Annotated in this window: 51 protein-coding genes, 1 tRNA gene and 3 rRNA genes (1 of these 55 cut by a window edge); 27 read left to right on the top strand and 28 right to left on the bottom strand. The window is 53.8% G+C overall.

The window, feature by feature from the left end:
* The first annotated feature begins 600 nt into the window (after nt 1-600).
* The 9 genes from rpmH to HV242_RS23600 all read left to right on the top strand — a co-directional run bounded on the left by rpmH (nt 601) and on the right by HV242_RS23600 (nt 8,120).
* Complete coding sequence (rpmH, locus tag HV242_RS23640; RefSeq protein WP_000831330.1) at nt 601-741, top strand: 50S ribosomal protein L34; 141 nt, start codon at nt 601-603, stop codon at nt 739-741.
* A 16-nt stretch (nt 742-757) separates the two neighbouring features.
* Complete coding sequence (gene rnpA / locus HV242_RS23635; protein ID WP_014172301.1) at nt 758-1,117, top strand: ribonuclease P protein component; 360 nt, start codon at nt 758-760, stop codon at nt 1,115-1,117.
* Nucleotides 1,081-1,338 (top strand): membrane protein insertion efficiency factor YidD, encoded by a 258-nt coding sequence (gene yidD, locus HV242_RS23630; RefSeq protein ID WP_001307474.1) that lies wholly within the window; start codon nt 1,081-1,083, stop codon nt 1,336-1,338. The genes rnpA and yidD overlap by 37 nt, the downstream gene beginning before the upstream one ends.
* Before the next feature lie 2 nt (nt 1,339-1,340).
* Nucleotides 1,341-2,984 carry a membrane protein insertase YidC gene (gene yidC, locus HV242_RS23625; RefSeq protein WP_014172300.1) on the top strand — a complete coding sequence of 548 codons (1,644 nt, stop codon included), beginning with the start codon at nt 1,341-1,343 and terminating at the stop codon, nt 2,982-2,984.
* Between the two features lie 72 nt (nt 2,985-3,056).
* Entirely contained in the window at nt 3,057-4,421 is a 1,365-nt protein-coding gene (gene mnmE, locus HV242_RS23620; protein WP_014172299.1) for a tRNA uridine-5-carboxymethylaminomethyl(34) synthesis GTPase MnmE, read from the top strand.
* A 111-nt stretch (nt 4,422-4,532) separates the two neighbouring features.
* Nucleotides 4,533-5,708 carry an MFS transporter gene (locus HV242_RS23615; RefSeq protein WP_181616876.1) on the top strand — a complete coding sequence of 392 codons (1,176 nt, stop codon included), beginning with the start codon at nt 4,533-4,535 and terminating at the stop codon, nt 5,706-5,708.
* A complete protein-coding gene (gene yidZ / locus HV242_RS23610; RefSeq protein WP_040018322.1) occupies nt 5,677-6,648 on the top strand; it encodes an HTH-type transcriptional regulator YidZ in 972 nt (323 codons plus the stop codon). Before HV242_RS23615 ends, yidZ begins: the two co-directional genes overlap by 32 nt.
* 122 nt (nt 6,649-6,770) lie before the next feature.
* On the top strand, nt 6,771-7,517 hold the full coding sequence (locus HV242_RS23605; protein ID WP_014172296.1) for a 4'-phosphopantetheinyl transferase family protein: 747 nt from the start codon (nt 6,771-6,773) through the stop codon (nt 7,515-7,517).
* 36 nt (nt 7,518-7,553) lie between these two features.
* Complete coding sequence (locus HV242_RS23600; RefSeq protein ID WP_020882759.1) at nt 7,554-8,120, top strand: NADPH-dependent FMN reductase; 567 nt, start codon at nt 7,554-7,556, stop codon at nt 8,118-8,120.
* An 87-nt stretch (nt 8,121-8,207) separates the two neighbouring features.
* Here the strand turns inward: HV242_RS23600 and HV242_RS23595 are convergent, their stop codons facing one another.
* Nucleotides 8,208-9,545: an NCS2 family permease gene (locus HV242_RS23595; protein ID WP_138614807.1), complete on the bottom strand. Its 1,338-nt coding sequence runs from the start codon at nt 9,543-9,545 to the stop codon at nt 8,208-8,210.
* Between the two features lie 165 nt (nt 9,546-9,710).
* Between HV242_RS23595 and yieH the strand changes: the two genes are divergently transcribed.
* Nucleotides 9,711-10,376, top strand: coding sequence for a 6-phosphogluconate phosphatase (yieH, locus tag HV242_RS23590; RefSeq protein WP_014172293.1), 666 nt, complete (start codon nt 9,711-9,713; stop codon nt 10,374-10,376).
* 84 nt (nt 10,377-10,460) lie between these two features.
* Here yieH and phoU read toward each other — a convergent pair whose 3' ends face one another.
* The 20 genes from phoU to asnC form a co-directional block, all read right to left on the bottom strand.
* Nucleotides 10,461-11,186 (bottom strand): phosphate signaling complex protein PhoU, encoded by a 726-nt coding sequence (gene phoU / locus HV242_RS23585; RefSeq protein WP_008500182.1) that lies wholly within the window; start codon nt 11,184-11,186, stop codon nt 10,461-10,463.
* A gap of 14 nt (nt 11,187-11,200) precedes the next feature.
* Entirely contained in the window at nt 11,201-11,974 is a 774-nt protein-coding gene (pstB, locus tag HV242_RS23580; RefSeq protein ID WP_014172291.1) for a phosphate ABC transporter ATP-binding protein PstB, read from the bottom strand.
* A 47-nt stretch (nt 11,975-12,021) separates the two neighbouring features.
* The gene (pstA, locus tag HV242_RS23575) at nt 12,022-12,912 is read right to left on the bottom strand and encodes a phosphate ABC transporter permease PstA (protein ID WP_014172289.1); all 891 of its coding nucleotides are present in this window, start codon (nt 12,910-12,912) and stop codon (nt 12,022-12,024) included.
* Complete coding sequence (gene pstC, locus HV242_RS23570) at nt 12,912-13,871, bottom strand: phosphate ABC transporter permease PstC (RefSeq protein WP_014172288.1); 960 nt, start codon at nt 13,869-13,871, stop codon at nt 12,912-12,914. Before pstC ends, pstA begins: the two co-directional genes overlap by 1 nt.
* 80 nt (nt 13,872-13,951) lie before the next feature.
* A complete protein-coding gene (pstS, locus tag HV242_RS23565) occupies nt 13,952-14,992 on the bottom strand; it encodes a phosphate ABC transporter substrate-binding protein PstS (protein ID WP_014172287.1) in 1,041 nt (346 codons plus the stop codon).
* A gap of 321 nt (nt 14,993-15,313) precedes the next feature.
* Complete coding sequence (glmS, locus tag HV242_RS23560; RefSeq protein WP_044857050.1) at nt 15,314-17,143, bottom strand: glutamine--fructose-6-phosphate transaminase (isomerizing); 1,830 nt, start codon at nt 17,141-17,143, stop codon at nt 15,314-15,316.
* Nucleotides 17,144-17,371: 228 nt separating this feature from the next.
* Nucleotides 17,372-18,742 carry a bifunctional UDP-N-acetylglucosamine diphosphorylase/glucosamine-1-phosphate N-acetyltransferase GlmU gene (gene glmU, locus HV242_RS23555; RefSeq protein ID WP_014172285.1) on the bottom strand — a complete coding sequence of 457 codons (1,371 nt, stop codon included), beginning with the start codon at nt 18,740-18,742 and terminating at the stop codon, nt 17,372-17,374.
* 305 nt (nt 18,743-19,047) lie between these two features.
* Nucleotides 19,048-19,467: a F0F1 ATP synthase subunit epsilon gene (locus HV242_RS23550; protein ID WP_006177560.1), complete on the bottom strand. Its 420-nt coding sequence runs from the start codon at nt 19,465-19,467 to the stop codon at nt 19,048-19,050.
* A gap of 20 nt (nt 19,468-19,487) precedes the next feature.
* On the bottom strand, nt 19,488-20,870 hold the full coding sequence (gene atpD / locus HV242_RS23545) for a F0F1 ATP synthase subunit beta (RefSeq protein ID WP_006177559.1): 1,383 nt from the start codon (nt 20,868-20,870) through the stop codon (nt 19,488-19,490).
* Nucleotides 20,871-20,901: 31 nt separating this feature from the next.
* Entirely contained in the window at nt 20,902-21,765 is an 864-nt protein-coding gene (gene atpG / locus HV242_RS23540; RefSeq protein WP_020882764.1) for a F0F1 ATP synthase subunit gamma, read from the bottom strand.
* Between the two features lie 51 nt (nt 21,766-21,816).
* Complete coding sequence (gene atpA / locus HV242_RS23535) at nt 21,817-23,358, bottom strand: F0F1 ATP synthase subunit alpha (RefSeq protein ID WP_006808751.1); 1,542 nt, start codon at nt 23,356-23,358, stop codon at nt 21,817-21,819.
* A 12-nt stretch (nt 23,359-23,370) separates the two neighbouring features.
* Nucleotides 23,371-23,904: a F0F1 ATP synthase subunit delta gene (atpH, locus tag HV242_RS23530; RefSeq protein ID WP_014172281.1), complete on the bottom strand. Its 534-nt coding sequence runs from the start codon at nt 23,902-23,904 to the stop codon at nt 23,371-23,373.
* 14 nt (nt 23,905-23,918) lie between these two features.
* Nucleotides 23,919-24,389, bottom strand: a complete 471-nt coding sequence (atpF, locus tag HV242_RS23525) for a F0F1 ATP synthase subunit B (RefSeq protein ID WP_003862370.1) — start codon at nt 24,387-24,389, stop codon at nt 23,919-23,921.
* Between the two features lie 48 nt (nt 24,390-24,437).
* On the bottom strand, nt 24,438-24,677 hold the full coding sequence (atpE, locus tag HV242_RS23520; RefSeq protein WP_000429386.1) for a F0F1 ATP synthase subunit C: 240 nt from the start codon (nt 24,675-24,677) through the stop codon (nt 24,438-24,440).
* A 49-nt stretch (nt 24,678-24,726) separates the two neighbouring features.
* Nucleotides 24,727-25,542 (bottom strand): F0F1 ATP synthase subunit A, encoded by an 816-nt coding sequence (gene atpB / locus HV242_RS23515; protein WP_014172280.1) that lies wholly within the window; start codon nt 25,540-25,542, stop codon nt 24,727-24,729.
* Between the two features lie 8 nt (nt 25,543-25,550).
* Nucleotides 25,551-25,931, bottom strand: a complete 381-nt coding sequence (atpI, locus tag HV242_RS23510; RefSeq protein WP_008500194.1) for a F0F1 ATP synthase subunit I — start codon at nt 25,929-25,931, stop codon at nt 25,551-25,553.
* 616 nt (nt 25,932-26,547) lie between these two features.
* Entirely contained in the window at nt 26,548-27,171 is a 624-nt protein-coding gene (gene rsmG, locus HV242_RS23505) for a 16S rRNA (guanine(527)-N(7))-methyltransferase RsmG (RefSeq protein WP_032679279.1), read from the bottom strand.
* A gap of 100 nt (nt 27,172-27,271) precedes the next feature.
* Entirely contained in the window at nt 27,272-29,161 is a 1,890-nt protein-coding gene (gene mnmG, locus HV242_RS23500; RefSeq protein ID WP_032679278.1) for a tRNA uridine-5-carboxymethylaminomethyl(34) synthesis enzyme MnmG, read from the bottom strand.
* A 374-nt stretch (nt 29,162-29,535) separates the two neighbouring features.
* Nucleotides 29,536-29,985 carry an FMN-binding protein MioC gene (gene mioC / locus HV242_RS23495; protein ID WP_050737669.1) on the bottom strand — a complete coding sequence of 150 codons (450 nt, stop codon included), beginning with the start codon at nt 29,983-29,985 and terminating at the stop codon, nt 29,536-29,538.
* Between the two features lie 90 nt (nt 29,986-30,075).
* Nucleotides 30,076-30,534, bottom strand: a complete 459-nt coding sequence (asnC, locus tag HV242_RS23490; protein WP_050737670.1) for a transcriptional regulator AsnC — start codon at nt 30,532-30,534, stop codon at nt 30,076-30,078.
* Between the two features lie 151 nt (nt 30,535-30,685).
* Between asnC and asnA the strand changes: the two genes are divergently transcribed.
* Nucleotides 30,686-31,678 (top strand): aspartate--ammonia ligase, encoded by a 993-nt coding sequence (gene asnA / locus HV242_RS23485; RefSeq protein WP_063858518.1) that lies wholly within the window; start codon nt 30,686-30,688, stop codon nt 31,676-31,678.
* On the opposite strand, the gene viaA is transcribed toward asnA, so the two are convergent.
* Nucleotides 31,679-33,130 carry an ATPase RavA stimulator ViaA gene (viaA, locus tag HV242_RS23480; protein WP_014172273.1) on the bottom strand — a complete coding sequence of 484 codons (1,452 nt, stop codon included), beginning with the start codon at nt 33,128-33,130 and terminating at the stop codon, nt 31,679-31,681.
* Nucleotides 33,124-34,620, bottom strand: coding sequence for an ATPase RavA (gene ravA / locus HV242_RS23475; RefSeq protein WP_041162920.1), 1,497 nt, complete (start codon nt 34,618-34,620; stop codon nt 33,124-33,126). The genes viaA and ravA overlap by 7 nt, the downstream gene beginning before the upstream one ends.
* Before the next feature lie 222 nt (nt 34,621-34,842).
* Between ravA and kup the strand changes: the two genes are divergently transcribed.
* The 7 genes from kup (at nt 34,843) to rbsR (ending at nt 42,781) form a co-directional block, all read left to right on the top strand.
* Nucleotides 34,843-36,711, top strand: coding sequence for a low affinity potassium transporter Kup (gene kup / locus HV242_RS23470; protein ID WP_014172271.1), 1,869 nt, complete (start codon nt 34,843-34,845; stop codon nt 36,709-36,711).
* Nucleotides 36,712-36,927: 216 nt separating this feature from the next.
* Nucleotides 36,928-37,347, top strand: a complete 420-nt coding sequence (gene rbsD, locus HV242_RS23465) for a D-ribose pyranase (protein WP_020882770.1) — start codon at nt 36,928-36,930, stop codon at nt 37,345-37,347.
* A gap of 7 nt (nt 37,348-37,354) precedes the next feature.
* Entirely contained in the window at nt 37,355-38,860 is a 1,506-nt protein-coding gene (rbsA, locus tag HV242_RS23460; RefSeq protein ID WP_050737671.1) for a ribose ABC transporter ATP-binding protein RbsA, read from the top strand.
* A gap of 4 nt (nt 38,861-38,864) precedes the next feature.
* Nucleotides 38,865-39,830, top strand: coding sequence for a ribose ABC transporter permease (rbsC, locus tag HV242_RS23455; protein WP_020882772.1), 966 nt, complete (start codon nt 38,865-38,867; stop codon nt 39,828-39,830).
* 27 nt (nt 39,831-39,857) lie between these two features.
* Nucleotides 39,858-40,748, top strand: a complete 891-nt coding sequence (gene rbsB / locus HV242_RS23450; RefSeq protein ID WP_014172267.1) for a ribose ABC transporter substrate-binding protein RbsB — start codon at nt 39,858-39,860, stop codon at nt 40,746-40,748.
* A gap of 107 nt (nt 40,749-40,855) precedes the next feature.
* Nucleotides 40,856-41,785, top strand: coding sequence for a ribokinase (gene rbsK / locus HV242_RS23445; RefSeq protein ID WP_050737676.1), 930 nt, complete (start codon nt 40,856-40,858; stop codon nt 41,783-41,785).
* A 3-nt stretch (nt 41,786-41,788) separates the two neighbouring features.
* A complete protein-coding gene (rbsR, locus tag HV242_RS23440) occupies nt 41,789-42,781 on the top strand; it encodes a ribose operon transcriptional repressor RbsR (protein ID WP_072126522.1) in 993 nt (330 codons plus the stop codon).
* On the opposite strand, the gene mdtD is transcribed toward rbsR, so the two are convergent.
* Together mdtD and HV242_RS23430 are read right to left on the bottom strand one after the other, a co-directional pair.
* On the bottom strand, nt 42,747-44,180 hold the full coding sequence (gene mdtD / locus HV242_RS23435; protein WP_014172264.1) for a multidrug transporter subunit MdtD: 1,434 nt from the start codon (nt 44,178-44,180) through the stop codon (nt 42,747-42,749). The two genes, rbsR and mdtD, sit on opposite strands and share 35 nt — an antisense overlap.
* Nucleotides 44,177-44,884, bottom strand: a complete 708-nt coding sequence (locus HV242_RS23430) for a FadR/GntR family transcriptional regulator (RefSeq protein ID WP_020882776.1) — start codon at nt 44,882-44,884, stop codon at nt 44,177-44,179. Before HV242_RS23430 ends, mdtD begins: the two co-directional genes overlap by 4 nt.
* 476 nt (nt 44,885-45,360) lie before the next feature.
* Between HV242_RS23430 and HV242_RS23425 the strand changes: the two genes are divergently transcribed.
* The 4 genes from HV242_RS23425 to rrf all read left to right on the top strand — a co-directional run bounded on the left by HV242_RS23425 (nt 45,361) and on the right by rrf (nt 50,338).
* A 16S ribosomal RNA gene (locus HV242_RS23425) occupies nt 45,361-46,900 on the top strand.
* A gap of 85 nt (nt 46,901-46,985) precedes the next feature.
* Nucleotides 46,986-47,061 (top strand) — tRNA-Glu (locus HV242_RS23420).
* 192 nt (nt 47,062-47,253) lie between these two features.
* Nucleotides 47,254-50,159 (top strand): 23S ribosomal RNA (locus tag HV242_RS23415).
* A 63-nt stretch (nt 50,160-50,222) separates the two neighbouring features.
* Nucleotides 50,223-50,338, top strand: a 5S ribosomal RNA gene (gene rrf / locus HV242_RS23410).
* The 16S, 23S and 5S rRNA genes sit together here with 1 tRNA gene alongside, the layout of an rRNA operon.
* A 74-nt stretch (nt 50,339-50,412) precedes the next feature.
* On the opposite strand, the gene mobB is transcribed toward rrf, so the two are convergent.
* Nucleotides 50,413-50,916 carry a molybdopterin-guanine dinucleotide biosynthesis protein MobB gene (gene mobB / locus HV242_RS23405; protein WP_032680055.1) on the bottom strand — a complete coding sequence of 168 codons (504 nt, stop codon included), beginning with the start codon at nt 50,914-50,916 and terminating at the stop codon, nt 50,413-50,415.
* Nucleotides 50,913-51,497: a molybdenum cofactor guanylyltransferase MobA gene (gene mobA / locus HV242_RS23400; RefSeq protein ID WP_044867258.1), complete on the bottom strand. Its 585-nt coding sequence runs from the start codon at nt 51,495-51,497 to the stop codon at nt 50,913-50,915. The genes mobB and mobA overlap by 4 nt, the downstream gene beginning before the upstream one ends.
* A 68-nt stretch (nt 51,498-51,565) precedes the next feature.
* Here mobA and HV242_RS23395 point away from each other — a divergent pair, with 68 nt between their 5' ends.
* The 3 genes from HV242_RS23395 to dsbA all read left to right on the top strand — a co-directional run bounded on the left by HV242_RS23395 (nt 51,566) and on the right by dsbA (nt 53,548).
* Nucleotides 51,566-51,835: a YihD family protein gene (locus tag HV242_RS23395; protein WP_010436801.1), complete on the top strand. Its 270-nt coding sequence runs from the start codon at nt 51,566-51,568 to the stop codon at nt 51,833-51,835.
* A 75-nt stretch (nt 51,836-51,910) separates the two neighbouring features.
* Nucleotides 51,911-52,897: a serine/threonine protein kinase gene (locus HV242_RS23390; protein ID WP_020883991.1), complete on the top strand. Its 987-nt coding sequence runs from the start codon at nt 51,911-51,913 to the stop codon at nt 52,895-52,897.
* A 27-nt stretch (nt 52,898-52,924) separates the two neighbouring features.
* The gene (dsbA, locus tag HV242_RS23385; RefSeq protein WP_020883990.1) at nt 52,925-53,548 is read left to right on the top strand and encodes a thiol:disulfide interchange protein DsbA; all 624 of its coding nucleotides are present in this window, start codon (nt 52,925-52,927) and stop codon (nt 53,546-53,548) included.
* 24 nt (nt 53,549-53,572) lie between these two features.
* On the opposite strand, the gene HV242_RS23380 is transcribed toward dsbA, so the two are convergent.
* Complete coding sequence (locus tag HV242_RS23380; protein ID WP_229216791.1) at nt 53,573-54,424, bottom strand: acyltransferase; 852 nt, start codon at nt 54,422-54,424, stop codon at nt 53,573-53,575.
* Between HV242_RS23380 and HV242_RS24370 the strand changes: the two genes are divergently transcribed.
* The gene (locus tag HV242_RS24370; protein WP_223862563.1) at nt 54,321-54,599 is read left to right on the top strand and encodes a hypothetical protein; all 279 of its coding nucleotides are present in this window, start codon (nt 54,321-54,323) and stop codon (nt 54,597-54,599) included. The two genes, HV242_RS23380 and HV242_RS24370, sit on opposite strands and share 104 nt — an antisense overlap.
* A gap of 322 nt (nt 54,600-54,921) precedes the next feature.
* A protein-coding gene (gene polA, locus HV242_RS23375; protein ID WP_041162918.1) for a DNA polymerase I crosses the window boundary here: on the top strand, nt 54,922-56,813 show its 5' portion. It continues 901 nt past the right edge of the window; 1,892 of the gene's 2,793 nt are visible here — the first part of the coding sequence; it begins with the start codon at nt 54,922-54,924; its stop codon lies off the right edge, out of view.

The following is a 56,813-nucleotide window of genomic DNA, read 5'->3' as shown; positions in this document are numbered from 1 at the left end:
GGCGGACTCCACTCGAACAATAAAAGAAAACTATTGAATATTCATGATTGTTGGCGCACATCGACATGACCCTGTGCAAAAGGGTGATGTGCGAACCGCTATCTGCGGTTATACCCGGCCAGGATCGCTGGATCCCGATCGGGACCGCGGATCATAGCCTAAACTGAGCCAGAGATCTTCTGTTTCTCACAGATTCTTCCCGATTTATCCACAGGAAGATCGGAAACCGGGTAAGTGTAAACGATCCTGGGGCGAGTACCCTACGATTTAGCCCGCATATTGGAAAAATTAATGAGCACAGACAATTTCTTGCTTAAATGATCTAACGAAGATCCGGGACGATCCTTGCGCTTTGTTTGGGAGGCCGTATAATCCTCGACCCGGCGCGTGGTGCTCATCTTCCTGCGTCGTCCGTTGCTCATTTTCCACGCGAAAACGTGCGGAAATACGCGGGAAATAAGGAAAGAGAATTGACTCCGGAGTGTACAATTATTACAATCCGGCCTCTTTAATCACCCACGCTGAGGCGTTAGTCGTTCGAAACTCGTTCGGGTATACGCAAAAGTCAGTGAATTTATTCAAGTTTAGGTAGAAATCGCCATGAAACGCACTTTTCAACCGTCTGTACTGAAGCGCAACCGTTCTCACGGCTTCCGTGCTCGTATGGCTACTAAAAATGGTCGTCAGGTTCTGGCACGTCGTCGTGCTAAAGGCCGCGCTCGTCTGACCGTTTCCAAGTAATAAAGCTAACCCCTGAGTGGTTAAGCTAGCATTTCCCAGGGAGTTACGTTTGTTAACTCCCACTCATTTCACTTTCGTCTTCCAGCAGCCACAACGGGCTGGCACGCCGCAAATCACCATCCTCGGCCGCCTGAATTCGCTGGGGCATCCCCGCATCGGTCTTACTGTCGCCAAGAAAAACGTTAAGCGTGCGCATGAACGCAATCGGATTAAACGTCTGACGCGTGAAAGCTTCCGTTTACGTCAGCACGAACTGCCTTCAATGGATTTCGTGGTGGTGGCTAAAAAAGGGGTTGCCGACCTCGATAACCGTGCTCTCTCGGAAGCGTTGGAAAAATTATGGCGCCGCCATTGTCGCCTGGCTCGCGGGTCCTGATAGCCCTCATTCGGGTCTATCAACGCCTGATTAGTCCGCTACTCGGGCCGCACTGCCGTTTCACGCCAACATGCTCAAGCTACGGAATTGAGGCATTGCGCAGGTTTGGAGTGATAAAAGGCAGTTGGTTGACGGTGAAACGCGTATTAAAATGCCACCCTTTACACCCAGGTGGAGACGATCCCGTCCCGCCAGGACCCTTTGATACCAGAGAACACTAACGATGGATTCGCAACGCAATCTTCTTATCATCGCTTTGTTGTTCGTGTCTTTCATGATCTGGCAGGCATGGGAGCAGGATAAAAATCCTCAACCCCAGCAGCAGACCACGCAGACTACGACCACCGCAGCGGGTAGCGCCGCCGACCAGGGCGTACCGGCCAGTGGCCAGGGGAAACAGATTACGGTTAAGACCGATGTGCTTGAGCTGACTATCAACACCCGTGGTGGTGATGTTGAGCAGGCGCTGCTGTTGACCTACCCAAAAGAGCTGAAGTCTAACGAACCGTTCCAGTTACTGGAAACCACGCCTGAGTTTATCTACCAGGCTCAGAGCGGCCTGACCGGTCGTGATGGCCCGGATAACCCGGCTAACGGTGCGCGTCCACTGTACAACGTCGAGAAAGAGACCTTCGTGCTGGCTGATGGTCAGAACGAAATCGCTATCCCGATGACCTACACCGACGCCGCGGGCAACACCTTCACCAAAACCTTCACCCTGAAACGCGGTGAATATGCGGTGAACGTGGGCTACAGCGTTCAGAACACCGGTGCGAAACCGCTGGAACTGTCGACCTTTGGTCAGCTGAAGCAGTCCATCAATCTGCCGTCTCACCGTGACACCGGAAGCAGCAACTTTGCGCTGCATACCTTCCGTGGCGCGGCGTACTCCACGCCTGATGCGAAGTACGAGAAATACAAATTCGACACCATTGCCGATAACGAAAACCTGAACGTCAGCGCTAAAGGCGGTTGGGTGGCAATGCTGCAGCAGTATTTCGCCACTGCGTGGGTGCCAACGAACGACGGTACTAACAACTTCTATACCGCGAACCTGGGTAACGGTCTTGCAGCCATTGGCTACAAATCTCAGCCGGTTCTGGTACAGCCGGGTCAAACCGGTAAGCTGGCAAGCACCCTGTGGGTCGGTCCGGAAATCCAGGACAAAATGGCTGCCGTTGCGCCGCACCTGGATCTGACCGTGGACTACGGCTGGTTGTGGTTCATCTCTCAGCCGCTGTTTAAGCTGCTGAAGTTCATCCACAGCTTCCTGGGTAACTGGGGCTTCTCCATCATCGTTATCACCTTCATCGTACGTGGCATCATGTACCCGCTGACTAAAGCGCAGTACACCTCCATGGCGAAGATGCGTATGCTGCAGCCGAAGATTCAGGCAATGCGTGAGCGTCTGGGCGATGACAAACAGCGTCAGAGCCAGGAGATGATGGCCCTGTATAAAGCAGAGAAAGTGAACCCACTGGGTGGTTGCTTCCCGCTGCTGATTCAGATGCCAATCTTCCTTGCACTGTACTACATGCTGATGGGTTCCGTTGAGCTGCGCCACGCGCCGTTCGCCCTGTGGATCCATGACCTGTCTGCACAGGACCCGTACTACATCCTGCCGATCCTGATGGGCGTAACGATGTTCTTCATCCAGAAGATGTCGCCGACCACCGTGACCGACCCGATGCAGCAGAAGATCATGACCTTTATGCCGGTCATCTTCACCGTGTTCTTCCTGTGGTTCCCGTCAGGTCTGGTGCTGTACTATATCGTCAGCAACCTGGTGACCATTATCCAGCAGCAGCTGATTTACCGTGGTCTGGAAAAACGTGGCCTGCATAGCCGCGAAAAGAAAAAGTCCTGATTCGGTAAGTTAACGCTAAAATAAGGGCGGTCGATTGACCGCCTTTTTTATTTGTATTGAACGAGACCAACCATGAGCCATAACGACACTATCGTCGCCCAGGCAACCCCACCGGGACGCGGTGGTGTAGGCATTCTGCGTATCTCCGGCCTGAAGGCCCGCGAGGTCGCCGAAGCGGTGCTGGGTAAACTGCCAAAGCCGCGCTACGCTGATTATCTGCCGTTTAAAGACACTGACGGCACGCCGCTGGACCAGGGCATTGCGCTGTGGTTCCCGGGCCCGAACTCCTTTACCGGAGAAGACGTGCTGGAGCTGCAGGGCCACGGTGGCCCGGTCATCCTCGACCTGCTGTTAAAACGCATTCTGACGCTGCCGGGCCTGCGCATTGCAAAGCCAGGTGAGTTCTCCGAGCGTGCCTTCCTGAACGACAAGCTCGACCTCGCACAGGCAGAAGCAATTGCTGACCTGATCGACGCCAGCTCCGAGCAGGCAGCCCGCTCCGCACTGAACTCGCTTCAGGGCGCGTTCTCGGCGCGCGTGAATCATCTTGTGGAAGCACTTACTCACCTGCGCATCTATGTCGAAGCGGCTATCGATTTCCCGGATGAGGAGATCGACTTCCTCTCTGACGGTAAAATTGAAGCTCAGCTGAATAGCGTGATGGCCGATCTCGACGCGGTGCGTGCCGAAGCACGTCAGGGTAGCCTGCTGCGCGAGGGGATGAAGGTCGTGATTGCGGGCCGCCCTAACGCCGGTAAATCGAGCCTGCTCAACGCCCTGGCGGGCCGTGAAGCGGCGATCGTCACCGACATCGCCGGTACCACCCGCGACGTGCTGCGTGAGCATATTCATATCGACGGCATGCCGCTGCACATCATCGACACGGCAGGTCTTCGCGACGCCAGTGACGAAGTAGAGCGCATCGGTATCGAACGCGCCTGGCAGGAGATTGAGCAGGCTGACCGCGTGCTGTTTATGGTGGACGGTACCACGACCGATGCCGTTGATCCGGCGGACATCTGGCCCGACTTTATTGCCCGCCTGCCGGCAAAACTGCCGATCACCGTGGTGCGTAACAAAGCGGATGTGACCGGCGAAACGCTGGGTATCAGTGAAGTGAATGGCCACTCACTTATTCGCCTGTCGGCCCGTACCGGTGAAGGCGTTGACGACCTGCGCAACCATCTCAAACAGAGCATGGGCTTTGATACCAGTATGGAAGGCGGCTTCCTTGCGCGCCGTCGTCACCTTCAGGCGCTGGAAGACGCGGCACGCCACCTCGATCAGGGGAAAGCGCAGCTGCTTGGCGCATGGGCGGGTGAACTGCTGGCGGAAGAGCTGCGTCTGGCGCAGCAAAATCTGAGTGAGATAACCGGCGAATTTACCTCGGACGATCTGCTGGGACGGATTTTCTCGAGCTTCTGTATCGGCAAGTAATTACCGCTGATGAAGGGTGATTTCCTCCCGGGAAATCACCTTTGTCCAAATGGCAACTCGCCTAATCCCTTTTATCCCCCTATTCTGCTTGCCTGCATCTATGGGGGGTTTATGGCTCGTTTTCTGTTTTGTAGTTTTGCGCTGGTTCTGCTTTATCCATCGGGTATTGATATGTATCTGGTGGGGCTGCCGCACATTGCCCGCGATCTGGGTGCCAGCGAGGCGCAGCTGCATATTGCGTTTTCGGCCTATCTCGCCGGGATGGCATCATCGATGGTATTTGCCGGGAAAATCGCGGACAAAGCGGGTCGTCAGCCCGTGGCCATTACCTGTGCCATCATCTTCGCGCTGGCGTCAATGCTCTGTTCCCTGGCCCAGGACAGTATCCTGTTCCTGACAGGACGCTTTATCCAGGGAATAGGTGCCGGTGGCTGTTATGTGGTGGCCTTCGCCATCCTGCGCGATACCTTAAGCGCTCAGCGGCGTGCCAAAGTGCTTTCCATGCTCAACGGTATTACCTGCATCATTCCGGTGATGGCGCCGGTGGTGGGCTATCTGATCATGCTGAAATTCCCGTGGCAGAGCCTGTTCTGGACGATGGCGGCCATGGGCGCGCTGGTCTTTATCCTCTCGATCACGGTGCTGAAAGAGACCCATCCAGGCTCGCAAAACGCAGGCCATACGGCAACCCTTCATCCGGCCGAGACGCTGCTAAACCGCTTTTTCCTGAGTCGCCTGGCCATTACCACACTGAGCGTGGCGGTGATCCTGACGTATGTAAACGTTTCCCCGGTGTTGCTGATGGAGACCATGGGGTTTGATCGCGGTGAGTATTCCACCGTGATGGCACTTACCGCGATGGTCAGTATGGCCGTCTCGTTCTCGACGCCGTTCGCACTGAATATCTTCCGTCAGCGCACGCTCATGCTAACCTCGCAGGTGCTGTTCCTCGCTGCGGGGGGGATTCTGGCGACCACCAGCACACATGCGCTGATGCTGGTAGGGATTACGCTGATTTGCGCCGGCTTCTCCGTCGGCTTTGGCGTGGCGATGAGTCAGGCACTTGGCCCGTTCTCGCTGCGCGCGGGTGTGGCAAGCTCGGTGCTGGGTATTGCACAGGTCTGCGGTTCGTCGCTGTGGATATGGCTGGCGGCGGTCATCGGCCTTAATGCGCTCAATATGCTGATCGGGATTCTGATTGGTTGTAGCATGCTCTGCATCACCTTACTTATGGTCATCCAGCCCGCGGCCCATTATGAAGAAGCCAATCAGCAGTCTCGATCTTAACCTGTTGTTGTGCCTGCAGCTTTTGCTGCAGGAGCGCAGCGTAACCAAAGCCGCGAAACGGATGAACGTGACCCCGTCCGCGGTAAGTAAATCGCTGGCGAAACTGCGCGACTGGTTTGACGATCCGCTGTTTGTGAAAACACCGTTAGGCCTGCTGCCGACACCGCTGACGATGAGTCTGGAGCAGGATCTGGCCGACTGGATGCAGATTGGCAATCAGATCCTCGATAAATTCCATCATGACTCCCCGGGCGGGCTGACGTTCGTGCTGGCCGCGGAAACGCCTCTGATGCTGATCCGTTTTAATGCCCTGCTCGAGCAGGTCAATCAGCGCTATCCACAGGCCACGGTAAAGATGCGCCACTGGGATTACGACTCGGTGGATGCCATTACGCGCGGAGAAGTCGATCTTGGCTTCACGGGCCGTGAAACGCATCCGCGCTCCCGCGAGCTGCTGAAGCTGATGCCGTGGTTTATCGACTACGAAATTCTGTTCAGCGACCGCCCCTGCGTCTATTTGCGCGAAGATCATCCGGCTCTTCAGGAAGAGTGGAACCTGGAGACTTTCCTGCGCTATCCGCATATCAGCATCTTCTGGGAGCGCAGCGACACCTGGGCGCTTGATGAGGTGCTCAGAGAGATGGGACGTGAGCGTAATATCGCCATGAGCCTGCCCGGTTTCGAACAGTCGATGTTTATGGCGGCGCAGCCCGGCCATAACTACATCGCCACGGCGCCACACTACTGCCATCACTATAATCAACTCCACCAGCGTAAGCTGATCGCCCTGCCCATTCCCATTGATGAAGCCCAGGCTGAAAAACTGACCGTTCCTTTCACGCTGATCTGGCATAAACGAAACAGCCATAATCCGAAAATCCTCTGGCTCCGTGAGACAATCAAAGCGCTATATGCCGCTCCAGCGCTTATTTTTGCCTAAGAAAATGTAAAGTTGGGTCCTCAGGCTTCTCTTACTCCCATTTACTGATTAAAACAGAAGGCAAGTTAAGCGATAATCATGTAACCGTTTAACCGAATACGACCATTATCAAGGAGCGAAAAATGGCAACGCACTTTGCAAGAGGGATACTGACAGAGGGACATCTCGTATCGGCCAGAATTTCATCCGCGTGTCACCAGGAAGCACGTAAACTGCCGGAGCATCGCCGGACGCGGTTTTTGGCATCCCGCGCGCTTCTCGCTGAGCTGATGTTCATGCTGTACGGCACCAGTGAACTGCCGGATATCCTCACCCAACCTGAAGGCCGCCCGGTCTTTGCCGACCCGGAGCTGCCGCGTTTCTCCATTGCCTATACGGGCAATATCATTGGCGTCGCGCTCACCACTGAAGGGGATTGCGGCCTGGACATGGAGCTTCAGCACGCAACCCGCGGCTTCCATGGCGCGAACCCGCACGATGACTACCCGCTTTCCAGCAATGAAAAGCTGTGGGTGCGTAACCAGAACGATCCCATCGAGGCCAGAGCTCAGCTCATTACCTTACGCCAGAGCATTCGAAAGCTCTGTGGCTGTGCATCAGACGACGCCAGCCTGCTGCAATTGCTTCCAGGCTCCGGACGTCTGCGTTCCGCTAAAGCCACGCTGGTAGAGGCGCTCAGCGATGCTGAAGACGTACTGATTTGGTCCATCGCGGTGACCCCCGCCATCGAACGATTGAAAATCTGGGAATTTGACAGTCAACACGGATGGAGTAGCCTTCCGGATGTGCCCGAGCGAGCCAACGAACCCGCCGCGCGCCTGATGAGATTAACCAGTTTACCGGCAGAAAAAGCATATACCCTTAGCTGATCCATTCAGGGTCATCATGATGAAACAGGAGTAATCATGTCTGATACGTTGAAAGTTGTTACGTTACTGGGAAGCCTGCGCAAAGGTTCATTTAACGGGATGGTTGCCCGCACGCTGCCTCAGCTGGCACCGGCAGGTATGGACATTAGCGCCCTGCCATCGATTGGCGACATTCCGCTTTACGACGCGGATGTGCAGCAGGAAGAAGGGTTTCCACAGAGCGTAGAAGCGCTTGCAGAGCAGATCCGCCAGGCCGACGGCGTGGTGATTGTTACGCCTGAATATAACTACTCCGTCCCGGGTGGCCTGAAGAACGCCATTGACTGGTTATCCCGTCTCCCGGAGCAACCGCTGTCGGGTAAACCGGTGCTGATCCAGACCAGCTCTATGGGCGCGATTGGCGGGGCACGCTGCCAGTACCATCTACGTCAGATCCTGGTCTTCCTGGATGCGATGGTAATGAACAAACCGGAATTTATGGGGGGCGTGATTCAGAACAAGGTCGACCCGCAGACGGGTGAAGTGGTGGATCAAAGTACGCGTGACCATCTTTCTGGCCAGCTGACCGCGTTTGGTGATTATATTAAGCGAGTGAAAGCTTAAACGTAGCCTGATGTCCTCACTCTGGCCCTCTCCCACCGGGAGAGGGCGCAAACACAAAAGCCCTTTTCGACGAAAAGGGCTTTCTGTTTATTTGGCATCAATAAAAACAATCTTCAGCACAAACAGCAGCGCCACAATGATGACGCACGGGCTGAGGTCGCGGAAGCGACCGGTACCAATCTTCATGACGCAGTAGGAGATAAAGCCCAGCGCGATACCTTCGGTGATCGAGAAGCTAAACGGCATCATCACCGCGGTAATAAACGCAGGCACCGCTTCGGTTAAATCATCCCACTTCACGCGCGACAGGCTGGAGGTCATTAACACCCCCACGTAGATCAGCGCGCCGGCTGCCGCATACGGAGGCACCATGCCCGCCAGTGGTGACAGGAAGATCACCAGCAGGAACAGGATACCCACCACAACCGCCGTCAGACCGGTACGGCCACCCACAGAGACACCTGAAGAGGATTCAATGTAAGCGGTAACAGAAGATGTACCGATAAACGCGCCGGTGACAGAGGAGACACTGTCAACAAACAGCGCCTGCTTCATGCGCGGGAATTTCCCATTCTCATCCGCCAGGCCGGCTTTGTCGGTCACGCCAATCAGCGTACCGGAGGAGTCAAACAGGTTAACCAGCATGAAGGAGAAAATCACGCCCGCCAGCCCCAGGTTCAGGGAGCCTGCCAGATCGACGTGCCCAATGACGGTAGACACGCTCGGTGGCGCGGAGACAATCCCTTTGTACTGCACATCGCCCAGCATCCAGCCCAGTAGCGTGGTGACCACGATGGAAACCAGCACGGCCGCATGAATATTGCGCGAAGCCAGGATAGCGATGATAAAGAAGCCCAGCACGCCCAGCAGCACGTTGTGCGAGGTCAGGTGACCGATGCTCACCAGCGTGTCCGGGTTAGCCACGATAACGCCTGCGTTTTTCAGACCCATCATGCCGATAAACAGACCAATACCGCTGGTAATCCCCACGCGCAGGCTCACCGGAATATTGGCTATCATCCAGTAACGTACGCGGAAAATGGTCAGCAACAGCAGGCCAACCGCGCCCCAGAAGATAGCGCCCATGCCGACCTGCCATGGCAGACCCATCGCCTGGACGACCACGAACGCGAAGAAAGCGTTCAGACCCATTGCCGGGGCCAGCGCCACGGGCAGGTTAGCGAACACACCCATCAGGATACTGCCCAGCGCAGCGATCAGACAGGTGGTCACGAAGACGGCGCTGGTGTCCATGCCAGCAACGCCAAGAATTTGTGGGTTAACAAAAACGATATAGACCATCGTCAGGAAGGTGGTGAAACCGGCGATCACTTCGGTGCGTGCCGTTGTGCCGTGCTCACGCAGTTTAAACACGCGCTCAAGCAGACCCTGACCAGATGTCTGGGTAGTGTGTTGTTGACTCATCATCAATTTCCGAACAAGGAGGGAAAATTCGTCGCTATCCTATACCAAAATGCGACAATAGTGGCGGTTACAAGATACTTTTTTCATTGATTTTGCTTATACGGCAACGATTGCGTCTCATTAAACTGCCGTACGTAAACGTTAAACTTGTAAAAAGGGAAAGGCATGTCCGGAATTGAAGCGGTATTTTTCGACTGCGACGGTACGCTGGTCGACAGTGAGGTCATTTGTTCCCGCGCGTATGTGACCATGTTCAGGGAATTTGGCATTACGCTGGATCTCGAAGAGGTGTTTAAACGCTTTAAAGGTGTGAAGCTCTACGAGATCATCGACATCATTAACGAAGAGCACGGTGTGGATCTGGCGAAAGCAGATCTGGAGCCGGTCTACCGCGCCGAGGTCGCACGCCTCTTCGACTCCGAACTGGAGGTCATTGCCGGGGCGAATGCGCTTCTGGATGCGATGACGGTGCCCATCTGCGTGGTCTCGAACGGTCCGGTCAGCAAAATGCAGCACTCGCTGGGTAAGCTTGAAATGTTGCACCACTTCCCGGAAAAACTGTTCAGCGGCTACGATATCCAGCGCTGGAAGCCAGACCCGGCGTTGATGTTCCACGCAGCAAAAGCGATGAACGTTAACGTGGCGAACTGCATTCTGGTGGATGACTCTTCTGCGGGAGCGCAGTCGGGAATTGATGCGGGTATGGAGGTGTTTTACTTCTGCGCCGATCCGCACAACAAACCGATCGATCATCCAAAAGTGACGACCTTCACCGATCTGGCGCAGCTGCCAGAATTGTGGAAGGCTCGCGGGTGGAATATTACTCGCTAAAAAAAGCCGGATAGCGCTGACGCTTATCCGGCCTATAAGGTTCGCAGGCCCGGTAAGCGCAGCAGCACCGGGCATGTTAGCGCATCACTCTTTCGGATCTTTACCCGCCAGCAGCTTGTCCAGCTCATCGCCGCCAACGTGACGGAAATCCTGTCCTTTCACGAAGTAGAAGATGTATTCGCAAATGTTCTGGCAACGGTCACCGATACGCTCGATTGAGCGCGCGCAGAACAGCGCGGTCAGGACGCTTGGGATCGTACGGGAGTCTTCCATCATGTAGGTCATCAGCTGACGCACGATGCCTTCATACTCCTGGTCGACCTTTTTGTCTTCACGGTAGATACGTACCGCTTCGTCCAGATCCATACGCGCAAAGGCATCCAGGACGTCATGCAGCATCTGCACGGTATGACGACCCAGCGACTCGAGGCTCACCAGCAGTGGCTGGTGCTGCTGAGAGAATTTCTCCAGCGCGGTGCGGCAGATTTTATCCGCAACGTCACCAATACGCTCCAGCTCGGCGATGGTTTTGATGATCGCCATAACCAGACGCAGGTCGCTCGCCGTTGGCTGACGCTTGGCGATAATACGCACGCAGGCTTCATCAATGGCGACTTCCATCATATTGACGTTTTTATCACCTTCGATAACGCGCTTCGCCAGCTCGCTGTCCTGGTTGTGCATCGCGGTAATGGCATCGGAAAGCTGCTGCTCAACCATGCCACCCATGGTCATCACCTGAGTGCGAATACTTTCCAGCTCTGCGTTGAACTGGCCTGAAATGTGTTTGTTAAGATTGAGATTGTCCATAGCGCGCTCCTGAATCAACCGTAACGACCGGTGATATAGTCTTCTGTTTGCTTTTTAGCGGGCTTGGTGAACAGATCGTCCGTATTACTGAACTCAATCAACTCGCCCAGGTACATAAACGCCGTGTAATCGGAACAACGCGCAGCCTGCTGCATGTTGTGGGTCACGATAACCACGGTGTAATCCTGCTTCAGCTCGGTGATCAACTCTTCAATACGGCCGGTTGAGATCGGGTCCAGAGCTGAACACGGCTCATCCAGCAACAACACTTCCGGGCGAATGGCGATACCACGCGCAATGCACAGACGCTGCTGCTGACCACCGGAGAGAGAGTAACCGCTCTGGTGCAACTTATCTTTGGTTTCGTTCCATAATGCGGCCTTGGTCAAAGCCCACTGAACGCGCTCATCCATATCCGTACGGGAGAGCTTTTCAAACAGACGTACGCCAAAGGCGATGTTGTCATAGATGGACATCGGGAACGGCGTCGGTTTCTGGAACACCATCCCGACTTTCGCACGCAGCAGGGCGATATCCTGGCTGTTGGTCAGAATGTTATCGCCGTCCAGGATGATTTCACCTTCGGCACGCTGCTCCGGATAGAGCGAATACATTTTGTTAAAGGTACGCAGCAGCGTGGATTTACCACAGCCAGACGGACCGATAAATGCCGTGACCTGGTTCCTGGCGATATCCAGGTTGATGTTCTTCAGGGCATGGAATTTGCCGTAGTAGAAGTTCAAATCACGAACCTGAATCTTACCCGGGGCAGTATCAACCATACTCATTGACTCATTTCCTCATTCGGCGCCGCGATCTGCCGCGCCGTAAAAATTTAACCGTGTTTCTGCTTCGCGAAAATGACGCGCGCCAGAATGTTCAGCAACAGTACGCAAAGGGTAATGATCAGCACCCCGGCCCAGGCCAGCTGCTGCCATTCCGCGAATGGGCTCATCGCAAATTTAAAAATCGTCACCGGCAGGTTGGCGATCGGCTGCATCATGTCCGTACTCCAGAACTGGTTGGAGAGGGCAGTAAACAGCAGCGGCGCCGTTTCGCCTGCAATACGGGCAATGGCCAGCAGGATACCGGTCATGATCCCCGATACGGAGGCTTTCAGCGTAATCGCGGAGATCATTTTCCACTTCGGCGTGCCCAGCGCGTAAGCCGCTTCACGCAGGCTATCCGGCACCAGTTTCAGCATGTTCTCGGTGGTACGAATGACGATAGGTACCTGCAGCAGCGCCAGCGCAATCACGCCGGCCCAGCCGGAGAAGTGTTCCATTTGCGCCACCACAATGGTGTAAACAAACAGACCGACCACGATAGACGGCGCAGACAGCAGGATGTCGTTAATGAAACGAATCACCTCTGCCAGCCAGGATTTACGCCCGTACTCCGCCAGATAAATCCCCGCCATAATGCCAAGCGGTGTACCAACTACCGTCGCCCAGAGGATCAGCAAACCACTGCCCGCCAGGGCATTCGCCAGGCCGCCGCCCGCCGTATTTGGCGGCGGCGTCATCTCGGTGAACAGTGACAGCGACATCCCGTCGATGCCGCGCACAACGGTCGAGAACAGGATCCAGACCAGCCAGAACAGACCGAACGCCATCGTTGCCATTGAGAGCGTCAACGCAACGCGGTTTTTGAAACGACGCTTCGCCTGCATTTTGCGACGGGATTCCGCCAGCGCAGTGGTGCTTTGCATTTCGAGAGTTGCCATTAGCGTGCCCCCTCATTTTTTGCGAGACGCAGGATCATCAGCTTGGAGATCGCCAGCACAATGAAGGTAATCACAAACAGGATTAGGCCCAGTTCCATCAGCGCCGCGACGTGCAGCCCGGATTCCGCTTCGGCAAATTCATTCGCCAGTGCGGAAGTAATACTGTTACCCGGCATGTAGAGGGAGGCGCTGTCGAGCTGGTAGGTGTTACCGATAATAAAGGTCACCGCCATGGTTTCACCCAAAGCACGGCCTAAACCCAGCATGACGCCGCCAATCACCCCATTTTTGGTGAACGGAAGGACGATGCGCCAGATAACTTCCCAGGTGGTGCAGCCGATGCCGTAGGCCGACTCTTTCATCATCACCGGGGTTTGTTCGAAGACATCGCGCATTACCGCCGCAATGTACGGAATAATCATAATGGCGAGGATCACCCCCGCAGCCAGAATACCGATACCGAAAGCCGGGCCAGAGAACAGGGTGCCGACAAACGGAATGGCGGAGAGAACATTACCCACCGGTTCCTGGAAGTACGTTGCGAACAGGGGAGCAAAGATAAACAGGCCCCACATGCCGTACACGATACTTGGAATAGCGGCCAGCAGTTCAATGGCGATACCCAGTGGACGACGCAGCCAGCCCGGCGCCAGTTCCGTCAGGAACAGGGCAATACCAAAGCTCACCGGCACCGCAATCAGCAGAGCGATAAACGACGTCACCAGCGTGCCGTAAATCGGCACCAGCGCACCGTAGATATCGTTCGGCGCATCCCACTCTTTGGTCCACAGGAAGGAGAAACCGAATTTCTGGATGCTCGGCCAGGAGGAGAAAATCAGGGACACGATAATGCCGCCCAGCAGCAATAGCACAATCAGCGCAGCCAGTTTGACCAGCGCGCTGAAAATCATGTCACCTTTTTTACCCGGAGGGTTAAATGCAGGCTTTGTTGCAGCCATAAATCACTCTTCTGTTAAACGCGTTTACGAAATCGGCGGGTAGCGCGAGCGCCACCCGCCATTTTCGTCAGAATACTAAATTAATACAATGCTTTACCGCTGCTGTCTTTCACGTTGGTTTTCCATGCAGCGCGAATCTGCTCAACCACGTTGTCCGGCAGGGTGGCGTAATCCAGCGCGTTAGCCTGTTTGCCGCCGTTTTTGTACGCCCAGTCAAAGAACTTCAACACTTCAGCGCCCTGCTCAGGTTTCTTCTGCTCTTTGTGAACCAGAATGAAGGTGGTAGAGGTGATTGGCCACGCACCGTCGCCTTTCTGGTTAGTCAGATCCTGAGCGAAGGATTTGCTCCAGTCAGCGCCTTTTGCAGCGTTAGCAAAGTTCTCTTCAGTCGGGCTGACTGGCTTGCCATCGGCAGAAACCAGTTTGGTGTAGGACAGGTTGTTCTGCTTAGCGTACGCATACTCTACATAGCCGATAGAACCAGGCAGACGCTGTACGAACGCGGCGATACCGTCGTTACCTTTACCACCCAGACCGGTTGGCCAGTTAACGGTAGAGCCGGAACCGACTTTAGATTTCCACTCTTCGTTCACTTTCGCCAGGTAGCTGGTGAAAACGAAAGAGGTACCGGAACCATCTGCACGACGAACCACTGCGATGTTCTGCGAAGGCAGTTTGACACCCGGGTTCAGTTTGGTGATGGCTTCGTCATCCCATTTTTTGATTTTACCGAGGTAGATGTCACCCAGGGTTTTGCCGTCCAGGACCAGCTCGCCTGATTTCAGGCCTGGAATGTTAACGGCCAGCACAACACCACCGATAACGGTCGGGAACTGGAACAGGCCTTCCTGCGCCAGTTTGTCATCAGACAGTGGAGCGTCTGATGCGCCGAAATCAACGGTATTCGCGGTAATTTGTTTTACGCCACCGGAGGAGCCGATACCCTGATAGTTAACCTTGTTACCGGTTTCTTTCTGGTAGGTATCCGCCCATTTGGCATACACCGGCGCAGGGAAGGTTGCACCAGCGCCAGTCAGGCTTGCTTCTGCAAATACAGAGAACGCGCTCAGAGATAAGGTCGCGGCGACAACAGTTGCGACAGTGGTACGCATAACTTTCATAATGTCTCCTGCAAGATTTTCGTAAATCGTTGTTTAGTGGCTACGATGAGCAAAATAGGACAAACAGGTGACAGATAAATGTACGAATTATGACAGTTTTATGACAATGAAAATTTAGCTTAAATATCAGTAAAAATTCATTTAATTATCATCTAGTTAACCACTTACATGACAGCAAGTTTTCAGAAATATTTTCTTTATGTGACACTGAAAAAAGTAGCTGAAGATGACAGATTGTCATAAATAAAAATGCGGATGGGTTGATTAAAAACAAACCAGGAAGGGTAAAAAAGCTCCACCCGAAGGTGGAGCCTGAGGGGATTATTCTACGGTGACCGATTTCGCCAGGTTACGTGGCTGGTCAACGTCAGTGCCTTTGATCAGCGCGACGTGGTAGGCCAGCAACTGCAGCGGAACGGTGTAGAAGATAGGGGCAATCACCTCTTCCACATGCGGCATCTCGATGATGTGCATATTGTCGCTGCTCGCAAAGCCGGCGTCTTTATCGGCGAAGACGTACAGTACACCACCGCGGGCGCGGACTTCTTCGATATTGGACTTCAGTTTTTCCAGCAGTTCGTTGTTAGGTGCCACAACGATGACCGGCATGTCTGCGTCAATCAGCGCCAGCGGGCCGTGTTTCAGCTCGCCTGCTGCGTAAGCTTCCGCGTGGATGTAGGAGATCTCTTTCAGCTTCAACGCGCCTTCCAGCGCAATTGGATACTGATCGCCACGGCCGAGGAACAGGGCGTGATGTTTGTCAGAGAAATCTTCCGCCAGCGCTTCAATGCGTTTGTCCTGAGACAGCATCTGCTCAATACGGCTTGGCAGCGCCTGCAGGCCATGAACGATGTCATGCTCAACAGCCGCATCCTGCCCTTTCAGACGCGCCAGTTTCGCCACCAGCATCAGCAGAACGGTCAGCTGAGTGGTAAACGCTTTGGTGGAGGCCACGCCGATTTCCGTACCTGCGTTGGTCATCAGCGCCAGATCGGATTCACGAACCAGCGAAGAACCCGGCACGTTACAGATGGCCAGAGAGCCCAGATAACCCAGCTCTTTAGAGAGACGCAGCGCCGCCAGGGTGTCCGCCGTTTCGCCAGACTGGGAAAGGGTGATCATCAGGCTATTACGACGCACCGCGGATTTGCGGTAGCGGAATTCTGAAGCGATTTCCACGTCACACGGAACACCGGCCAGGGATTCAAACCAGTAGCGTGAGACCATACCGGAGTTGTAGGAGGTACCGCAGGCCACGATCTGAATATGCTCAACCTTACCGAGCAGTTCATTGGCGTTGGCGCCCAGTTCGCTCAGGTCCACCTCGCCGTGGCTGATGCGCCCGGTCAGGGTGTTTTTGATGGCGTTCGGCTGCTCGTAAATTTCTTTCTGCATGTAGTGACGGTAAGCGCCTTTGTCGCCTGCGTCGTACTGCAGATTGGATTCGATCTCCGGGCGTTTCACCTGCTCGCCTTTGGTATCGAATACCGTCACGCTGCGACGCGTCACTTCCGCGATATCACCCTCTTCCAGGAAGATAAAGCGACGGGTAACCGGCAGAAGTGCCAGCTGGTCAGAGGCGATAAAGTTCTCGCCCATGCCCAGACCGATAACCATTGGGCTACCGGAACGTGCGGCCAGCAGCGTGGACGGGTCGCGTGAATCCATGATTACCGTACCGTACGCACCGCGCAGCTGAGGGATCGCGCGCAGCACCGCTTCACGCAGTGTACCGCCCTGCTCCAGCTCCCAGTGAACCAGGTGAGCAATAACTTCGGTGTCGGTTTCAGAGACGAAGGTATAGCCGCGCGCTTTAAGTTCTTCGCGCAGCGGTTCGTGGTTTTCGATAATGCCGTTATGCACGACCACGATGTGTTCGGACACATGCGGGTGCGCATTGCCTTCAGACGGTTCGCCGTGGGTCGCCCAGCGGGTGTGCGCAATACCCGTGCCACCGTGCAGCGGATGATCTTCCGCAGCCTGGGCCAGCATCTGCACTTTACCGAGACGACGCAGACGGGTCATATGCCCTTCTGCATCCACAACTGCCAGACCGGCAGAGTCGTAACCACGGTATTCCAGACGACGTAAACCTTCGAGAAGGATTTCAGCAATATCACGCTGCGCAACTGCGCCAACAATTCCACACATAGTTTAATTTCCTGATTATGGCGTTATGCCATGCGTTGTCGCTGACCTGTATTTGCCCTTTCCGGGCACCCCGAGCCTTGTAGAGAGTGGGGTTATTGTTATAAGTACTGCCTTTGGGGGGAGGATTATGTTATCCCCTCACCCCATCCCTCTCCCCATAGGGGCGAGGGCGAAAAACACCGCACCGAACGAGCGCTCTCCTCGCGGGAGAGAGCGGGGTGCAGGTCGTTACTTTTTCTTCACCGGGCGTTTCCAGCCCTGCTTGTGAACCTGCGGCACGCGGCTCAGCACCAGCTCATTGTCGGCGACATCGCGCGTCACGGTCGTCCCGGCGGCAATGGTTACCCCGTTCCCGACCGTCACCGGTGCCACCAGCTGGGTATCAGAACCGACAAACACATCATCACCAATGATGGTTTTAAACTTGTTGGCACCGTCATAGTTGCAGGTGATTGTTCCTGCACCAATGTTCACGTTATCGCCAATTTCTGCATCGCCCAGGTAGGTTAAATGGCCGGCTTTGGAACCTTTGCCCAGACGCGCTTTTTTCATTTCAACGAAGTTGCCAACATGGGCGCCTTCGAGCAATTCAGCGCCAGGGCGCAGGCGTGCGAACGGCCCAATGGTGCATGCCGCGTCCAGATGTGCATCTTCAACCACGCTGTACGGGCTAATGTCGCAGTCGTCACCGATGACGCTGTTTTTGATAACACAACCGGCACCAATTTTGACGCGGTGGCCAAGCGTGACGTTGCCTTCAAGGATAACGTTAGTATCGATTTCAACGTCGCGCCCGTGAGATAAGGTCCCGCGCAGATCGAAACGCGCCGGGTCACGCAGCATAACGCCTGCCAGGAGCAGTTTTTCAGCCTGTTCGGACTGATAAACGCGTTCCAGGCGGGAAAGCTGAAGGCGGTTATTCACCCCTTCGGTTTCGCTAATGCGTGCCGGATGAACCGCCGCAATCTCACGCCCTTCCTGATAGGCCATCGCGATGATGTCGGTGATGTAGTACTCACCCTGCGCATTATTGTTGGTGAGCTTCGACAGCCAGCGCTTCAGGTCCGCGCCATTGGCAATCAGGATACCGGTGTTGATCTCCTGAATCTGACGCTGTGCGTCGCTGGCATCTTTATGCTCAACGATACCCGTTACGTTACCGTTTTCGCGGGTAATGCGGCCATAGCCGGTCGGATCGTCAAGCACGACGGTTAACAACCCGATGCCACCCTGCGGTTTAGCTTCACGCAGGCGGGCAAGGGTGTCGACAGAGATCAGCGGGACGTCGCCGTAAAGCATCAGAATATCTTCGTCATCCGCAAAGAACGGGGCGGCCTGCTGCATGGCGTGTCCGGTCCCCAACTGTTCTGCCTGAAGCACCCAGTTGAGTTTGTCATCGTTCAGCGTCTTTTTAAGCAGATCGCCGCCGTGACCATAGACCAGATGGACCTGACGGGCACCCAGTTCATTAGCGGCATCAATGACATGCTGCACCATCGGCTTTCCTGCCAGCGTGTGCAGTACCTTTGGAAGATCGGAATACATGCGGGTACCTTTACCGGCGGCAAGGATGACCACGCTCATTGTATTGTTCAACATACGCGTCCTGACTGTAATTTGAGTAAGAAGTTAAACCCGTTGACGTTGAAAATTCTACATATTTTGCGTCATAAAATGGAGTGGCGGTAAAACGTTCAACATCAGCCAATAATGGCTATTTGAGGCGATTTTTAGGGGCAGAGTAAACCCCTTTTTCTCTGGAAAATAGCCTTCTCGCGATAAGTCGCTAGCACACACAATAGCTTAGCTATTCTTTTGGATCATGAATAAAGATCGGTGTGATACAAAACCATAAAAAAAGCCAGCCTGGAAACCAGACTGGCTTTGTGCTTTTCAAGCCGGTGTTACATCGCTTTTTTGGTCAACTCGATAACGCGCAGTTTCGCGATCGCTTTGGCCAGCTCCGCAGACGCCTGAGCGTAATCCACGTCACCATGAGAGCTGCTAATGTGCTCTTCAGCCTTACGCTTCGATTCCAGGGCTCGTGCTTCGTCGAGATCCTGGCCACGAATAGCGGTATCGGCCAGAACGGTCACGCTGCCAGGCTGCACTTCAAGAATGCCGCCGGACAGATAGATAAACTCTTCATGACCGAACTGTTTAACGATGCGGATCATACCAGGCTTAATGGCGGTGAGCAGCGGTGCGTGACCCGGGAAAATACCCAGTTCACCTTCACTACCCGTTACCTGGATTTTCTCGACCAGACCAGAGAACATTTGTTGCTCTGCGCTGACGACGTCCAGGTGGTAAGTCATTGCCATATCACCCTCCGATTAAGGCGTTAAAGTTTTTTGGCTTTTTCCACGGCTTCGTCGATGGAACCAACCATGTAGAACGCCTGCTCCGGCAGGTGATCGTATTCGCCTTCCATGATGCCTTTAAAGCCACGGATGGTGTCTTTCAGGGAAACGTATTTACCCGGAGAACCGGTGAATACTTCCGCAACGAAGAACGGCTGGGACAGGAAGCGCTGGATCTTACGCGCACGTGCTACCACCAGTTTGTCTTCTTCAGACAGCTCATCCATACCCAGGATGGCGATGATGTCTTTCAGTTCCTGGTAACGCTGCAGCAGGGACTGTACGCCACGCGCGGTGTCGTAGTGTTCCTGACCCACAACCAGTGGATCCAGCTGACGGCTGGTGGAGTCCAGCGGGTCAACGGCCGGGTAAATACCCAGAGACGCGATCTGACGGCTCAGTACCACGGTTGCGTCAAGGTGCGCAAAGGTGGTGGCTGGGGATGGGTCAGTCAAGTCATCCGCAGGTACGTATACCGCCTGAACGGAGGTGATAGAACCGGTTTTGGTAGAGGTGATACGTTCCTGAAGAACACCCATCTCTTCCGCCAGCGTCGGCTGATAACCTACCGCTGAAGGCATACGACCCAGCAGTGCAGATACTTCAGTACCGGCCAGGGTGTAACGATAGATGTTATCAACGAACAGCAGAACGTCACGGCCTTCGTCACGGAACTTCTCAGCCATAGTCAGGCCAGTCAGCGCAACGCGCAGACGGTTTCCTGGTGGCTCGTTCATCTGACCGTAAACCAGGGATACTTTGTCCAGAACGTTGGAGTCGGTCATTTCGTGGTAGAAGTCGTTACCCTCACGAGTACGTTCACCTACGCCCGCAAATACGGAGTAACCAGAGTGCTCGATCGCGATGTTACGGATCAGCTCCATCATGTTTACGGTTTTACCTACACCCGCACCACCGAACAGACCAACTTTACCGCCCTTCGCAAACGGACACATCAGGTCGATAACTTTGATGCCGGTTTCCAGCAGTTCCTGAGAGCTGGACAGCTCTTCGTAGGAAGGTGCTGCGCGGTGGATAGCCCAACGCTCTTCTTCACCGATGTCGCCTTTCATGTCGATTGGTTGACCCAATACGTTCATGATACGACCCAGTGTTGCTTTACCTACCGGGACTTCGATCGGGTGCTCAAGGTCTTTAACTTCCAGACCACGACGCAGACCGTCGGAAGAACCCATCGCGATGGTACGCACGATACCGCCGCCGAGCTGCTGCTGAACTTCCAGCACCAGGCTCTCGTTACCATTCTGTACCTCAAGCGCGTCGTACACGCGTGGTACGGCGTCCTGAGGGAACTCGACGTCCACCACGGCGCCGATTACCTGGACAATCTTTCCAGTAGCCATCTTGAATCCTCTACGTAATTCGTAAACCTGGTTAAACCGCGGCGGCCCCCGAGACGATCTCGGTGAGTTCCTGAGTAATGCTGGCCTGACGAGCTTTGTTGTAAACCAACTGCAGCTCTTTAATCAGGCTGCCGCCATTATCGGTCGCGGCTTTCATCGCCACCATTCGTGCGGCCTGCTCGCTGGCCAGGTTTTCTACAACGCCCTGATAAACCTGAGATTCAACGTAACGACGCAGCAGGGTATCCAACAGCGGTTTCGGATCGGGTTCATACAGGTAATCCCAGGATTTTTGCTTCAGCTCGTCATCTTCTGATGCCGGTAAAGGCAGCATCTGAGTGAGCGTTGGAACCTGAGACATGGTGTTAATAAATTTGTTGCTGACAACGTACAGTCTGTCCAGACGGCCTTCATCGTAAGCCTGCAACATCACTTTAACCGGGCCGATCAGCTCGGACAGGGAAGGGTTATCACCCATACCCGTCACCTGAGCGACAATGTTGCCACCAACGGAGTTAAAGAAAGAGACGCCTTTAGAGCCGATCATTGCGATATCGCACTGAACGCCTTTTTCAGACCATGCTTTCATATCCGCCAGCAGTTTTTTGAACAGGTTAATGTTCAAGCCGCCACACAGACCACGGTCGGTCGACACCACCAGGTAGCCCACGCGCTTAACGTCGCGTTCTTCCAGGTAAGGGTGCTTATATTCCAGATTACCGTTTGCAAGGTGACCAATCACTTTGCGCATGGTTTCTGCATAAGGACGGCTGGCCGCCATGCGATCCTGCGATTTACGCATTTTGGAAGCGGCGACCATCTCCATCGCTTTAGTGATCTTTTGCGTGTTCTGGACGCTTGCGATCTTACTACGTATCTCTTTTGCGCCGGCCATGAGCTTCTCCTCAATGCCAGGCGGCTTGTCCTGAGACAAGCCGCCGGACGATTACCAGGATTGGGTTGCTTTGAAGGAATCGAGGATAGCTTTCAGCTTGCCTTCGATTTCGTCGTTATAGCCACCGGTCTGGTTGATCTCTTGCATCAGCGGAGCGTGATCACGGTCGACGTAAGCCAGCAGAGCGGCTTCGAAGCTACCGATTTTCGCCAGTTCCACATCTTCGAGGTAACCGCGTTCAGCCGCGAACAGAACCAGGCCCTGCTGAGCAACAGACATTGGTGCGTACTGTTTTTGCTTCAGCAGCTCGGTCACTTTCTGACCGTGGCTCAGCTGTTTACGGGTTGCTTCGTCCAGATCGGATGCGAACTGAGAGAACGCAGCCAGTTCACGATACTGTGCCAGCGCGGTACGAATACCACCGGACAGTTTCTTGATGATCTTGGTCTGAGCAGCACCCCCCACACGGGATACGGAGATACCCGGGTTAACTGCCGGACGAATACCGGAGTTAAACAGGTTGGTTTCCAGGAAGATCTGACCATCGGTAATGGAGATTACGTTGGTCGGAACGAACGCGGAAACGTCACCCGCCTGGGTTTCAATGATTGGCAGCGCGGTCAGAGAGCCGGTTTTACCCTTCACTTCACCTTTGGTGAAGTTCTCGACGTATTCCGCGTTAACGCGGGAAGCACGCTCCAGCAGACGAGAGTGGAGGTAGAATACGTCGCCAGGGAACGCTTCACGTCCAGGTGGACGACGGAGCAGCAGGGAAACCTGACGATATGCAACGGCCTGTTTAGACAGGTCATCGTATACGATCAGCGCATCTTCACCGCGGTCACGGAAGTATTCACCCATTGCGCAACCGGCGTATGGTGCCAGGTATTGCAGTGCAGCAGATTCAGAAGCGGTCGCCACAACAACGATGGTGTTAGACAGCGCGCCGTGCTCTTCCAGTTTACGAACCACGTTAGAAATGGTGGACGCTTTCTGGCCGATAGCCACGTACACACATTTGATGCCGGAGTCACGCTGGTTGATGATGGCGTCGATAGCCATCGCGGTTTTACCGGTCTGACGGTCACCGATGATCAGTTCACGCTGGCCACGACCGATTGGAATCATGGCATCAACGGACTTATAACCAGTCTGCACTGGCTGATCAACGGACTGACGGTCGATAACGCCTGGTGCGATAACTTCGATTGGGGAGAAGCCATCGTGCTCAACCGGACCTTTACCGTCGATTGGCGCACCCAGGGTGTTAACAACGCGACCCAGCAGGCCACGGCCAACCGGCACTTCCAGAATACGGCCAGTACACTTAACCTTCATGCCTTCGGCGAGGTCAGCGTATGGACCCATCACAACTGCACCTACGGAGTCGCGCTCCAGGTTCAGTGCGATAGCGTAACGGTTACCCGGCAGGGAAATCATCTCACCCTGCATACAATCGGCCAGGCCGTGGATGCGGATAACACCGTCACTTACAGAAACAATAGTACCTTCGTTGTGAGCTTCGCTCACAACACTGAACTGAGCAATGCGCTGCTTGATCAGTTCGCTGATTTCGGTGGAATTCAGTTGCATGCTCCAGTCCCCTTAAGACTGCAAGACGTCTGCAAGGCGTTCAAGACGGCCGCGTACGCTGCCATCAATGACCATATCACCCGAACGGATGATTACGCCTGCCATTACAGACTTATCGATTTTGCAATTCAGCTTAACTTTGCGTGACAGACGTTTTTCCATCGCGGCGGTGATTTTCGCAAGCTGTTCATCACTCAGTTCAGTCGCAGAAGTCACTTCGACTTCAGCGGTAGCTTCACTAAGGGCACGTAAGTGCTCAAACTGCTCGAGAACATCCGGGAGCACACGGAGACGACCATTTTCTGCCATTACCTTAATCAGGTTCTGACCATTGGCATCCAGTTGCTCTCCGCACACGGCGATAAACGACGCGGCGAGAGTTTCAGGCGCTAACGCACCAGAAAGCAACTCGGCCATTTGTTCGTTTTTCGTCACCTCAGCGGCAAACGCCAGCATATCCTGCCAGCGATCGACATTTTGGTGTTCGACAGCAAAGTCAAAAGCTGCTTTGGCGTAGGGGCGAGCTACCGTAACAAATTCAGACATCAGCCCCTCCCTCCTTACAGTTCAGCGACAAGTTTGTCCACGATGTCGCTGTTAGCAGCTTCATCCACGGAACGTTCGATGATCTTCTCGGCGCCAGCAACAGCCAGAATCGCAACCTGCTTACGCAGTTCTTCGCGAGCACGTTTACGCTCAGCTTCAATTTCAGCCTGAGCTTGTGTCACGATCTTAGTACGTTCCTGTTCTGCTTCAGCTTTGGCTTCGTCCAGGATCTGCGAACGGCGTTTGTTAGCCTGTTCGATGATAACCTGAGCTTCCGCTTTCGCTTTTTTCAGCTGGTCTGTCGCGTTGGCCTGTGCAAGGTCCAAATCTTTCTTAGCGCGTTCTGCAGAAGCCAGACCGTCAGCAATTTCTTTCTGACGTTTTTCGATGGCAGCCATTAAAGGCGGCCATACATACTTCATGCAGAACCAGACAAAGAGAATAAACGCGATGGCCTGGCCGAGGATTGTTGCGTTCATGTTCACAGCACAATACCTCTTTAATATCTGTGGCTTAGGGTTTTAAAACTACTACTACGCGACAGCAAACATCACGTACAGACCCAGACCTACAGCGATCATTGGGATAGCATCCACCAGACCCATAACGATAAAGAACTGAGTACGCAGCAGAGGAATCAGATCAGGTTGACGCGCTGCGCCTTCCAGGAATTTGCCCCCGAGGATGCCGATACCGATCGCAGCACCGATAGCCGCCAGACCCATCATCACAGCGGCAGCCATGTACAGCAGATCCATATTCAGGTTTTCCATGACAGTCTCCAGTTTGTTTCAATTAAAACGTAGTAGTGTTGGTAAAAAATCAGTGCTCTTCAGACGCCATCGACAGATAGACGATCGTCAGAACCATGAAGATAAAGGCTTGCAGCGTAATGATCAGGATGTGGAAAATGGCCCAAGGCACATTCAGAATCCACTGTGACCACCACGGCAGAAGACCCGCGATCAGAATGAAAATCAGCTCACCCGCATACATGTTGCCGAACAGTCGCAGACCCAGTGAAACAGGTTTGGACAGCAGGCTAACGCCTTCCAGGATCAGGTTGACCGGAATAAACGCCCAGTGGTTGAACGGCTGCAAGGTAAGCTCTTTCACGAAGCCGCTTACGCCTTTCATTTTGATGCTGTAGAAAAGAATCAGGATAAACACGCCCAGCGCCATCGACAGGGTGATGTTCACGTCAGCGGACGGCACCACGCGCAGTGCTGGCAGACCGAGGACATGTTCGCCAATCCACGGCAGGAAATCGATTGGCAGCAGGTCCATCAGGTTCATCAGGAACACCCAAACGAACACGGTCAGGGCCAGCGGAGCAATCAGCTTGCTCTTACCATGGTACATGTCTTTGACGCTGCCATGGACGAAGCCGATGATCATTTCGATGAACGTCTGGAATTTCCCTGGAACACCGCTGGTCGCTCTTTTCGCAACACCGCGGAACATGGCCAGGAACAGAAGACCCAAAACGACCGAGAAGAACATGGAGTCGATGTTGATCGTCCAGAAGGTGGCCGGGGGGTTATGCGGATCCACCAGCGAGAATGTACGCAGGTCCAGCTGAAGGTTATTCAGATGGTGACCTATGTAATCCTGCGGCGTCATATTTTCTGAAGCCATGATGCCTTTTACCCTTTGTTGTTGATTACAGCTGGAGCCAGAACTTGTACCACCAGCACCAAAACCCACGTTGCTATCAGCGGCATGAATACCACTTTCAAAACCGCCAGCGCCATCACCAGTAGAGCAAAGGTCAGCAACACCTTACACACTTCACCGAGAGCGAAGGACCAGGCCACACGGCCTTTGGCGGGTGTATGCGCCTGATGACGCCAGGCAAAAATCATAAATAATACGTTTGGCAGAACAACCGCCAAACCCCCGCACACGGCGGAGATGCCCCAGAAGGGGTCTTTGAGGCTAAACAGCAGTCCACTTGCTATCACAGCCAGAAACTGAATGAACAGAAGCTTACGAGCAACGTTTCTACTCAAGAGCGACACAGACATCACGTTTTTACTCCTGCTCCCTTCGAGGTATGCCGCGTGTCGTATAAAACGTCCTTTAAGGCTCAGAGTCAAGCATCAAAAAGCGGTCAAATTATACGGTGCGCACCCGTGATTTCAAACATTAAGTAGCGAAAAGGTGAATAAATGTTTAAATATTTTTCCCCGCCGCTATTTTTTAACTTTTCCTGAAAGCCACGACCTTCGACCAAAACTGCAAACAGCGCGAAAACGTTGGCTACAAAGCGTGCACGAGATCACAAAATACACATTTGCGATAAGGGTGTATTTATCAAAGACGCAAATCGGTTTATTTCATCTTTATGAAATTAAAGACAAATTATCGTAACTATTTTCAAAACAGCCCGGTATACAATAAAAACCTTTTATTGACATTCTTAATAAATATTTAACATTCGATTCTGGTTGCCGTATTCCACTTTTAGCAGACTGATATTTTCGATGTTGACTATCTTCATGCTGAACAATGGCTGTTACGTTAACCGTTAGAAAAACCTTAGTAACACAGAGGTTAAACTCTCTTCGGTAAAACCCGAGAATTTGTGCTGTTATTTAACATGGTCAGAACAGCACGAATTCCACAATTTTTATTAAATATTTAAAAATTGTTTGGCTTAATTATCACCAGATGGCGTTCACCCTCAAGCTGAGGAATGTTTAATTTCTCAACGGATTCGACAGCAAAACCCTCCGGAAGCTGTTCAATTTCATCGCCCGGCAACTGCCCTTTCAGGGCATAAAAGCGGCCATCTTGTGCAGGCAAGTGCTTACACCAGCTCACCATATCATTGAGCGACGCAAACGCGCGGCTGATAACACCGTCAAACGGTGGCTCCGCGGGGAACGCCTCTACCCTGCTCTGTACAGGGGCGATATTCTCCAGCTTCAGCTCATGCTGTACCTGACGTAAAAAACGGACGCGTTTGCCAAGGCTGTCCAGCAGCGTGAAATGGCTCTCAGGGCGGACAATCGACAGCGGGATCCCCGGCAGGCCAGGACCTGTGCCCACATCGATAAAGCGCTCCCCTTTAAGATACGGCGCAACCACGATGCTATCGAGGATATGACGAACCAGCATCTCGTTGGGGTCTCGAACAGACGTCAGGTTGTACGCTTTATTCCATTTGTTCAGCATATCGACATAGGCCACCAGCTGAGTTTTCTGGTGATCGGTGAGCGAAATACCTGCCTGTTCCAGCAGACGAGAGAGTTTATTGAGCACAGTGGGTACCTGTTTAGACATAAATTGCCCGGTGGCGCTTACCGGGCCTACGAATTAGCAGGGCGGGTAGCGAAGCGCCACCCGCCAAAAGCACTGGATATTATGCGCTACGGCGCAGCATACCTTGCTTTTTCAGCCACACCAGCAGAATCGAAATCGCGGCAGGTGTGACACCGGAGATACGGGACGCCTGACCGATCGACACAGGCTTGTGATCGTTCAGCTTGGCGATCACTTCATTGGAAAGCCCCGTCACCTGACGGTAGTCCAGCATTTCCGGCAGCAGCGTATTTTCGTTGCGCTGCTGTTTTTCAATCTCATCCTGCTGACGCGCGATGTAACCTTCGTATTTGACCTGGATCTCAACCTGTTCAGCCGCTTCAGCGTCTTCAAGGCCAGGCGCGAACGCGGTCAGTTTCACCAGGTTCTCGTAGGTCACTTCAGGGCGACGCAGCAAGTCTTCGCCGCTGGCTTCGCGCGAAAGCGGCGCAGTTAAGTGAGCATTCACTTCTGCAGCGGTTTCCGCCTGTGGATTCACCCAGGTGGTTTTCAGACGCTGACGTTCCTGCTCAATGCGTTCCAGTTTTTCGTTATAGCGCGCCCAACGTTCGTCATCCACCAGACCCAGTTCACGACCCACTTCGGTCAGACGCAGGTCGGCGTTATCTTCGCGCAGCATCAGGCGATATTCCGCGCGAGAGGTAAACATACGGTACGGTTCTTTGGTACCCAGGGTGCAAAGATCGTCGACCAGCACGCCCAGATAAGCCTGAGAACGCGCAGGTGCCCAGCCCTCTTTCTCCGCAGAGAAGCGTGCTGCGTTCAGACCGGCAAGCAGACCCTGAGCGGCAGCTTCTTCGTAACCGGTCGTGCCGTTAATCTGGCCGGCGAAGAACAGACCGTGGATGAATTTGCTCTCCAGGGTTGGCTTCAGGTCACGCGGATCGAAGAAATCGTACTCAATAGCGTAGCCAGGACGAACGATTTTCGCGTTCTCCATACCCTGCATTGAGCGAACAATTTGCATCTGCACATCGAACGGCAGGCTGGTGGAGATGCCGTTCGGGTAAATTTCATTTGACGTCAGTCCTTCCGGCTCCAGGAAGATCTGGTGCTGGTTACGATCGGCAAAGCGCATCACTTTGTCTTCGATCGACGGACAGTAACGCGGGCCGATCCCTTCGATCACGCCAGCGTACATTGGGCTGCGGTCAAGGTTATTGCGGATCACGTCATGGGTTTTTTCGTTGGTATGCGTGATGTAGCACGGTACCTGCTGCGGATGTTGAGCCGCATTGCCCATGAACGAGAACACCGGCATGGGGTTATCACCGTGCTGTTGTGCCAGCACGCTGAAATCAATGGTGCGCGCATCAATACGCGGTGGCGTGCCTGTTTTCAGGCGACTGACGCGCAGCGGAAGTTCACGCAGACGACGAGACAGCGGAATGGACGGCGGATCGCCAGCACGGCCACCGCTGTAGTTATCCAGACCGATATGGATTTTGCCATCCAGGAAGGTCCCGACAGTCAGTACGACGGCTTTCGCGCGGAACTTGAGGCCCATCTGGGTTACGGCACCCACAACGCGATCGTTTTCAACGATAAGATCTTCTACCGCCTGCTGGAAGATCATCAGGTTTGGCTGATTCTCCAGGGCAGTACGTACCGCCTGACGGTAAAGCACGCGGTCTGCCTGAGCACGAGTAGCGCGCACAGCGGGACCTTTGCTCGCGTTTAGTATCCTAAACTGGATGCCGGCATGATCGATCGCTTTCGCCATCAGGCCGCCAAGTGCATCCACTTCTTTTACCAGGTGTCCTTTCCCAATGCCGCCAATCGCCGGATTACAGGACATTTGTCCCAGCGTGTCGATATTGTGTGTCAAAAGTAGGGTCTGCTGACCCATTCGCGCTGCGGCCATTGCGGCCTCAGTGCCTGCATGACCCCCGCCAATGATGATGACGTCAAAAGGATCCTGATAAAACATGGTGGTCTGCCTCGCGTAAAGCGGTATGAAAATGGATTGAAGCCCGGGCCGTGGATTCTACTCAACTTTAGTCTTTCGAGAAAGCATTGGGATCCTGGGCTATTAAAAAGAAGATCTTTTTATTTAGAGATCTGTTCTATTGTGATCTCTTATTAGGATCGAGTACCTCTGTGGATAAGCCCGATCTCACGATGAAGATCATGCAGTTAGAAAGGATCGTTTGCTGTGAATGATCGGTGATCCTGGCCAGTATAAGCTGGGATCAGATCGCGACTTTATACACAGGGCCAAAACAGCCTCAGAGTTATAACTTGGATAACTACCGCTTAATACGAGCTTTTAACCAGAGTTATCCACATCTGTTCGCGCGATCTTTAATCGTTTTTGAGTAAATTTTTCCATTCACCCAGCCAGATCTCCGCTGGATCTTCCGGAATGTCATGATCGAGGATGTTGATCTTCAGTGTTTCACCCAGCTGTTTTGCCCCACAGGCAGTCACAGCGGCTTCGACTTTCTCTATTGCACCGCAAAAGGTGTCATATTCACGACTGCCGATACCCACCGCGCCAAAACGGACGTTTGACAGGTCAGGCTGCTGTTCCAGCAGTTCGTCATATAAAGGTTGCAGATTATTCGGCAGATCGCCTGCGCCGTGCGTCGAGGTGATCAGTAGCCAGACCCCATCAGTCGGGAGATCGTCAAGCAACGGGCCGTGCAGTGTTTCGGTGGAAAAGCCCGCGTCTTCCAGCTTCTCAGCCAGATGTTCCGCAACGTATTCCGCGCCGCCCAGGGTGCTGCCACTGATAAGGGTAATGTCCGCCATTGATCGCTCGCTCAAATAAAGAGGGGCTCATTGTACGCTGTGAACGAGCTGGGATCTACCTGTGGAAAATGTGGGAATGAATTTGCCCGATCAGGGGCGGATGGTACGCATGATCGGGTTCTGCAGGGAGATCAATGTTTCAGTGGACTGAATTTCATCAATTGTTTGGATCTTGTTGATAAGTACCTGCTGGAGGGCATCAATGGAGCGGCACATCACCTTTATAAAGATACTGTAGTGCCCGGTGGTGTAGTACGCCTCCGTGACTTCTTCAAGCGCGTTGAGCTTCGCCAGGGCTGACGGATAGTCTTTGGCACTTTTGAGAATAATGCCAATAAAGCAGCAGACGTCATAACCCAGCTGCTTAGGGCTGACGTCGATACGTGCGCCGGTAATGATCCCCCCCTGTTTCATCTTTTCCACGCGGACGTGGATTGTGCCCGGACTGACGCCAAACTGTTTCGCCAGTTCCGCATAGGCAGTACGTGCATTGGCCATTAAGGCCTCCAGGATGCCGCGGTCCAGATTATCGATCTGATAATTTTCCATAGCTTTTTCTTATGAGCATTAATGAATCTCTCTATTCTAGCGCCTTATTTTAATGAATCAAAAGTGAAGATGGCTTTTTGTTGATGGGTTATTGAATAACAGGCCATTTCTGTTGCTTAATCTCTATCAACAGGACGCAGGAGTCTAAATAATGAAAACCGCTTACATCGCAAAACAACGCCAGATCAGCTTCGTTAAATCCCATTTTTCACGTCAGCTGGAAGACAAGCTTGGTCTGATCGAAGTCCAGGCGCCCATTCTCAGCCGCGTGGGTGACGGGACGCAGGACAACCTTTCTGGATGCGAAAAAGCGGTACAGGTGAAAGTGAAAACACTGCCAGACGCCCAGTTCGAAGTGGTGCATTCCCTTGCGAAGTGGAAACGTCAAACCCTGGGACAACACGACTTCAGCGCGGGCGAAGGGCTTTACACGCACATGAAAGCCCTTCGCCCCGATGAAGACCGTCTTACGCCAATGCACTCTGTCTACGTCGATCAATGGGACTGGGAGCGCGTCATGGGCGATGGCGAGCGTCACGTCGGTACGCTGAAATCCACCGTTGAGGCGATCTACGCCGGGATCAAAGCGACCGAAGCGGCAGTGAGCAAAGAGTTTGGTCTGGCACCGTTCCTGCCGGAATCGATCCACTTTGTCCACAGCCAGGAACTGCTGAGCCGTTATCCCGATCTGGATGCCAAAGGCCGTGAGCGTGCGATCGCCAAAGAATTGGGTGCTGTGTTCCTGATCGGGATTGGCGGCAAATTGTCTGACGGTAAACGCCATGATGTGCGTGCGCCGGATTATGATGACTGGAGCACGACGGGTGAAGGCGAACGCACCGGTCTGAACGGCGATATTCTGGTCTGGAACCCGGTGCTGGAAGATGCGTTCGAGCTCTCTTCAATGGGGATCCGCGTGGATGCTGACGCCCTGAAGCGTCAGCTGGCACTGACCGGGGATGAAGATCGCCTCACGCTGGAGTGGCACCAGGCGCTGCTGCGCGGAGAGATGCCGCAGACCATTGGCGGCGGTATTGGCCAGTCCCGTCTGACCATGCTGCTGTTGCAGCTGCCTCATATTGGTCAGGTGCAGTGCGGTGTCTGGCCACAACAGGTACGCGATCGCGTTGAATCTCTTCTGTAATTAGCGCTGCCAGCGTCTTAGCAGGCGGCTACGTAACCCGGTATCAAAGCGCCAGATATGATCGAAGATGCGCATGATGCCGGGCTTTCCATGGGCAGACATCGCCACAGCATGGAAACGGTGCTGGTGCACTCGCTGTAGCTCCTTCACTTTATTCACCACGTCATCCGGTAGCCGCTGGGCAATAAAATCGGAGATGACCACGGCGTCAGCGTCATACCAGTCTCCGCCCTGCATCCGCTCAACGATGCTTCGAAAACAGCTGGCCAGATCGGTACCGCCACGAAAGCGCTGGCTTAAAAAGCGGATCGCCTGCTCAATACCCTGCTGATGGGTCAGTTCATACCCCACAACTTCGCTGGAAAAGAGCATGATGAAGCAGCGACGTCGATCGGCGAGCGCCACGCGCATCAGAGCCAGGCAGAACGCTTTCGCGCACTGTTCGTTAAACCCTCCCATCGAGCCGGACGTATCCACGCACACAATAAAGGGCCCGCGCGGCTGTTCGTCAAAATCCTGATGGATGACCGGGCGCTGGCTGAGCTTTTCACGCCAGGCTTCGCCATGCAACCGGTAGGTCAGAAGCTGTTTTTCCACCAGCCGGCGATAAAACTCGTACTCAAGCTCAGTCATCCCCAGGGTACTCAGCTCCGTGGGCAGCAGGCGCAAAATATCGTCGCTTTGCTGGAGCCCATCCACCTGCTCAGGCACGGTGGCCGGTTCACGGACCAGGGTGCGGAAGGTCTCCATTGGGGCATCTTTCTTTGGGACCGATTTGGCCTCCCGTGAACGACCCAACTGTTCGGCAAGCTTCATCAGCTCTGGCTGCTGTGCCAGAAAATCGCCGTACTTGACGATGAGCTGGTAATCTCCGCGCCGCAGCTGACCAGCGCTCATATCCCAAAGACGCCCGGCGGCGTTTTCATTTTCCACCAGCACCTGCTCCAGCTGACCGCTTAAGGTCATGCGTTCCTGCACTTCGCTAAGCAGCTGTTCACGCTCCTCATCCAGCAACTGCTGGTTCAACGTTGTGGCCTGCACCACCAGGCTGAGGCGCCAGCGTTGTAAAAAGAGGGTGTGTAGCGCGGGGGTAAACGTGGCGTTATCCGTGACCAGCGCTCGCGCCTGGCTGGCAAACGGAGAGTGTACCGTGTCGAGTAACGTCAGGGTTTGCGGGAGCTGGGCGATAAACTGTGACGTAGAGAGCCGCTGGCACTGCTGATAGCAGGCCACCTCGTCAGTTAATTCAGGGGGGACTTCGGTCTCTTTGAACCGCTGACGCAGGTTTTCGCGCCAGCGCGGGAGATCGTCGGTCATCGCCTTTTTGAGCCGCGGGAATTTTTCAAAAAAAGCCGCCAGCTGCGGGGAGGCCAGAAGGGTGATGACCACCTCTTCGATCAATCCCTCTTCGCTGACGGCCAGCATGACGTTAAGCGTATCCAGCGTTAGCATTGACGAGCCTGTTTGATCTGCGCGCTGACATCCTGCAGGCTGGCTTCGATGCGACCTAACCAGTCGCTATGAATAAAGAGGCATTTTTGCTGCTCGCTGAAGCGCGTATGTTGCTGGTGCCATTCCGTATCCAGCGCTTCAAGCTGGCGTTTAATCTCTTCCGGCACGCTGTCAGAGGCGGTTCCCGGAAGCGCAAGACGCGATCCCTGCAGGCTGACGTCGCGGATCACCAGATGCTGGCTGCTGTCCACTTCCAGCGTCAGCGGCTGGGCAAAACCGATGCCGTTGAGTTTGCCGCGGATCTCCCCGCCCTTATCAAGCCACTGAGCCAGTGGCTCTCGCTCCACGGTGATATGGACCACCTGCATGTCATGCAGCTTAAGGGGCTGCTGAAGCAGGAGCGTCAGCGTTGTACTGGTCAGTTCGGACGGCAGCTCATAATGCGCTTTGCGGGCGAACATGCCGCCAAGGCGGTTTACTTTCAGCGCTGTTTTGTCGCTTTGTTGTTGCTGCAGCTGAATACGCCGTTGGGCAATCGCCCCGAGCTGGTTGAGCATCGACTGCTGGCCCCAGGCGTGTCCGGTCATCAATACGTCAAGCTGCTGCTGCATCAGGTTCATGCCTTCCGCGTCGTGCCAGAGGCAATCTTTTAAAAGGATCAGATCGATTGGCGCAACGGCATCGCGGCCGCTGAACAGGGCGCTGGCCTGCAGCAGGCGGATCGCTTTTTTCCAGCGACGGTCGGAGACATACGGCGCAGAAGGCAGTAAATCGAGCTGCTGGCGCAGCAGATAGATCAGCTCAAACACCGAATCCGGCAGTGTGATTTTGCCGATATCCTCCTGCCACTGGTAATACTCCTCATCCGTGACCTGCAGCGAAGCGGGGACCGGGTTTTCATTCTCATCCTGCTGGCTGATCAGCATCGAGCGGAAGTTGGATTTATCCTGCACTTTGTCGAGCCACAGGCGGATCAGCATGCGGTCATACAGCGCTTCAAGGCTGCTGTCGGCTTCCGGGAGTTCGTTAGAGGCCGCCACCAGCAGGCGCATCGGGATTTTCTCTTCGCTGGCACCGTTGCGGAATCGGCGTTCGTTTATCGCCGTGAGCAGGGTGTTCAGAATAGCCGGCCCCGCTTTCCAGATCTCATCAAGAAAAACAATTTCCGCTTCCGGAAGATACCCCTCAGTCAGGCGCTGATAGCGCCCCTCATCTTTCAGCGCCTGAATGGAAAGCGGGCCGAAAACTTCTTCTGGGGTGGAAAAGCGGGTCATCAGGTATTCGAAAGCGCGGGCGTTCTGAAAGGCAAATTTCAGCCGGCGGGCAATCAGGCTTTTGGCGATGCCCGGAGGTCCAAGCAGAAAGACGCTTTCGCCGCTCAACGCTGCCAGTAAACAGAGGCGAATGGCGTGGCTACGCTCGAAAAGGCCTTTTTCCAGCGCGCCGCTGAGGCGGGAAATTCTTTCTGCTATTAAATGTGAGTGAGCCATAATAGTTTTGCATCCTTTCGCCGTCGTGGCGGCCAATTGAAGCGAGTATAGACGTTTCAGTCAGGGCTGGTAATAGACTGAAGTGCGGCGCTATTTTCTTTGCGCTACATTAATGCGGTTGCATTTAGGGGTACGATTTTGCATTGAATCGTGCATACTGTGCGCTTTTTGTGGGCCAAGGGACTAAGCACACATTTGTTATTTAAACGAAAAGACTAGTCTATGAGCACTGATAATAAGCAATCATTACCCGCAATAACGCTTGCGGCGATCGGGGTTGTCTACGGTGATATCGGCACCAGCCCGCTTTATACGCTTCGTGAATGTCTGTCCGGTCAGTTTGGTTTTGGTGTTGAGCGCGATGCCGTCTTTGGCTTCCTGTCCCTCATCTTCTGGCTGCTGATCCTGGTGGTTTCAGTGAAATACCTCTCCTTCGTTATGCGTGCAGATAACGCCGGTGAAGGGGGGATCCTGACTCTGATGTCCCTTGCCGGGCGGAATACCTCCGCCAGAATGACGTCGGTGCTGGTCATTATCGGCCTGATTGGCGGCAGCTTCTTCTATGGGGAAGTTGTCATTACGCCCGCGATTTCGGTTCTCTCGGCGATAGAGGGGCTGGAGATTATCGCGCCACAGCTTGATTCATGGGTTGTTCCGCTGGCGATCCTTGTTCTGACGCTGCTGTTCATCATCCAGAAGCACGGCACCGGGCTGGTGGGCAAGCTGTTCGCTCCGATTATGCTGGCCTGGTTCCTGGTCCTGGCGGCACTCGGTTTACGCAGCATTATTGCTAACCCGGATGTGCTGCATGCGCTGAACCCTTACTGGGCCGTGCATTTCTTCCTGGAATACAAAGTGGTTTCCTTCGTTGCGCTCGGTGCCGTCGTGCTCTCCATCACCGGTGTTGAGGCGCTGTATGCCGATATGGGGCACTTCGGGAAACTGCCTATCCGCGTGGCGTGGTTTTTAGTGGTCCTGCCGTCGCTGGTGCTGAATTATTTCGGCCAGGGTGCGCTGCTGCTGCAAAACCCGGAGGCGATTAAGAACCCATTCTTCCTGCTGGCTCCGGACTGGGCGCTGGTGCCCATGCTGATTCTGGCGACGCTGGCGACCGTTATTGCCTCGCAGGCGGTAATTTCAGGCGTGTTCTCTCTGACGCGTCAGGCCGTGCGTCTGGGGTATCTCTCGCCTATGCGCATTATCCATACCTCCGAGATGGAGTCGGGCCAGATTTACATTCCGTTCATCAACTGGCTGCTCTATTTCGCCGTGGTGATTGTCATCGTCAGCTTCGAGCACTCCAGCAACCTGGCGGCGGCGTACGGTATTGCGGTAACCGGTACGATGGTACTGACCTCGCTGCTCTCCACCACGGTAGCGTACCGAAACTGGCACTGGAACAAATTCCTCGTGATGATGATTCTGGTCGGCTTCCTGTGCATTGACGTGCCGCTGTTCTCCGCCAACCTCGACAAGATTGTCTCCGGTGGCTGGCTGCCGCTGACGCTCGGTCTGGTGATGTTCATTGTCATGACCACGTGGAAAAGCGAACGTTTCCGCCTTCTGCGCCGTATGCATGAGCACGGTAACTCCCTGGAGGCTATGATTGCCTCGCTGGAGAAATCGCCGCCGGTACGCGTGCCGGGCACCGCGGTGTATATGTCGCGTGCGCTGAACGTTATCCCGTTTGCGCTGATGCATAACCTCAAGCACAACAAAGTGCTGCACGAGCGCGTGATCCTGCTGACCCTGCGCACCGAAGATGCCCCGTATGTCCACAATGTCCGCCGCGTGCAAATCGAGCAACTGTCGCCGACCTTCTGGCGCGTAGTGGCAAGCTACGGCTGGCGTGAGACACCAAACGTCGAAGAGGTGTTCCATCGCTGCGGTCTGGAAGGACTGAGCTGTCGCATGATGGAGACCTCGTTCTTTATGTCCCACGAGTCGCTGATTATTGGCAAGCGCCCCTGGTATTTGCGTCTGCGCGGCAAGTTGTACCTTATCCTGCAGCGTAACGCCCTTCGCGCGCCTGACCAGTTTGAGATCCCGCCTAACCGTGTGATTGAGTTGGGAACGCAGGTCGAAATCTAGGTCCTCGTGTGGCCTGATGCCCTCTCCTGGATGGAGAGGGTGCAACCCTAAAAAAGCGGTAACCAAAGGGTTACCGTTTTTGCATTTATCGCCTTCTCATTTCACGTAGCGAAACGTTTCGACGCCGATCACAAATCTGTTATGTCATGGTGGTTTTCTGAACACCGTTAAGACTAAACTGATTTCAGCGAAACGTTTCGCTAGTGGAGCAAGAAAATGAAGAAAGGCACCGTTCTTAACGCAGAAATCTCATCGGTTATTTCCCGTCTTGGGCATACCGATACGCTGGTGGTTTGCGATGCAGGCTTACCGGTTCCGCGCAGCACAACCCGTATTGATATGGCGTTAACGCAGGGCGTGCCCTCGTTTATGCAGGTACTGGACGTGGTGACGGCGGAGATGCAGGTTGAGGCGGCCATTCTCGCGACGGAAATTAAACACCATAATCCGCAACTCCACGAAACGTTGCTCAGCCACATTGAGCAACTGCAACAACACCAGGGAAACACCATAGAAATTCGTTACACAACGCACGAGCAATTCAAACAACAAACCGCAGACAGTCAGGCGGTGATTCGCAGCGGGGAGTGTTCCCCGTATGCGAATATCATTCTCTGTGCTGGCGTCACCTTCTGAGGCCATCATGGACGCATTACTGCAACTGAAAGGGATCGATAAAGCGTTCCCGGGCGTAAAAGCCCTCTCTGGCGCGGCACTGAACGTTTATCCCGGACGCGTAATGGCGCTGGTGGGCGAAAACGGGGCCGGCAAATCCACCATGATGAAAGTGCTGACCGGTATCTATCAACGCGATGCCGGCTCGCTGCTGTGGCTGGGTAAAGAGACCACGTTCAACGGCCCGAAATCCTCCCAGGATGCGGGGATCGGTATTATTCACCAGGAGCTGAACCTGATCCCGCAGCTCAGCATTGCGGAAAACATCTTCCTCGGACGTGAGTTCGTTAACCGGTTTGGCAAAATCGACTGGAAAACGATGTATGCCGAAGCGGACAAACTGCTGGCGAAGCTAAACCTGCGCTTCAAGAGCGACCGTCTGGTGGGCGACCTCTCCATTGGCGATCAGCAAATGGTTGAAATCGCGAAGGTGCTGAGCTTTGAGTCGAAGGTCATCATTATGGATGAACCGACGGACGCGCTGACCGATACCGAAACCGAATCTTTATTCCGCGTTATCCGCGAGCTGAAATCGCAGGGACGCGGGATTGTCTATATCTCTCACCGTATGAAAGAGATTTTCGAGATCTGCGACGACGTAACGGTCTTCCGCGACGGGCAATTCATTGCCGAGCGCGAAGTCGCCACGCTGACCGAAGATACCCTTATCGAAATGATGGTGGGACGTAAGCTCGAAGACCAGTATCCGCATCTGGACAAAGTACCGGGTGAGATCCGCCTGAAGGTGGACAACCTCTGTGGCCCGGGCGTGAACGATGTCACCTTTACCCTGCGCCAGGGAGAGATCCTTGGCGTGGCGGGGTTAATGGGGGCAGGCCGTACCGAGCTGATGAAAGTGCTCTATGGCGCACTGCCGCGTACCAGCGGTTATGTCACGCTCGACGGTCATGAGGTGGTGACTCGCTCTCCACAGGATGGCCTGGCAAACGGCATCGTCTATATCTCCGAAGACCGCAAGCGTGACGGCTTAGTACTGGGGATGTCGGTAAAAGAGAACATGTCGCTTACTGCCCTGCGCTATTTCAGCCGCAGCGGTGGCAGCCTGAAGCACAAAGATGAACAGCAGGCGGTCAGCGATTTTATCCGTCTCTTCAACGTTAAAACGCCGTCGATGGAGCAGGCGATTGGTCTGTTGTCCGGTGGTAATCAGCAAAAAGTGGCCATTGCACGCGGTCTGATGACGCGCCCGAAAGTGCTGATCCTTGATGAGCCAACCCGCGGCGTGGACGTTGGGGCCAAGAAAGAGATCTATCAGCTGATTAACCAGTTCAAGGCCGACGGCCTGAGCATCATTCTGGTCTCTTCCGAGATGCCAGAAGTATTAGGCATGAGCGATCGCATTATCGTCATGCATGAAGGGCATCTCGGTGGTGAATTCACTCGCGAGCAGGCCACCCAGGAAGTTCTGATGGCTGCCGCTGTGGGCAAGCTTAATCGCGTGAATCAGGAGTAAGAAGATGACTACCCAGGCTGTTTCTGGTCGCCGTTATTTCACAAAGGCATGGCTGCTGGAACAAAAATCGCTGATTGCCCTGCTGGTGTTGATCGCGATTGTTTCGACCATGAGCCCAAACTTTTTTACCGTTAATAACCTGTTCAATATTCTTCAGCAGACGTCGGTTAACGCCATTATGGCGGTAGGGATGACGCTGGTGATTTTGACATCGGGTATCGATCTGTCCGTCGGTTCCCTGCTGGCGCTCACCGGTGCGGTTGCGGCTTCAATTGTAGGGATTGAGGTCAACGCGCTGGTGGCCGTTGCAGCTGCGCTGGCACTTGGGGCGGCAATTGGTGCCGTGACCGGTGTGATTGTGGCGAAAGGTCGCGTTCAGGCGTTCATTGCGACGCTGGTCATGATGCTCCTGCTGCGCGGTGTCACCATGGTTTATACCAACGGCAGTCCGGTAAATACCGGCTTTACGGATAACGCCGATCTGTTTGGCTGGTTCGGTATTGGTCGTCCGCTGGGTATCCCGACGCCGGTCTGGATCATGGCTATCGTTTTCCTCGCGGCGTGGTACATGCTGCATCACACCCGTCTGGGTCGTTATATCTATGCGCTGGGCGGTAACGAAGCGGCAACGCGTCTGTCCGGGATCAGCGTCAATAAAGTCAAAATCATCGTCTATTCGCTGTGTGGTCTGCTGGCCTCTCTGGCAGGCATCATCGAAGTGGCGCGCCTCTCTTCAGCGCAGCCAACGGCGGGGACGGGGTATGAGCTGGATGCCATTGCGGCAGTCGTTCTGGGCGGTACGAGTCTTGCGGGCGGTAAAGGTCGCATTGTTGGGACATTGATCGGCGCACTGATCCTTGGTTTCCTGAATAATGGTTTGAATTTATTGGGTGTTTCCTCCTATTACCAGATGATCGTTAAAGCAGTGGTGATTTTGCTGGCGGTTCTGGTAGACAACAAAAAACAGTAACTGACGACACTACAGGACATCTTAGATATGAACATGAAAAAACTGGCTACCCTGGTTTCTGCTGTCGCGCTGAGCGCAACCGTAAGTGCTAACGCAATGGCGAAAGACACCATCGCGCTGGTTATCTCCACGCTGAACAACCCGTTCTTCGTCTCTCTGAAGGACGGAGCACAGAAAGAAGCTGACAAACTGGGCTACAACCTGGTGGTGCTGGACTCTCAGAACAACCCGGCGAAAGAGCTGGCAAACGTTCAGGACTTAACCGTACGTGGCACCAAAATCCTGCTGATCAACCCAACGGATTCTGACGCCGTGGGTAACGCCGTGAAGATGGCAAACCAGGCGAAGATCCCGGTCATCACCCTTGACCGTCAGGCGACGAAAGGCGACGTAGTCAGCCACATCGCTTCTGATAACGTACTGGGTGGCAAAATCGCGGGTGACTACATCGCGAAGAAAGCGGGTGAAGGCGCGAAAGTTATCGAACTGCAGGGTATTGCCGGTACGTCAGCGGCGCGTGAGCGTGGTGAAGGCTTCCAGCAGGCTGTTGCAGCGCACAAATTTAACGTACTGGCCAGCCAGCCTGCTGACTTTGACCGCACGAAAGGTCTGAACGTGATGCAGAACCTGCTGACCGCGCACCCTGACGTGCAGGCTGTGTTCGCACAGAACGACGAAATGGCGCTGGGCGCGCTGCGTGCTCTGCAGACCGCTGGTAAATCTGATGTGATGGTTGTCGGATTTGACGGCACGCCGGATGGTGAAAAAGCAGTAAAAGATGGCAAACTGGCGGCGACCATCGCTCAGCTGCCTGAGCAGATCGGCGCAACGGGCGTGCAGACTGCTGATAAAGTGCTGAAGGGCGAAAAAGTTCAGGCCAAATATCCTGTTGACCTGAAACTGGTCATCAAGCAGTAAAAGGCGAATCAGGCAGTCGCTGGCTGCCTGAGGGACACCCTATAAAGAAAAGTGTGGCATACGCCACCGGGTCACACCGGTGGCGCTCTCAGATGGACACCTCAACCATGAAAACCGCAGGCAATCTTGTCGTCCTTGGCAGTATCAATGCCGATCACATTCTTAACCTTGAATCGTTCCCGACACCGGGCGAAACCGTCACCGGTAATCAGTATCAGGTGGCATTCGGCGGTAAGGGCGCCAACCAGGCCGTCGCCGCAGGACGCAGTGGGGCGAAGATCGCCTTTATTGCCTGCACAGGTGATGACGATACCGGTGAGCGCGTACGCAAACAGCTGGCCAGCGATAACATTGATATTGCGCCTGTCAGCGTTGTCGAAGGGGAATCAACCGGCGTGGCGCTGATTTTCGTCAACGCGGAAGGTGAGAATGTCATCGGTATTCATGCGGGGGCTAACGCCGCGCTGACCACTGAGCGGGTGAACGCGCAGCGCGAGATCATCGCGAATGCCGAAGCGCTTCTGATGCAGCTGGAATCACCCGTTGAAAGCGTCCTGGCGGCCGCAGCGATAGCGCATCAAAATCATACCACTGTCGTACTCAATCCTGCGCCTGCGCGGGTATTATCAGACGAGCTGCTGGTGCTGGTGGATATCATTACCCCGAACGAAACTGAAGCGGAGAAACTGACAGGCGTTCGCGTTGAAAATGATGACGACGCCGCGCGGGCGGCGAAAGTGCTGCACGATAAAGGCATCGGCACCGTTATCATTACCCTTGGCAGTCGTGGAGTGTGGGCCAGCGTAAACGGGGAAGGCCGTCGCGTGCCGGGCTTTAAGGTTAAGGCGATTGATACCATCGCGGCGGGAGATACCTTTAACGGTGCATTGGTGACTGCGCTGCTGGAAGGCAAGAGAATGGATGATGCTATCCGCTTTGCCCATGCCGCCGCGGCGATTGCCGTAACGCGCAAAGGTGCTCAGCCTTCCGTTCCGTGGCGTAAAGAGATTGATGAATTCTTAAGTCAGCAGGGGTAACGCTTGGCCACAATGAAAGATGTCGCCCGCCAGGCGGGCGTTTCTACGTCGACAGTCTCCCACGTCATTAATAACGATCGCTTCGTTAGCGAGGCGATTCGGGAGAAAGTCGAAGCCGCGGTTAAAGATCTCAATTATGCGCCGTCCGCGCTGGCGCGCAGCCTCAAGCTCAACCAGACGCGCACCATCGGCATGCTGATCACCGCCAGTACCAACCCCTTTTATTCTGAACTTGTTCGCGGTGTCGAACGCAGCTGCTTCGAGCGTGGTTACAGCCTGGTGCTGTGCAATACCGAAGGGGATGAGCAGCGAATGAACCGCAACCTGGAGACGCTGATGCAAAAACGCGTCGACGGGTTACTGCTGCTGTGTACCGAAACACATCAGCCCTCGAAAGAGATTATTCAGCGCTACCCTTCTATTCCCACGGTGATGATGGACTGGGCGCCGTTCGACGGTACCAGCGATCTCATTCAGGATAACTCGCTGCTGGGGGGTGACATGGCCACCCAGTATCTGATCGATAAAGGCTATACCCGCATCGCCTGCATTACCGGCCCCCTGGATAAAACCCCGGCGCGCTTGCGTCTTGAGGGGTATCTTTCTGCGATGGCGCGGGCGGGGCTTACTGTTCCGGGTGGCTACCGTATTACCGGTGATTTCGAATTTAACGGCGGCTTTGAAGCTATGCAGAAACTGCTGTCGCAAGCGCAGCGTCCGCAGGCTGTGTTTATCGGCAACGATGCGATGGCATTTGGCGCGTACCAGGCGTTATATCAGGCGGGGCTGCGTGTTCCACACGATATGGCGGTGATTGGTTACGATGACATTGAACTGGCCCGCTACATGACGCCGCCGCTCACCACGATTCATCAGCCAAAAGATGAACTGGGCGAGCTGGCCATCGATGTGCTTATCCACCGAATGGCCGAGCCCGGCCTGCAGCAGCAACGTCTGCAGCTTACTCCTGTTCTGATGGAACGGGGTTCGGTTTAGCCTTTGCTTTGTGGCGCTCTTTGATCAGGTTGCGGCCATCTTTGGGTTTTAACAGCATAAAGACCAGCGCCGACACGACGGTGAGTGCGCCCATGGTAATAAAGGTATAGTGAAACTGTTCGACGGTGTTCGCGCTGTCAAAACCTTCATAAAACCGCAGCACCGCCGCACTGACGGCCACCCCCAGACTGATCGACAACTGCTGAGTCACTGCCAGCACGCTGTTGCCGCTACTGGCGTTATCGTCGGTCAGGTCGGCGAGGGTGATGGTGTTCATCGACGTGAACTGTGTCGACATGGCCATTCCCAGCACAAACAGGGGCAGGATCAGCATCCAGACCGGTAAAGAGGCGGATTGCAGGGAGAACTGCGCGATCATCAGCCCGATAAAGACCGTTACACCTACCAGCGTCTTACGATAGCCAAACCAGCGCAACACCTGCGTGACGGTTGATTTGGCCAGAATAGAGCCCATCGCCGTGGGGGCCATCATGCAACCGGCAATCAGAGCCGGGTAGCCGAAACCCACCTGCAGCATCAGTGGCATCAGGAATGGCACGCAGCCCGTCCCCAGGCGTGAGGCAATGTTGCCCGCAATCCCCACGGAAAACGTTCGGGTGTTAAACAGCGACAGAGAAATTAACGGCGTCGGGTGACGGCGTGCATGACGTATATAAAGAAGGAACAGCAAAATACCGCCGAGGATGACGGAGAGTGCAATCCATGTCGCCACGATCTTCTCACCAAACAGCTCCATCCCACTTGAGAAGAGCACCAGGCTCAGGCCAAACAGGAAAAAACCACGCATATCGAAACGGCGTCTTGGGGTGGTGAAGTTCGGCATATATTTGCGGGCATAAAGCAGCCCCGCGACGCCAATAGGAATATTAATCAGGAAGATCCAGTGCCAGCTTGCCCAGGTGACGAATACCCCGCCGAGAACCGGACCCAGTATGGGGCCGACCAGGCCGGGCATCGTGACGAAGTTGAGCACAGGAAGCAGTTCGCTGCGCGGATAGGCGCGCAGTAACGCCAGACGCGCCACGGGCATCATCATTGCCCCGCCAACGCCCTGAAGAACACGGAAGATGACCAGCTCTGTAAGAGACGTTGACAGCGCACAGGCCAAAGAGCCGAGCGTAAAGAGCGTCACGGCCAGCATGAATATTTTGCGGGTGCCGAAGCGGTCAGCCAGCCAGCCGCTTACCGGAATGAGCATCGCGACAGTCAGGGTATAACTGATGATGGCGGACTGCATCGCCAGCGGGGATCGGTTAAGGCTTTGTGCAATCGCGGGTAGCGCTGTGTTGAGGATGGTGGCATCCAGTGCCTGCATAAAGAACGCCATGGCTGCAATCCACGGCAATCCGGCCATGCTGCGCGCTTTTTTCTCTCTCATTTATGTACCTGCTGGTGGGTAGGCGCGGCCAGCAATGCCTGGCATGCATCCTGGGCTCGCTGCCCGTCGCTCTCCTGAATGGCATCAACAATCGCCTGGTGCAAATCCAGCTTTACCACTTCGTCTTGCGTAATAGAGGTAAAGTAGGTGTGGTATACCGAATGGAATAAAGAGGCAAAGGATGTCAGGAACGGATTGGCGCTCATCATATAGATGTGTTCATGCCAGGCCATATCGACCTCAATCCAGCGTTCGCGGTTGAAGTGTTTTTTCAGGAACACCATCTCTTCCATCAGGGCATTGAGCTGCGCTTTCTGTTCTGCCGTCCCGAGCGTGGCGGCAAGGAGGCAGGCCTGAGGTTCAAGACTGCTGCGCATCACCAGGAAGTGATCGACGACCTGATGAAAGTTATCCTCCGTCATCCACCATGAGAGCAGTTCCTGATCGAGGAAGTTCCAGTTGCTCTGTGGCATCACACGCGTACCAATGCGAGGACGCGGAAGCACCATGCCTTTTGCCGTTAAGGTTTTCACCGCTTCGCGAACGGCGGTACGGCTCACCCCAAACTGCTCACCCAACTCCATTTCACCCGGCAGGATGCTCCCCGGGGCATATTTACCCGCTAAAATCAGCTGAGCCAGTTTTTCTGCCAGCACATACGACAGGTTTTTTTGGGCAGCCAGTTGTTGTGCGCTTAATGGCATCGCGTTTATTCCTTAAAGATTCATGCTGATAATTATGCCACCTCGGGTGTTATTGTGGTTGCAGATACATCAAATAGAACAATTTGTAGCTTGATTTCACCCCTGTTGGTGAAAAAAAACACGGACAGAAACTTTTTTTGAATTTCCTCTTGTCACTTCAGAATAACTCCCTATAATGCGCCTCCACTGACACGGAACAACGGCACACACGCCGCCGGGTTAGCGGGGTTCAGAGATGAACACCAACAGAGATAAGCGAAAATAAATGCTTGACTCTGAAGCGGGAAAGCGTAATATGCACACCCCGCGCCGCAGCGAAAGCGAAGCGGCACTGCTCTTTAACAATTTATCAGACAATCTGTGTGGGCACTCAAAGTGACATGGATTCTTAATGTCTTCGGACACTAAATGAATACCAAGTCTCTGAGTGAACATACGTAATTCATTACGAAGTTTAATTCACGAGCATCAAACTTAAATTGAAGAGTTTGATCATGGCTCAGATTGAACGCTGGCGGCAGGCCTAACACATGCAAGTCGAACGGTAGCACAGAGAGCTTGCTCTCGGGTGACGAGTGGCGGACGGGTGAGTAATGTCTGGGAAACTGCCTGATGGAGGGGGATAACTACTGGAAACGGTAGCTAATACCGCATAACGTCGCAAGACCAAAGAGGGGGACCTTCGGGCCTCTTGCCATCAGATGTGCCCAGATGGGATTAGCTAGTAGGTGGGGTAACGGCTCACCTAGGCGACGATCCCTAGCTGGTCTGAGAGGATGACCAGCCACACTGGAACTGAGACACGGTCCAGACTCCTACGGGAGGCAGCAGTGGGGAATATTGCACAATGGGCGCAAGCCTGATGCAGCCATGCCGCGTGTATGAAGAAGGCCTTCGGGTTGTAAAGTACTTTCAGCGGGGAGGAAGGTGTTGTGGTTAATAACCGCAGCAATTGACGTTACCCGCAGAAGAAGCACCGGCTAACTCCGTGCCAGCAGCCGCGGTAATACGGAGGGTGCAAGCGTTAATCGGAATTACTGGGCGTAAAGCGCACGCAGGCGGTCTGTCAAGTCGGATGTGAAATCCCCGGGCTCAACCTGGGAACTGCATTCGAAACTGGCAGGCTAGAGTCTTGTAGAGGGGGGTAGAATTCCAGGTGTAGCGGTGAAATGCGTAGAGATCTGGAGGAATACCGGTGGCGAAGGCGGCCCCCTGGACAAAGACTGACGCTCAGGTGCGAAAGCGTGGGGAGCAAACAGGATTAGATACCCTGGTAGTCCACGCCGTAAACGATGTCGACTTGGAGGTTGTGCCCTTGAGGCGTGGCTTCCGGAGCTAACGCGTTAAGTCGACCGCCTGGGGAGTACGGCCGCAAGGTTAAAACTCAAATGAATTGACGGGGGCCCGCACAAGCGGTGGAGCATGTGGTTTAATTCGATGCAACGCGAAGAACCTTACCTACTCTTGACATCCAGAGAACTTAGCAGAGATGCTTTGGTGCCTTCGGGAACTCTGAGACAGGTGCTGCATGGCTGTCGTCAGCTCGTGTTGTGAAATGTTGGGTTAAGTCCCGCAACGAGCGCAACCCTTATCCTTTGTTGCCAGCGGTCCGGCCGGGAACTCAAAGGAGACTGCCAGTGATAAACTGGAGGAAGGTGGGGATGACGTCAAGTCATCATGGCCCTTACGAGTAGGGCTACACACGTGCTACAATGGCGCATACAAAGAGAAGCGAACTCGCGAGAGCAAGCGGACCTCATAAAGTGCGTCGTAGTCCGGATTGGAGTCTGCAACTCGACTCCATGAAGTCGGAATCGCTAGTAATCGTAGATCAGAATGCTACGGTGAATACGTTCCCGGGCCTTGTACACACCGCCCGTCACACCATGGGAGTGGGTTGCAAAAGAAGTAGGTAGCTTAACCTTCGGGAGGGCGCTTACCACTTTGTGATTCATGACTGGGGTGAAGTCGTAACAAGGTAACCGTAGGGGAACCTGCGGTTGGATCACCTCCTTACCTTAAAGAACCTGCCTTTGTAGTGCTCACACAGATTGTCTGATGAAAAGTAAATAGCAAGGCGTCTTGCGATTGAGACTTCAGTGTCCCCTTCGTCTAGAGGCCCAGGACACCGCCCTTTCACGGCGGTAACAGGGGTTCGAATCCCCTAGGGGACGCCACTTGCTGGTTCGTGAGTGAAAGTCACCTGCCGACATATCTCAAAACTCATCTTCGGGTGACGTTTGAGATATTTGCTCTTTAAAAATCTGGATCAAGCTGAAAATTGAAACGACACACAGTTAATGTGTGTTCGAGTCTCTCAAATTTTCGCAAACCGGTGATGAATCGAAAGAAACATCTTCGGGTTGTGAGGTTAAGCGACTAAGCGTACACGGTGGATGCCCTGGCAGTCAGAGGCGATGAAGGACGTGCTAATCTGCGAAAAGCGCCGGCGAGGTGATATGAACCTTTGACCCGGCGATGTCCGAATGGGGAAACCCAGTGTGATCCGTCACACTATCGTTAACTGAATACATAGGTTAACGAGGCGAACCGGGGGAACTGAAACATCTAAGTACCCCGAGGAAAAGAAATCAACCGAGATTCCCCCAGTAGCGGCGAGCGAACGGGGAGCAGCCCAGAGTCTGAATCAGCTTGTGTGTTAGTGGAAGCGTCTGGAAAGTCGCACGGTACAGGGTGACAGTCCCGTACACGAAAGCACACAGGCTGTGAACTCGAAGAGTAGGGCGGGACACGTGGTATCCTGTCTGAATATGGGGGGACCATCCTCCAAGGCTAAATACTCCTGACTGACCGATAGTGAACCAGTACCGTGAGGGAAAGGCGAAAAGAACCCCGGCGAGGGGAGTGAAAAAGAACCTGAAACCGTGTACGTACAAGCAGTGGGAGCCTCTTTTATGGGGTGACTGCGTACCTTTTGTATAATGGGTCAGCGACTTATATTCTGTAGCAAGGTTAACCGTATAGGGGAGCCGAAGGGAAACCGAGTCTTAACTGGGCGTTAAGTTGCAGGGTATAGACCCGAAACCCGGTGATCTAGCCATGGGCAGGTTGAAGGTTGGGTAACACTAACTGGAGGACCGAACCGACTAATGTTGAAAAATTAGCGGATGACTTGTGGCTGGGGGTGAAAGGCCAATCAAACCGGGAGATAGCTGGTTCTCCCCGAAAGCTATTTAGGTAGCGCCTCGTGAATTCATCTTCGGGGGTAGAGCACTGTTTCGGCTAGGGGGCCATCCCGGCTTACCAACCCGATGCAAACTACGAATACCGAAGAATGTTATCACGGGAGACACACGGCGGGTGCTAACGTCCGTCGTGAAGAGGGAAACAACCCAGACCGCCAGCTAAGGTCCCAAAGTCATGGTTAAGTGGGAAACGATGTGGGAAGGCACAGACAGCCAGGATGTTGGCTTAGAAGCAGCCATCATTTAAAGAAAGCGTAATAGCTCACTGGTCGAGTCGGCCTGCGCGGAAGATGTAACGGGGCTAAACCATGCACCGAAGCTGCGGCAGCGACACTATGTGTTGTTGGGTAGGGGAGCGTTCTGTAAGCCGTTGAAGGTGTCCTGTGAGGGGTGCTGGAGGTATCAGAAGTGCGAATGCTGACATAAGTAACGATAAAGCGGGTGAAAAGCCCGCTCGCCGGAAGACCAAGGGTTCCTGTCCAACGTTAATCGGGGCAGGGTGAGTCGACCCCTAAGGCGAGGCCGAAAGGCGTAGTCGATGGGAAACAGGTTAATATTCCTGTACTTGGTGTTACTGCGAAGGGGGGACGGAGAAGGCTATGTTAGCCGGGCGACGGTTGTCCCGGTTTAAGCATGTAGGCGGAGGTTCCAGGTAAATCCGGTTCCTTGTTAACGCTGAGGTGTGATGACGAGGCACTACGGTGCTGAAGTAACAAATGCCCTGCTTCCAGGAAAAGCCTCTAAGCATCAGGTAACATCAAATCGTACCCCAAACCGACACAGGTGGTCAGGTAGAGAATACCAAGGCGCTTGAGAGAACTCGGGTGAAGGAACTAGGCAAAATGGTGCCGTAACTTCGGGAGAAGGCACGCTGATATGTAGGTGAAGCCCCTGCGGGTGGAGCTGAAATCAGTCGAAGATACCAGCTGGCTGCAACTGTTTATTAAAAACACAGCACTGTGCAAACACGAAAGTGGACGTATACGGTGTGACGCCTGCCCGGTGCCGGAAGGTTAATTGATGGGGTTAGCGGCAACGCGAAGCTCTTGATCGAAGCCCCGGTAAACGGCGGCCGTAACTATAACGGTCCTAAGGTAGCGAAATTCCTTGTCGGGTAAGTTCCGACCTGCACGAATGGCGTAATGATGGCCAGGCTGTCTCCACCCGAGACTCAGTGAAATTGAACTCGCTGTGAAGATGCAGTGTACCCGCGGCAAGACGGAAAGACCCCGTGAACCTTTACTATAGCTTGACACTGAACACTGGTCCTTGATGTGTAGGATAGGTGGGAGGCTTTGAAGCGTGGACGCCAGTCTGCGTGGAGCCAACCTTGAAATACCACCCTTTAATGGCTGGTGTTCTAACGTAGACCCGTGATCCGGGTTGCGGACAGTGTCTGGTGGGTAGTTTGACTGGGGCGGTCTCCTCCCAAAGAGTAACGGAGGAGCACGAAGGTTAGCTAATCCTGGTCGGACATCAGGAGGTTAGTGCAATGGCATAAGCTAGCTTGACTGCGAGAGTGACGGCTCGAGCAGGTGCGAAAGCAGGTCATAGTGATCCGGTGGTTCTGAATGGAAGGGCCATCGCTCAACGGATAAAAGGTACTCCGGGGATAACAGGCTGATACCGCCCAAGAGTTCATATCGACGGCGGTGTTTGGCACCTCGATGTCGGCTCATCACATCCTGGGGCTGAAGTAGGTCCCAAGGGTATGGCTGTTCGCCATTTAAAGTGGTACGCGAGCTGGGTTTAGAACGTCGTGAGACAGTTCGGTCCCTATCTGCCGTGGGCGCTGGAGAATTGAGGGGGGCTGCTCCTAGTACGAGAGGACCGGAGTGGACGCATCACTGGTGTTCGGGTTGTCATGCCAATGGCACTGCCCGGTAGCTAAATGCGGAAGAGATAAGTGCTGAAAGCATCTAAGCACGAAACTTGCCCCGAGATGAGTTCTCCCTGAGACTTTAAGTCTCCTGAAGGAACGTTGAAGACTACGACGTTGATAGGTCGGGTGTGTAAGCGCAGCGATGCGTTGAGCTAACCGATACTAATGAACCGTGAGGCTTAACCTTACAACGCCGAAGATGTTTTGGCGATGAGAGACGATTTTCAGCTGATACAGATTACAGAATTTGCCTGGCGGCTTTAGCGCGGTGGTCCCACCTGACCCCATGCCGAACTCAGAAGTGAAACGCCGTAGCGCCGATGGTAGTGTGGGGTCTCCCCATGTGAGAGTAGGGAACTGCCAGGCATCAATTAAAAGAACCCCGTACCGTATGGTGCGGGGTTTTTTGCTTTGGGTTTTTCCCGTCATCAGAGAGAGCATCAGACAGCACACCAATTCAAAATAAACGCGGCGATCTCCTCAACGTTATTCAAATCCAGTACCGGTATCTCCAGATCCAGGGCTACGTCACTGGCGACTGCAATCACATGCTCATCGAGCGTCAGCTCGTGAACATCATGCCCGGCATGGCTTCTGAACAGCAGGATCTTTGCCACCGCGTCATGCTTAAACCCCTCAACCAGCACCAGATCCAGAGTAGAGTGATCCATCCGGCTAACCAGATACATGAGATCCAGCGGCGCTTCATCCGGTGTTTCAGTCATCAATGCCCAGCGCTGATCACTCGCCACCATCGTTTGGGCTGCACCTGCCTTACGCAGCTCATAGCTGTCTTTTCCCGGCTTATCGACATCCATATTGTGATGCGTATGCTTAATTAATCCGGGGCGAACACCTTTAGCGCAAAGCGCAGGGATCAGTTTTTTCAGCAGCGTCGTTTTCCCGGTACCACTCCAGGCTGAAATGGCCAAAACAGGTATCATTTTTTCTCCTGCATCATCTGCAAATCTTCTGTGGTATTGACGTTCATAAACGCCGATTTCAGATCGCTAAAATCGACGGGATAGCCGCCTGACTGGCGCATAAAAGCCATCACCCTGCGCTCTCCTGCCGTCAGGTACTCCTGTAACGCCGGAACTAACGAACGGTGGATCAACGCAACAGCAGGGTGGTCACGCTCACCGTCATGGGCCCAGACAACGGGTGCGCTACCACGAAGCCGTATCATGCGTTCGACAAGACAAGACGGAATAAACGGGGTATCACACGGACAGAAGATAAACCACTCCCCGTGCGACTGCTGCATAACCGAAAGCATACCGGCCAGCGGCCCGGGGTAATTCTCCTGGGTATCCTCGTAAACGGGATACCCGCTACGCTGATAAACATCTCTATGCCTGTTAGCGCTGATGGCCATTGTCATGACCTGGTCCGCAAGCGTATCAGCGACATGCTGCCAGAGTGGCTTACCGTTGAGGAGCTGAAGACCTTTATCTTTCCCCCCCATTCGGGTTGCCTTGCCACCCGCCAGAACAACGCCGATTATTTGCTGGCCATGATTCATGAATATCGCCTCTTTTATTGTGGGATTGACCCTGCTAACGTGTCACTCTCAATGAAAGGAGCACCACCATGAAATGTAAACGTCTGAATGAAGTCATTGAACTCCTCCAGCCGGCCTGGCAAAAAGAGCCAGAGCTTAATCTGATGCAATTTTTACAGAAACTGGCGAAAGAGTCAGGTTTTGACGGCGAACTGACAGACCTTTCTGACGATATCCTGATCTACCATCTCAAAATGCGCGACTCTGCCAAAGACGCTGTTATTCCTGGTATTCAGAAAGATTATGAGGAAGATTTTAAAACCGCGTTGCTGCGTGCACGTGGCGTAATTAAAGAGTAAAAGCTTGTAAGCGGCGGCACCGAAATCGCCACAAGATGATATCCTGAATCATTCGTATAATTTCCGGATGATCGGATGAACGACCAGGCTTTTACTTTCCAGACATTACACCCGGATACCATTATGGATGCGCTGTTTGAACAGGGTATTCGGGTGGATTCCGGGCTAACCCCCTTAAATAGCTACGAAAACCGCGTCTATCAGTTTCAGGACGAGGATCGTCAGCGCTTCGTCGTAAAGTTCTATCGCCCTCAACGTTGGTCCGCAGAACAAATTCAGGAAGAGCACCAGTTTGCTCACGATCTGCTGGATGATGATGTTCCCGTTGCCGCGCCGCTTAAATTTAATAACCAAACGCTGCTCACCCACGAAGGGTTTTACTACGCCGTATTCCCAAGCCTGGGGGGCCGCCAGTTTGAAGCGGATAATATCGATCAGATGGAGTGGGTTGCCCGATATCTGGGACGCATTCACCAGACGGGACGCAAAGAAGACTTTATTGCCCGTCCGACAATCGGTATTCAGGAATACCTGCTTGAACCTCGTCAGGTATTTGAAACCTCGGCGCTAATCCCCAAAGCGCTTAAGGATAATTTCCTCAACGCGACCGATAAACTTATTGATGCGGTGAAAACCTGCTGGCGCGATGATATTTCCGTTCTGCGTCTGCACGGCGATTGTCACGCTGGTAATATTCTCTGGCGTGATGGCCCGCTCTTCGTCGATCTCGATGATGCACGTATGGGGCCTGCGGTTCAGGACCTGTGGATGCTGCTCAATGGCGATAAAGCTGAGCAACGGATGCAGCTTGAAACGATTATTGAGGCCTATGAAGAGTTTAGCCCTTTTAATTCAGACGAAATTGTCCTGATTGAACCTTTACGCGCGATGCGTTTTGTTTATTATCTCGCATGGTTAATCAGGCGTTGGGACGATCCTGCATTTCCCCGTAATTTCCCGTGGCTTACCGGAGAGGATTACTGGCGCAGCCAGATATCCACATTTACTGAGCAGGTTAAGGTTCTTAAGGAGCCCCCTCTGCAATTAACGCCGATGTATTAATTGGACACACCCAGGAGAGAGTTAATCATGAAAAAAATTTGGCTGGCGCTGGCAGGTATGATTCTGGCATTTAGCGCTTCTGCTGCGCAGTTTACCGACGGCAAACAGTATACGACGCTGGAAAAACCAGTCGCTGGCGAGCCACAGGTTCTGGAGTTCTTCTCGTTCTATTGCCCACATTGCTATCAGTTCGAGCAGGTGCTGCATGTTTCCGATAACGTGAAGAAAAAGCTGCCAGAAGGCACCAAAATGACCAAGTATCACGTTGAGTTCCTGGGCCCATTGGGTAAAGACCTGACTCAGGCGTGGGCGGTAGCTATCGCGCTGGGCGTGGAAGATAAGATCACTGCACCAATGTTTGAAGCAGTCCAGAAAACCCAGACAGTTCAGACGACTGCAGATATCCGTAAAGTCTTCGTGGATGCCGGTGTGAAAGGTGAAGAATACGACGCGGCATGGAACAGCTTTGTGGTGAAATCTCTGGTAGCCCAGCAGGAAAAAGCCGCCGCAGACCTTCAGCTACAGGGCGTTCCGGCGATGTATGTTAACGGCAAATATCAGCTGAACACGCAGGGCATGGACACCAGCAGCATGGATATCTTCGTACAGCAGTACGCGGATACCGTGAAATATCTGGTCGAGAAGAAGTAAGAGCAATAAAGAAAAAAACGCCGGTCACTGACCGGCGTTTTTGTATGAAGATTTAATCTTTTCTATCTGTTCATCTTTCTCATTCCAGAGCGTATTCAGCCAACGCTGGAAAAGACGTTTGAAATTCTTATCGTTAACGTAATCCCCGTGCAACCCGTCATCAACCGGCACCAGCTCGATGCGTACAACGATCCGCGTCAGCTTGCCGCTGAGCATATCGAAGAACGGTGTCCTGTCGTTTTCCGGATAGCAGAGCGTGACGTTGAGTAATTTATCGAACTGCGCGCCTAACACGTTAAGCGCCATCGCAATGCCCGCAGCCTTGGGCGGCAGCAGGTGCTGATAAGGAGAGCGAGTTTGTTGACGCTTCTCTTCCGTAAAGCGCGAGCCTTCCACGAAGTTCACAATGGTTGTCGGATGCGCGCGAAATTTTTCGCAGGAACGGCGCGTGGTTTCCACATCTTTACCACGACGCTCCGGATGACGAAGCAAATAGCTGCGCGAATAGCGTTTCATAAACGGCATATCGAGCGCCCAGCAGGCCAGACCGATAAAAGGCACCCAGGCGAGCTGCTGTTTCAGGAAGTATTTGTTCATCGGGATATGTTTGCGGAAAAGCACGCATAACACCACGATGTCTGCCCAGCTGTGGTGGTTGCAGATAAGCAGGTACCAGTTCTTTTTGTTGAGGCCTTCAAGCCCTTCCACATCCCACTTCAGGTGTGGGTTCAGGTACAACAGGAACGCCAGTCCTTCACACCAGCAGTACATCATGAAATTACAAAATGCGGATACGGCTCGCCATACCACGGGCACGGGCAGCAGCAACTTAATGATACCGGCAACAATGATCGGCACAGAACAGGCGACAGTCACCAGAATAGTTAAAATGATGCTTAAAGGTAATGTTATTGCTGCGAGCAATCTCGACATGATGAGCTTTTTCAGATGGTTAGCTGTAAGTGAGCGGCCGGCTATCCGGTGCAGGGCGCTGATTTTATCAGAAATCAGACAAAATAAGGGTGCTTTCATGCCAGGCGTTGCGGGATAACGCCTGGGAGCAGAAGATTTCGCTATAACGGCATGCGGCCCTGGGCTTATATCCACATAGACTAAATTGTCATCAATTGGCCATAAAGATCAAATGAAACATAATAACTCTATGATATATAGCATCTATTTATTATGAGGTATGTACTTTTAGCGTCTGTTATTCCTATGACGTAAAAGTATGCACAAACTTATCCACAGATTTATTTTTGCGAGCGATCCTCACGATCGCAAAATCTTTTCCTGTATCTGGTGCTAATAACTGATGTTTTCATCCTTCTGTGGCATCCTTTACGCATAAATTGATTAAAGGCACGGACATTATGGTTCAGATCCCAGAAAACCCTCTTATTCTCGTCGACGGCTCTTCTTACCTGTATCGGGCGTACCATGCGTTTCCTCCTCTGACCAATAGCGCAGGGGAACCTACCGGCGCAATGTACGGCGTGCTAAACATGCTGCGCAGCCTGATTCTTCAGTACCAGCCAACCCATGCGGCAGTGGTGTTTGATGCGAAAGGTAAAACCTTCCGCGACGAGCTTTTTGAGCATTACAAATCTCACCGTCCGCCAATGCCTGACGATCTGCGTGCGCAGATTGAACCGCTGCACGCGATGGTAAAAGCGATGGGCTTGCCGCTGCTGGCCGTCTCTGGGGTCGAAGCCGATGACGTAATAGGCACGCTGGCACGTGAAGCAGAAAAAATGGGTCGTCCGGTACTGATCAGTACAGGGGATAAAGATATGGCGCAGCTGGTAACGCCGGGTATCACCCTGATTAACACCATGACCAACACCATCCTTGGGCCTGAAGAGGTGGTCACAAAATATGGCGTGCCGCCAGAGCTGATTATCGACTTCCTCGCGCTGATGGGCGACTCCTCGGATAACATCCCTGGTGTACCTGGCGTGGGTGAAAAGACCGCCCAGGCGCTGCTTCAGGGATTGGGCGGGCTGGATACACTGTACGCGGAGCCGGAAAAAATCGCCGGCCTCTCCTTCCGTGGTGCAAAAACCATGGCCGGAAAGCTGGAAGAGAACAAAGAGGTGGCTTATCTCTCCTATAAGCTGGCAACCATTAAAACCGATGTTGAACTGGAACTGGGTTGTGAGCAGCTGGAAGTGCAGCAGCCTTCCGCAGACGAACTGCTAAGCCTGTTTAAGAAATACGAATTCAAGCGCTGGACCACGGACGTGGAAGCCGGTAAATGGCTGCAGGCAAAAGGGGCCAAACCGGCTGCTAAGCCAAAGGAGACGATTGTCGTTGATGCCGAAGAGCTGGCAGAAGAAGAGGCCATCGCGCTCTCTTTCGACAACTACGAAACCCTCCTTGAAGAGTCACAGCTGGTGGCGTGGATTGAGAAACTCAAAAAAGCGCCGTTCTTTGCCTTCGACACGGAAACCGACAGCCTCGATAACATCTCGGCCAATATGGTCGGCCTGTCATTTGCGACGGAGCCGGGAATGGCGGCCTATGTGCCCGTTGCACATGATTACCTCGATGCACCTGATCAGATCCCGCGTGAGCGTGTGCTGGAGCTGCTGAAGCCGATTCTGGAAGATGACAAGGCGCTTAAGGTTGGGCAAAACCTCAAATATGATCGCGGCATTCTGCAAAACTATGGCATTGAGCTGCGCGGCATTGCGTTCGATACCATGCTGGAATCTTACATTCTCGACAGCGTGGCAGGTCGTCATGATATGGACTCCTTATCCGACCGTTGGCTCAAGCATAAGACCATTACCTTTGAAGAGATTGCCGGAAAAGGTAAAAACCAGCTCACCTTCAATCAGATTGCCCTGGAGGAAGCGGGTCGCTACGCGGCCGAAGACGCCGATGTCACGCTGCAACTGCACCTGAAGATGTGGCCAAAACTGCAGAAGCATGAAGGTCCGCTGAACGTGTTCCAGCACATTGAGATGCCGCTGGTACCTGTGCTCTCGCGCATTGAGCGCAACGGCGTAAAAATTGATCCGACGGTGCTGCATAACCACTCTGGAGAACTGGCGCAGCGGTTGACCGAGCTTGAGCAGAAGGCGCATGAGCTGGCCGGCGAACCGTTTAACCTTTCGTCTCCGAAACAGCTTCAGACCATCCTGTTTGAAAAACAGGGAATTAAGCCGCTGAAGAAAACCCCTGGCGGCGCGCCATCAACGTCTGAAGAAGTGCTTGAGGAACTGGCGCTGGATTACCCGCTGCCAAAAGTGATTCTCCA

The organism is Enterobacter sp. RHBSTW-00593, assembly GCF_013784105.1.
GTDB classification, from domain to species: Bacteria; Pseudomonadota; Gammaproteobacteria; order Enterobacterales; family Enterobacteriaceae; genus Enterobacter; species Enterobacter ludwigii.
The sequence above is the reverse complement of the archived record's forward strand: the minus strand, read 5'-3'. Positions and strand labels throughout refer to the sequence as shown.

Bases quoted from the DNA above. Each gene is read 5' to 3' on its own strand.
- HV242_RS23615 (WP_181616876.1), top strand. From the start codon at position 4,533: ATGGCTCGTTTTCTGTTTTGTAGTTTTGCGCTGGTTCTGCTTTATCCA.
- atpI (WP_008500194.1), bottom strand. From the start codon at position 25,931: ATGTCTGTGTCGCTCTTGAGTAGAAACGTTGCTCGTAAGCTTCTGTTC.
- atpD (WP_006177559.1), bottom strand. From the start codon at position 20,870: ATGGCTACTGGAAAGATTGTCCAGGTAATCGGCGCCGTGGTGGACGTC.
- mdtD (WP_014172264.1), bottom strand. From the start codon at position 44,180: ATGAGAGAGAAAAAAGCGCGCAGCATGGCCGGATTGCCGTGGATTGCA.
- asnA (WP_063858518.1), top strand. From the start codon at position 30,686: ATGAAAACCGCTTACATCGCAAAACAACGCCAGATCAGCTTCGTTAAA.
- yidC (WP_014172300.1), top strand. From the start codon at position 1,341: ATGGATTCGCAACGCAATCTTCTTATCATCGCTTTGTTGTTCGTGTCT.
- HV242_RS24370 (WP_223862563.1), top strand. From the start codon at position 54,321: ATGAAATTACAAAATGCGGATACGGCTCGCCATACCACGGGCACGGGC.
- kup (WP_014172271.1), top strand. From the start codon at position 34,843: ATGAGCACTGATAATAAGCAATCATTACCCGCAATAACGCTTGCGGCG.
- rbsK (WP_050737676.1), top strand. From the start codon at position 40,856: ATGAAAACCGCAGGCAATCTTGTCGTCCTTGGCAGTATCAATGCCGAT.
- rbsA (WP_050737671.1), top strand. From the start codon at position 37,355: ATGGACGCATTACTGCAACTGAAAGGGATCGATAAAGCGTTCCCGGGC.
- pstC (WP_014172288.1), bottom strand. From the start codon at position 13,871: ATGGCTGCAACAAAGCCTGCATTTAACCCTCCGGGTAAAAAAGGTGAC.
- mnmG (WP_032679278.1), bottom strand. From the start codon at position 29,161: ATGTTTTATCAGGATCCTTTTGACGTCATCATCATTGGCGGGGGTCAT.
- rbsD (WP_020882770.1), top strand. From the start codon at position 36,928: ATGAAGAAAGGCACCGTTCTTAACGCAGAAATCTCATCGGTTATTTCC.
- rbsB (WP_014172267.1), top strand. From the start codon at position 39,858: ATGAACATGAAAAAACTGGCTACCCTGGTTTCTGCTGTCGCGCTGAGC.
- ravA (WP_041162920.1), bottom strand. From the start codon at position 34,620: ATGGCTCACTCACATTTAATAGCAGAAAGAATTTCCCGCCTCAGCGGC.
- pstS (WP_014172287.1), bottom strand. From the start codon at position 14,992: ATGAAAGTTATGCGTACCACTGTCGCAACTGTTGTCGCCGCGACCTTA.
- dsbA (WP_020883990.1), top strand. From the start codon at position 52,925: ATGAAAAAAATTTGGCTGGCGCTGGCAGGTATGATTCTGGCATTTAGC.
- HV242_RS23595 (WP_138614807.1), bottom strand. From the start codon at position 9,545: ATGAGTCAACAACACACTACCCAGACATCTGGTCAGGGTCTGCTTGAG.
- glmS (WP_044857050.1), bottom strand. From the start codon at position 17,143: ATGTGTGGAATTGTTGGCGCAGTTGCGCAGCGTGATATTGCTGAAATC.
- phoU (WP_008500182.1), bottom strand. From the start codon at position 11,186: ATGGACAATCTCAATCTTAACAAACACATTTCAGGCCAGTTCAACGCA.
- yidZ (WP_040018322.1), top strand. From the start codon at position 5,677: ATGAAGAAGCCAATCAGCAGTCTCGATCTTAACCTGTTGTTGTGCCTG.
- mioC (WP_050737669.1), bottom strand. From the start codon at position 29,985: ATGGCGGACATTACCCTTATCAGTGGCAGCACCCTGGGCGGCGCGGAA.
- rpmH (WP_000831330.1), top strand. From the start codon at position 601: ATGAAACGCACTTTTCAACCGTCTGTACTGAAGCGCAACCGTTCTCAC.
- atpE (WP_000429386.1), bottom strand. From the start codon at position 24,677: ATGGAAAACCTGAATATGGATCTGCTGTACATGGCTGCCGCTGTGATG.
- HV242_RS23395 (WP_010436801.1), top strand. From the start codon at position 51,566: ATGAAATGTAAACGTCTGAATGAAGTCATTGAACTCCTCCAGCCGGCC.
- viaA (WP_014172273.1), bottom strand. From the start codon at position 33,130: ATGCTAACGCTGGATACGCTTAACGTCATGCTGGCCGTCAGCGAAGAG.
- atpG (WP_020882764.1), bottom strand. From the start codon at position 21,765: ATGGCCGGCGCAAAAGAGATACGTAGTAAGATCGCAAGCGTCCAGAAC.
- pstB (WP_014172291.1), bottom strand. From the start codon at position 11,974: ATGAGTATGGTTGATACTGCCCCGGGTAAGATTCAGGTTCGTGATTTG.
- atpA (WP_006808751.1), bottom strand. From the start codon at position 23,358: ATGCAACTGAATTCCACCGAAATCAGCGAACTGATCAAGCAGCGCATT.
- mobB (WP_032680055.1), bottom strand. From the start codon at position 50,916: ATGATACCTGTTTTGGCCATTTCAGCCTGGAGTGGTACCGGGAAAACG.
- HV242_RS23390 (WP_020883991.1), top strand. From the start codon at position 51,911: ATGAACGACCAGGCTTTTACTTTCCAGACATTACACCCGGATACCATT.
- atpB (WP_014172280.1), bottom strand. From the start codon at position 25,542: ATGGCTTCAGAAAATATGACGCCGCAGGATTACATAGGTCACCATCTG.
- rbsC (WP_020882772.1), top strand. From the start codon at position 38,865: ATGACTACCCAGGCTGTTTCTGGTCGCCGTTATTTCACAAAGGCATGG.
- yieH (WP_014172293.1), top strand. From the start codon at position 9,711: ATGTCCGGAATTGAAGCGGTATTTTTCGACTGCGACGGTACGCTGGTC.
- glmU (WP_014172285.1), bottom strand. From the start codon at position 18,742: ATGTTGAACAATACAATGAGCGTGGTCATCCTTGCCGCCGGTAAAGGT.
- mobA (WP_044867258.1), bottom strand. From the start codon at position 51,497: ATGAATCATGGCCAGCAAATAATCGGCGTTGTTCTGGCGGGTGGCAAG.
- HV242_RS23430 (WP_020882776.1), bottom strand. From the start codon at position 44,884: ATGCCATTAAGCGCACAACAACTGGCTGCCCAAAAAAACCTGTCGTAT.
- yidD (WP_001307474.1), top strand. From the start codon at position 1,081: ATGGCGCCGCCATTGTCGCCTGGCTCGCGGGTCCTGATAGCCCTCATT.
- pstA (WP_014172289.1), bottom strand. From the start codon at position 12,912: ATGGCAACTCTCGAAATGCAAAGCACCACTGCGCTGGCGGAATCCCGT.
- atpH (WP_014172281.1), bottom strand. From the start codon at position 23,904: ATGTCTGAATTTGTTACGGTAGCTCGCCCCTACGCCAAAGCAGCTTTT.
- HV242_RS23550 (WP_006177560.1), bottom strand. From the start codon at position 19,467: ATGGCAATGACTTACCACCTGGACGTCGTCAGCGCAGAGCAACAAATG.
- HV242_RS23600 (WP_020882759.1), top strand. From the start codon at position 7,554: ATGTCTGATACGTTGAAAGTTGTTACGTTACTGGGAAGCCTGCGCAAA.
- mnmE (WP_014172299.1), top strand. From the start codon at position 3,057: ATGAGCCATAACGACACTATCGTCGCCCAGGCAACCCCACCGGGACGC.
- HV242_RS23605 (WP_014172296.1), top strand. From the start codon at position 6,771: ATGGCAACGCACTTTGCAAGAGGGATACTGACAGAGGGACATCTCGTA.
- asnC (WP_050737670.1), bottom strand. From the start codon at position 30,534: ATGGAAAATTATCAGATCGATAATCTGGACCGCGGCATCCTGGAGGCC.